Annotated in this window: 49 protein-coding genes, 1 tRNA gene and 5 pseudogenes (1 of these 55 running past the window's edge); 40 read left to right on the top strand and 15 right to left on the bottom strand. The window is 69.7% G+C overall.

Annotated elements, in window-relative coordinates:
• Both ACFV8T_RS09000 and ACFV8T_RS08995 read left to right on the top strand, forming a co-directional pair.
• On the top strand, positions 1 to 1,588 hold the 3' portion of the coding sequence (locus tag ACFV8T_RS09000; protein ID WP_385325905.1) for a (Fe-S)-binding protein. The gene continues 680 nt to the left of window position 1, outside the view; only the last 1,588 of its 2,268 coding nucleotides appear in the window; the start codon falls outside the window, past its left edge; the stop codon is at positions 1,586 to 1,588.
• 188 nt (positions 1,589 to 1,776) lie between these two features.
• Positions 1,777 to 2,739, top strand: a complete 963-nt coding sequence (locus ACFV8T_RS08995) for a Yip1 family protein (RefSeq protein WP_385325903.1) — start codon at positions 1,777 to 1,779, stop codon at positions 2,737 to 2,739.
• A 77-nt stretch (positions 2,740 to 2,816) separates the two neighbouring features.
• On the opposite strand, the gene ACFV8T_RS08990 is transcribed toward ACFV8T_RS08995, so the two are convergent.
• A complete protein-coding gene (locus ACFV8T_RS08990) occupies positions 2,817 to 3,317 on the bottom strand; it encodes a phosphoribosyltransferase (protein ID WP_385326243.1) in 501 nt (166 codons plus the stop codon).
• Positions 3,318 to 3,335: 18 nt separating this feature from the next.
• A complete protein-coding gene (dcd, locus tag ACFV8T_RS08985; RefSeq protein ID WP_072487843.1) occupies positions 3,336 to 3,911 on the bottom strand; it encodes a dCTP deaminase in 576 nt (191 codons plus the stop codon).
• A gap of 467 nt (positions 3,912 to 4,378) precedes the next feature.
• On the opposite strand from dcd, the gene ACFV8T_RS08980 reads away from it, so the two are divergent.
• Positions 4,379 to 4,449 (top strand) — tRNA-Gly (locus ACFV8T_RS08980).
• 255 nt (positions 4,450 to 4,704) lie between these two features.
• Here ACFV8T_RS08980 and ACFV8T_RS08975 read toward each other — a convergent pair.
• The 3 genes and pseudogenes from ACFV8T_RS08975 to ACFV8T_RS08965 all read right to left on the bottom strand — a co-directional run.
• A pseudogene (locus ACFV8T_RS08975) lies at positions 4,705 to 5,481 on the bottom strand (ABC transporter ATP-binding protein); the annotation flags it as partial.
• The gene (locus tag ACFV8T_RS08970) at positions 5,478 to 6,443 is read right to left on the bottom strand and encodes a FecCD family ABC transporter permease (protein ID WP_385326241.1); all 966 of its coding nucleotides are present in this window, start codon (positions 6,441 to 6,443) and stop codon (positions 5,478 to 5,480) included. The pseudogene ACFV8T_RS08975 and the gene ACFV8T_RS08970, both read right to left, overlap by 4 nt.
• 56 nt (positions 6,444 to 6,499) lie before the next feature.
• Positions 6,500 to 7,555, bottom strand: coding sequence for an ABC transporter substrate-binding protein (locus tag ACFV8T_RS08965; RefSeq protein ID WP_385325901.1), 1,056 nt, complete (start codon positions 7,553 to 7,555; stop codon positions 6,500 to 6,502).
• Between the two features lie 312 nt (positions 7,556 to 7,867).
• Here ACFV8T_RS08965 and ACFV8T_RS08960 point away from each other — a divergent pair, with 312 nt between their 5' ends.
• The 7 genes from ACFV8T_RS08960 to ACFV8T_RS08930 all read left to right on the top strand — a co-directional run bounded on the left by ACFV8T_RS08960 (position 7,868) and on the right by ACFV8T_RS08930 (position 13,894).
• On the top strand, positions 7,868 to 8,194 hold the full coding sequence (locus ACFV8T_RS08960; RefSeq protein ID WP_350979674.1) for a DUF5134 domain-containing protein: 327 nt from the start codon (positions 7,868 to 7,870) through the stop codon (positions 8,192 to 8,194).
• 244 nt (positions 8,195 to 8,438) lie between these two features.
• Positions 8,439 to 8,657 carry a hypothetical protein gene (locus ACFV8T_RS08955; RefSeq protein ID WP_350979673.1) on the top strand — a complete coding sequence of 73 codons (219 nt, stop codon included), beginning with the start codon at positions 8,439 to 8,441 and terminating at the stop codon, positions 8,655 to 8,657.
• Positions 8,657 to 10,936: a heavy metal translocating P-type ATPase gene (locus ACFV8T_RS08950; protein WP_385325899.1), complete on the top strand. Its 2,280-nt coding sequence runs from the start codon at positions 8,657 to 8,659 to the stop codon at positions 10,934 to 10,936. The genes ACFV8T_RS08955 and ACFV8T_RS08950 overlap by 1 nt, the downstream gene beginning before the upstream one ends.
• Positions 10,936 to 11,454, top strand: coding sequence for a copper chaperone PCu(A)C (locus ACFV8T_RS08945; RefSeq protein ID WP_385325897.1), 519 nt, complete (start codon positions 10,936 to 10,938; stop codon positions 11,452 to 11,454). Before ACFV8T_RS08950 ends, ACFV8T_RS08945 begins: the two co-directional genes overlap by 1 nt.
• A 136-nt stretch (positions 11,455 to 11,590) precedes the next feature.
• On the top strand, positions 11,591 to 12,421 hold the full coding sequence (locus ACFV8T_RS08940) for a hypothetical protein (RefSeq protein WP_385325896.1): 831 nt from the start codon (positions 11,591 to 11,593) through the stop codon (positions 12,419 to 12,421).
• Positions 12,422 to 12,670: 249 nt separating this feature from the next.
• Complete coding sequence (locus ACFV8T_RS08935; protein ID WP_385325894.1) at positions 12,671 to 13,300, top strand: sigma-70 family RNA polymerase sigma factor; 630 nt, start codon at positions 12,671 to 12,673, stop codon at positions 13,298 to 13,300.
• A 360-nt stretch (positions 13,301 to 13,660) separates the two neighbouring features.
• Positions 13,661 to 13,894 (top strand): hypothetical protein, encoded by a 234-nt coding sequence (locus ACFV8T_RS08930; protein ID WP_385325893.1) that lies wholly within the window; start codon positions 13,661 to 13,663, stop codon positions 13,892 to 13,894.
• 274 nt (positions 13,895 to 14,168) lie between these two features.
• Here ACFV8T_RS08930 and ACFV8T_RS08925 read toward each other — a convergent pair whose 3' ends face one another.
• Positions 14,169 to 14,675 carry a MarR family winged helix-turn-helix transcriptional regulator gene (locus ACFV8T_RS08925; protein ID WP_189276927.1) on the bottom strand — a complete coding sequence of 169 codons (507 nt, stop codon included), beginning with the start codon at positions 14,673 to 14,675 and terminating at the stop codon, positions 14,169 to 14,171.
• Between the two features lie 115 nt (positions 14,676 to 14,790).
• Here ACFV8T_RS08925 and ACFV8T_RS08920 point away from each other — a divergent pair, with 115 nt between their 5' ends.
• The 10 genes and pseudogenes from ACFV8T_RS08920 to ACFV8T_RS08875 all read left to right on the top strand — a co-directional run bounded on the left by ACFV8T_RS08920 (position 14,791) and on the right by ACFV8T_RS08875 (position 22,857).
• On the top strand, positions 14,791 to 15,384 hold the full coding sequence (locus ACFV8T_RS08920) for a malonic semialdehyde reductase (RefSeq protein ID WP_385325891.1): 594 nt from the start codon (positions 14,791 to 14,793) through the stop codon (positions 15,382 to 15,384).
• 135 nt (positions 15,385 to 15,519) lie between these two features.
• Complete coding sequence (locus tag ACFV8T_RS08915) at positions 15,520 to 16,761, top strand: MFS transporter (RefSeq protein WP_385325889.1); 1,242 nt, start codon at positions 15,520 to 15,522, stop codon at positions 16,759 to 16,761.
• Positions 16,762 to 16,859: 98 nt separating this feature from the next.
• On the top strand, positions 16,860 to 17,360 hold the full coding sequence (locus tag ACFV8T_RS08910) for a cupin domain-containing protein (RefSeq protein ID WP_385325888.1): 501 nt from the start codon (positions 16,860 to 16,862) through the stop codon (positions 17,358 to 17,360).
• A complete protein-coding gene (locus ACFV8T_RS08905; RefSeq protein ID WP_385325887.1) occupies positions 17,357 to 17,776 on the top strand; it encodes a VOC family protein in 420 nt (139 codons plus the stop codon). The genes ACFV8T_RS08910 and ACFV8T_RS08905 overlap by 4 nt, the downstream gene beginning before the upstream one ends.
• Before the next feature lie 243 nt (positions 17,777 to 18,019).
• Positions 18,020 to 18,690: pseudogene (locus tag ACFV8T_RS08900) on the top strand (transposase); the annotation flags it as partial.
• A gap of 52 nt (positions 18,691 to 18,742) precedes the next feature.
• Positions 18,743 to 18,991 carry a hypothetical protein gene (locus ACFV8T_RS08895; RefSeq protein ID WP_385326239.1) on the top strand — a complete coding sequence of 83 codons (249 nt, stop codon included), beginning with the start codon at positions 18,743 to 18,745 and terminating at the stop codon, positions 18,989 to 18,991.
• Complete coding sequence (locus ACFV8T_RS08890; RefSeq protein ID WP_385326238.1) at positions 18,988 to 19,389, top strand: PIN domain-containing protein; 402 nt, start codon at positions 18,988 to 18,990, stop codon at positions 19,387 to 19,389. The genes ACFV8T_RS08895 and ACFV8T_RS08890 overlap by 4 nt, the downstream gene beginning before the upstream one ends.
• A gap of 1,010 nt (positions 19,390 to 20,399) precedes the next feature.
• A complete protein-coding gene (locus ACFV8T_RS08885) occupies positions 20,400 to 20,945 on the top strand; it encodes a hypothetical protein (protein WP_385325885.1) in 546 nt (181 codons plus the stop codon).
• Positions 20,946 to 21,088: 143 nt separating this feature from the next.
• Positions 21,089 to 22,195 (top strand): sensor histidine kinase, encoded by a 1,107-nt coding sequence (locus ACFV8T_RS08880; RefSeq protein ID WP_385325883.1) that lies wholly within the window; start codon positions 21,089 to 21,091, stop codon positions 22,193 to 22,195.
• Positions 22,192 to 22,857 carry a response regulator gene (locus ACFV8T_RS08875; protein WP_384752549.1) on the top strand — a complete coding sequence of 222 codons (666 nt, stop codon included), beginning with the start codon at positions 22,192 to 22,194 and terminating at the stop codon, positions 22,855 to 22,857. The genes ACFV8T_RS08880 and ACFV8T_RS08875 overlap by 4 nt, the downstream gene beginning before the upstream one ends.
• Before the next feature lie 957 nt (positions 22,858 to 23,814).
• Here ACFV8T_RS08875 and ACFV8T_RS08870 read toward each other — a convergent pair.
• From ACFV8T_RS08870 to ACFV8T_RS08860, 3 genes are all read right to left on the bottom strand, one after another.
• The gene (locus ACFV8T_RS08870; RefSeq protein ID WP_385325881.1) at positions 23,815 to 24,594 is read right to left on the bottom strand and encodes a polysaccharide deacetylase family protein; all 780 of its coding nucleotides are present in this window, start codon (positions 24,592 to 24,594) and stop codon (positions 23,815 to 23,817) included.
• A gap of 312 nt (positions 24,595 to 24,906) precedes the next feature.
• Positions 24,907 to 25,506 (bottom strand): hypothetical protein, encoded by a 600-nt coding sequence (locus tag ACFV8T_RS08865; RefSeq protein WP_385325879.1) that lies wholly within the window; start codon positions 25,504 to 25,506, stop codon positions 24,907 to 24,909.
• A 242-nt stretch (positions 25,507 to 25,748) separates the two neighbouring features.
• Positions 25,749 to 26,030, bottom strand: coding sequence for a hypothetical protein (locus ACFV8T_RS08860; protein WP_385325878.1), 282 nt, complete (start codon positions 26,028 to 26,030; stop codon positions 25,749 to 25,751).
• A gap of 496 nt (positions 26,031 to 26,526) precedes the next feature.
• On the opposite strand from ACFV8T_RS08860, the gene ACFV8T_RS08855 reads away from it, so the two are divergent.
• From ACFV8T_RS08855 to ACFV8T_RS08835, 5 genes and pseudogenes are all read left to right on the top strand, one after another.
• Positions 26,527 to 27,273, top strand: coding sequence for a DUF1838 family protein (locus ACFV8T_RS08855; protein ID WP_385325876.1), 747 nt, complete (start codon positions 26,527 to 26,529; stop codon positions 27,271 to 27,273).
• Between the two features lie 123 nt (positions 27,274 to 27,396).
• A complete protein-coding gene (locus tag ACFV8T_RS08850) occupies positions 27,397 to 27,981 on the top strand; it encodes a TetR/AcrR family transcriptional regulator (protein ID WP_385325875.1) in 585 nt (194 codons plus the stop codon).
• Between the two features lie 186 nt (positions 27,982 to 28,167).
• Positions 28,168 to 28,281: pseudogene (locus ACFV8T_RS08845) on the top strand (hypothetical protein); the annotation flags it as partial.
• A gap of 40 nt (positions 28,282 to 28,321) precedes the next feature.
• Positions 28,322 to 28,792 (top strand): hypothetical protein, encoded by a 471-nt coding sequence (locus ACFV8T_RS08840; RefSeq protein ID WP_385326262.1) that lies wholly within the window; start codon positions 28,322 to 28,324, stop codon positions 28,790 to 28,792.
• Entirely contained in the window at positions 28,789 to 29,547 is a 759-nt protein-coding gene (locus ACFV8T_RS08835; protein WP_385325873.1) for an SDR family NAD(P)-dependent oxidoreductase, read from the top strand. The genes ACFV8T_RS08840 and ACFV8T_RS08835 overlap by 4 nt, the downstream gene beginning before the upstream one ends.
• 73 nt (positions 29,548 to 29,620) lie before the next feature.
• Here ACFV8T_RS08835 and ACFV8T_RS08830 read toward each other — a convergent pair whose 3' ends face one another.
• Positions 29,621 to 30,571: an alpha/beta fold hydrolase gene (locus tag ACFV8T_RS08830; protein WP_385325871.1), complete on the bottom strand. Its 951-nt coding sequence runs from the start codon at positions 30,569 to 30,571 to the stop codon at positions 29,621 to 29,623.
• A 152-nt stretch (positions 30,572 to 30,723) separates the two neighbouring features.
• Between ACFV8T_RS08830 and ACFV8T_RS08825 the strand changes: the two genes are divergently transcribed.
• Positions 30,724 to 31,347 (top strand): TetR/AcrR family transcriptional regulator, encoded by a 624-nt coding sequence (locus ACFV8T_RS08825; RefSeq protein WP_385325869.1) that lies wholly within the window; start codon positions 30,724 to 30,726, stop codon positions 31,345 to 31,347.
• Between the two features lie 242 nt (positions 31,348 to 31,589).
• Positions 31,590 to 32,717 carry a hypothetical protein gene (locus ACFV8T_RS08820; RefSeq protein ID WP_385325868.1) on the top strand — a complete coding sequence of 376 codons (1,128 nt, stop codon included), beginning with the start codon at positions 31,590 to 31,592 and terminating at the stop codon, positions 32,715 to 32,717.
• A gap of 41 nt (positions 32,718 to 32,758) precedes the next feature.
• Here ACFV8T_RS08820 and ACFV8T_RS08815 read toward each other — a convergent pair whose 3' ends face one another.
• Positions 32,759 to 33,715 carry an SMP-30/gluconolactonase/LRE family protein gene (locus ACFV8T_RS08815; RefSeq protein WP_385325867.1) on the bottom strand — a complete coding sequence of 319 codons (957 nt, stop codon included), beginning with the start codon at positions 33,713 to 33,715 and terminating at the stop codon, positions 32,759 to 32,761.
• A 100-nt stretch (positions 33,716 to 33,815) separates the two neighbouring features.
• Here ACFV8T_RS08815 and ACFV8T_RS08810 point away from each other — a divergent pair.
• Positions 33,816 to 34,241: pseudogene (locus ACFV8T_RS08810) on the top strand (Lrp/AsnC family transcriptional regulator); the annotation flags it as partial.
• A gap of 17 nt (positions 34,242 to 34,258) precedes the next feature.
• Here ACFV8T_RS08810 and ACFV8T_RS08805 read toward each other — a convergent pair.
• Positions 34,259 to 35,422 carry an MFS transporter gene (locus ACFV8T_RS08805; RefSeq protein WP_385325865.1) on the bottom strand — a complete coding sequence of 388 codons (1,164 nt, stop codon included), beginning with the start codon at positions 35,420 to 35,422 and terminating at the stop codon, positions 34,259 to 34,261.
• Between the two features lie 866 nt (positions 35,423 to 36,288).
• Between ACFV8T_RS08805 and ACFV8T_RS08800 the strand changes: the two genes are divergently transcribed.
• The 11 genes from ACFV8T_RS08800 to ACFV8T_RS08750 all read left to right on the top strand — a co-directional run bounded on the left by ACFV8T_RS08800 (position 36,289) and on the right by ACFV8T_RS08750 (position 51,739).
• A complete protein-coding gene (locus ACFV8T_RS08800) occupies positions 36,289 to 38,535 on the top strand; it encodes an AAA family ATPase (RefSeq protein ID WP_385325863.1) in 2,247 nt (748 codons plus the stop codon).
• Complete coding sequence (locus tag ACFV8T_RS08795; protein WP_385325861.1) at positions 38,532 to 39,818, top strand: McrC family protein; 1,287 nt, start codon at positions 38,532 to 38,534, stop codon at positions 39,816 to 39,818. Before ACFV8T_RS08800 ends, ACFV8T_RS08795 begins: the two co-directional genes overlap by 4 nt.
• A gap of 56 nt (positions 39,819 to 39,874) precedes the next feature.
• Positions 39,875 to 40,321 (top strand): CU044_2847 family protein, encoded by a 447-nt coding sequence (locus ACFV8T_RS08790; RefSeq protein ID WP_385325859.1) that lies wholly within the window; start codon positions 39,875 to 39,877, stop codon positions 40,319 to 40,321.
• A gap of 2 nt (positions 40,322 to 40,323) precedes the next feature.
• On the top strand, positions 40,324 to 45,162 hold the full coding sequence (locus tag ACFV8T_RS08785) for a trypsin-like peptidase domain-containing protein (RefSeq protein WP_385325857.1): 4,839 nt from the start codon (positions 40,324 to 40,326) through the stop codon (positions 45,160 to 45,162).
• 249 nt (positions 45,163 to 45,411) lie between these two features.
• A complete protein-coding gene (locus ACFV8T_RS08780; protein WP_385325855.1) occupies positions 45,412 to 46,641 on the top strand; it encodes an ATP-binding protein in 1,230 nt (409 codons plus the stop codon).
• Positions 46,638 to 47,042 carry a roadblock/LC7 domain-containing protein gene (locus ACFV8T_RS08775; protein ID WP_266417211.1) on the top strand — a complete coding sequence of 135 codons (405 nt, stop codon included), beginning with the start codon at positions 46,638 to 46,640 and terminating at the stop codon, positions 47,040 to 47,042. Before ACFV8T_RS08780 ends, ACFV8T_RS08775 begins: the two co-directional genes overlap by 4 nt.
• Entirely contained in the window at positions 47,039 to 47,413 is a 375-nt protein-coding gene (locus ACFV8T_RS08770; RefSeq protein WP_385325853.1) for a DUF742 domain-containing protein, read from the top strand. Before ACFV8T_RS08775 ends, ACFV8T_RS08770 begins: the two co-directional genes overlap by 4 nt.
• Positions 47,388 to 47,978, top strand: a complete 591-nt coding sequence (locus ACFV8T_RS08765; protein ID WP_093547819.1) for an ATP/GTP-binding protein — start codon at positions 47,388 to 47,390, stop codon at positions 47,976 to 47,978. Before ACFV8T_RS08770 ends, ACFV8T_RS08765 begins: the two co-directional genes overlap by 26 nt.
• A 115-nt stretch (positions 47,979 to 48,093) precedes the next feature.
• Complete coding sequence (locus tag ACFV8T_RS08760; protein WP_385325851.1) at positions 48,094 to 49,485, top strand: cytochrome P450; 1,392 nt, start codon at positions 48,094 to 48,096, stop codon at positions 49,483 to 49,485.
• A 347-nt stretch (positions 49,486 to 49,832) separates the two neighbouring features.
• Complete coding sequence (locus ACFV8T_RS08755) at positions 49,833 to 50,963, top strand: cytochrome P450 (protein WP_385325849.1); 1,131 nt, start codon at positions 49,833 to 49,835, stop codon at positions 50,961 to 50,963.
• Complete coding sequence (locus tag ACFV8T_RS08750) at positions 50,960 to 51,739, top strand: enoyl-CoA hydratase/isomerase family protein (RefSeq protein ID WP_385325840.1); 780 nt, start codon at positions 50,960 to 50,962, stop codon at positions 51,737 to 51,739. The genes ACFV8T_RS08755 and ACFV8T_RS08750 overlap by 4 nt, the downstream gene beginning before the upstream one ends.
• 206 nt (positions 51,740 to 51,945) lie before the next feature.
• Here ACFV8T_RS08750 and ACFV8T_RS08745 read toward each other — a convergent pair whose 3' ends face one another.
• The 3 genes from ACFV8T_RS08745 to ACFV8T_RS08735 form a co-directional block, all read right to left on the bottom strand.
• A complete protein-coding gene (locus ACFV8T_RS08745; RefSeq protein ID WP_385325838.1) occupies positions 51,946 to 52,395 on the bottom strand; it encodes a hypothetical protein in 450 nt (149 codons plus the stop codon).
• 247 nt (positions 52,396 to 52,642) lie between these two features.
• A complete protein-coding gene (locus tag ACFV8T_RS08740; RefSeq protein ID WP_385325836.1) occupies positions 52,643 to 53,677 on the bottom strand; it encodes a hypothetical protein in 1,035 nt (344 codons plus the stop codon).
• A 2,246-nt stretch (positions 53,678 to 55,923) separates the two neighbouring features.
• Positions 55,924 to 56,379, bottom strand: coding sequence for a hypothetical protein (locus ACFV8T_RS08735; RefSeq protein WP_385325835.1), 456 nt, complete (start codon positions 56,377 to 56,379; stop codon positions 55,924 to 55,926).
• 220 nt (positions 56,380 to 56,599) lie between these two features.
• Here ACFV8T_RS08735 and ACFV8T_RS08730 point away from each other — a divergent pair.
• Positions 56,600 to 56,902, top strand: a pseudogene (locus ACFV8T_RS08730) (RNA polymerase sigma factor); the annotation flags it as partial.
• Positions 56,903 to 56,971 lie beyond the last annotated feature (69 nt).

The raw sequence follows: 56,971 nt of genomic DNA, 5'->3' as shown, positions 1-56,971 counted from the left end.
GGTCGGTCTGAACACCAACATGGGCGTCGCCTGGCACCGCTTCCTGGCCTTCCCGAACATCTGGTTCAAGCGGAACGCCGACGGCGCCACCACGCTCGGCGAGCTCCAGCCGATGACCTCGGGCGGCAAGGAGATCGACTGGGAGGACCCGGCCGAGGACGCCGTCTTCGGCGTCAGCCAGGTCGAGCAGTTCTCGTGGAAGGGCCTGCTGGACTTCTCCACCTGCACCGAGTGCGGCCGCTGCCAGTCGCAGTGCCCCGCCTGGAACACCGGCAAGCCGCTCTCCCCCAAGCTCCTGATCATGTCCCTGCGCGACCACGCGCACGCCAAGGCCCCGTACCTGCTGGCCGGCGGCGGCAAGGACATGGAGGGCAATGAGAAGGCGACCGAGGAGCAGCTGAAGGACGCCCCGGCCGCGGCTCTCGCGGAGGCCGAGCGCCCGCTGATCGGCACGGTCGAGGAGAACGGCGTCATCGACCCGGACGTGCTGTGGTCGTGCACCACCTGCGGTGCGTGCGTGGAGCAGTGCCCGGTCGACATCGAGCACATCGACCACATCGTCGACATGCGCCGCTACCAGGTGATGATCGAGTCCGCGTTCCCGTCCGAGGCGGGCACGATGCTCAAGAACCTGGAGAAGAAGGGCAACCCCTGGGGCCTGGCGAAGAAGCAGCGCGTCGAGTGGACCAAGGAGGTCGACTTCGAGGTCCCGATCGTCGGCAAGGACGTCGAGGACCTGTCCGAGGTCGACTACCTGTACTGGGTCGGCTGCGCCGGCGCCCTGGAGGACCGGGCGAAGAAGACCACCAAGGCCTTCGCCGAACTCCTCCACATCGCGGGCGTCAAGTTCGCGATCATGGGCGGGGACGAGAAGTGCACGGGTGACTCGGCCCGCCGCCTGGGCAACGAGCCGCTGTTCCAGCAGCTCGGCCAGGAGAACGTGGCCATGCTGAACATGGCGTTCGGCGAGGACGACGAGGACGACTCGACGAAGAAGGCGAAGGCAGCGAAGAAGATCGTCGCGACCTGCCCGCACTGCTTCAACACCATCGCGAACGAGTACCCGCAGCTCGGCGGCGAGTACGAGGTCATCCACCACACCCAGCTGCTCCAGCACCTCATCGACGAGGGCAAGCTGATCCCGGTGACCCCGGTCGAGGGCCTGATCACGTACCACGACCCGTGCTATCTGGGCCGTCACAACAAGATCTACACCCCGCCGCGCGAGATCATCGCGAAGGTGCCGGGCCTGCGGAACGAGGAGATGCACCGCCACAAGGAGCGCGGCTTCTGCTGCGGCGCCGGTGGTGCCCGGATGTGGATGGAGGAGCGGATCGGCAAGCGCATCAACAACGAGCGCGTCGACGAAGCCCTCTCCCTCAACCCGGACATCGTCTCCACCGCCTGCCCGTTCTGCCTGGTCATGCTGACCGACTCGGTCAACGGCAAGAAGAACGACGGCAAGGCGAAGGAGTCGGTCCAGGTGGTCGACGTCTCGCAGCTGCTGCTGGACTCCGTGAAGACTCCTGCCGACCCGGCCGGTGAGGCGGAGTCGGCGGACGAGCCGGAGCCGGAGCCGGTGAAGTAATCCGTTCCGTCGCGCGACAGAAGCGGCCGGACCTGCCTCGGGGGCGGGACCGGCCGCTTCCGCTTTCCCGCGCCCCTGGGGCAGTCCCCCCGGGGTTCCCCTAGGGGATGTCACAGCTCGGCCGCAATGGCGGGCAGGTTCCCCAGGCCCTCTGACCGCACCGGCCCGGACCAGGTACGTTCGATGACGTGGCTGGATTCAGGATCGGACGCGGCCGGGACAACCGCACCCCGCAGCAAGCGCAACAGCAACCGCGGCAGCAGCCGTACGGCACACAGGCACCACCGCCGTACGGCCAGCAGCCCTGGCCGCAGGCAGGAGGCAACGCGGCCCCGCCCCCGTACAACAACGGCGGCTACGGCAACGGCGGCAATGGCGGCTACGGCAACAACGGCAACGGCTACAACGGCGGTGGCCAGGGCGGTGGCCAGGGCGAACCGGAGTACTTCGGCGACCCGTACAACCAGCCCCAGCACCCCCACGGTTCCCCTCAGCAGGGCGACCCGTACGCCAACTCCCCCGGCCACACCCAGGCGTTCAGTATCGGCGAGGACCCGTACGGCCCCGGCGACACCTACCGCGCCGGCCAGGCCCCCGCCCAGCCCTCGGGCCCCCGACTGCGGTGGAAGGAACTGCTCACCGGCATCGTGCTCCGCCCGGGACCGACGTTCTGGCAGATGCGCGACTACCCCGTCTGGGGTCCGGCGCTCATCGTCACGTTCCTGTACGGCCTGCTCGCGCTCTTCGGCTTCGACCAGGCCCGGGACGACGCGATCCACGCCACGATCTCGACAGCGGTGCCCTACGTCGTCATCACGGGCATCGGTTTCGTCATCGGCGGCCTGGTCCTGGGCGCGGTCACGCACACGCTCGCCCGCCAGCTGGGCGGCGACGGCGCGTGGCAGCCGACGGTGGGCCTGTCCATGCTGATCATGTCGATCACGGACGCGCCCCGCCTGATATTCGCGCTCTTCCTCGGCGGCGAGAACTCCCTGGTCCAGATTCTCGGCTGGGTCACCTGGCTGGCCTCGGCCGCGCTCTTCACATCGATGGTGAGCAAATCGCACGACCTGCCGTGGCCGAAGGCACTGGGCGCGTCCGCGATCCAGCTGATCGCACTGCTGTCGATCATCAAGCTGGGCACCATCTGACGCCCACCGGCCCGCCCGCCCAAGGACACCGAAAACCCCCGGCACACACAAGGTGCCGGGGGTTCGTCACATCCTGCTCAGGCGTCCAGAACCTGCCCGCTGCGCCGCACGACGGGCTTGTCCACGCTCCACGGGAAGTTGATCCAGCGGTCGGTCTTCTTCCACACGTATTCGCACTTCACGAGCGAATGCGACTTCTCGTAGATGACCGCGCTGCGCACCTCGGCGACATGATCGATACAGAAATCACGCACCAGCTTCAGCGTCTTCCCGGTATCGGCGACGTCGTCGGCGATCAGGACCTTCTTGTCCGAGAAGTCGATGGCGTTCGGAACGGGCGCCAGCATGACCGGCATTTCCAGGGTGGTGCCCACCCCGGTATAGAACTCCACGTTCACCAGGTGAATGTTCTTGCAGTCAAGTGCGTAGGCGAGCCCGCCGGCCACGAACACCCCGCCGCGAGCGATGCTGAGCACGACGTCGGGCTCGAACCCGTCGTCCGCCACGGTCTGCGCCAGCTCACGCACGGCACGGCCGAACCCCTCGTACGTCAGGTTCTCCCGCACGTCACTACTCACATCACCGCTCATGGGACATCACACCTGGGTCCGATGGAAATTCATGAACGAACGCGACGCGGTCGGCCCGCGCTGGCCCTGATACCGCGACCCGTACCGCTCGGAGCCGTACGGGAACTCCGAGGGCGAACTCAGCCGGAACATGCACAGCTGCCCGATCTTCATCCCCGGCCACAGCTTTATCGGCAGCGTCGCGAGATTCGACAGCTCCAGCGTCACGTGCCCGGAGAAACCGGGGTCGATGAACCCGGCGGTCGAATGCGTCACAAGCCCGAGCCGCCCCAGCGAACTCTTGCCCTCCAGCCGCGACGCAAGATCGTCGGGCAGCGAGATGACCTCGTACGTCGAAGCGAGTACGAACTCACCGGGGTGCAGGATGAACGCCTCGTCCCCGTCCGGCTCGACCATGCGAGTCAGATCGGCCTGCTCGACGGCCGGATCAATATGTGGATAGCGGTGGTTCTCGAACACCCGGAAGTAGCGGTCGAGCCGCACATCGATGCTCGAGGGCTGCACCATCGACGCGTCGAACGGATCAATGCGTACACGTCCGGCGTCGATCTCGGCCCGGATGTCCTTATCTGAGAGAAGCACGCCCCGAGGATACGCAGAACGCGCGGGACCACCCCAATCCGGGACCACCCGCGCGCCTGCCACCGCCGCTTACCGCCGCTCGAACACCACGGGCACGGCATGCCGCAACCGCGCGCAACGCGGACAGCGAATGAGCCGCCCGGGACCGATCCGCCCGGCCCCGAGATGCTGCATCGGGAACGAAGCGGTAGCGAAAACGTGCCCTTCGGCACAGCGGACGACGGTGCGCTCCATGGAGTCCATCAAGTCCCTTCCCCAACAAGCCTTGGACGAGAAAGCCACATTAGGGGATGAACAGGACGCCACTCCAGACGGCACTCCGACCACCCACGCTACGCCCCCAACTCCCGCCCACGACAACCGCATCCACTCTCCACCCATAGCAAAAAGGCCCCACGGCTCAAACGCCGGGGACCTGCGATGGGGTACAGTATGGGACGGTAGGCGCCGCTCAAGCGGCACGCTTCGCGGGTGTAGTTTAATGGTAGAACATGAGCTTCCCAAGCTCAGAGCGCGAGTTCGATTCTCGTCACCCGCTCTTGCAAGAGAGCCCAGGTCAGCGACCTGGGCTCTCTTGGTTGTCTGGACGTTCCTAGGTGTCACGCACCACCTCTGCGCCACCTGCCCCCTTCTCCTGCCGCGCGTGTTCACTTTCTCGGGCGGCCTGCACCATCCGGTCCAGCCCGCCGGCGACCTCCCTCTGCCGCTCGTGGTCGGAGTGCGGGTAGATGAGCGCGGCCTTCTCGGGCGACGGCCCGGCGCGCACCATCGTGTCCTTGGGCGTCGCCCCGGATCGAGTCGCCGCGAGCGGGTCCGCCTCGTACGTGACCCGGATGACACCGTCCGGGTGTCGTTCGGCGCGGGCGCGGACCCCGAAGACCTCGAGAAAGAGGTCCGGAGTGAGGACGTCGAGGACCGGGCCCGCGGCGATGACACAGCCGTGGTGGAGGACGACGAGGCCGTCGCAGAGCCGGGCGGCCAGGTCGAGGTCGTGCAGCACGGCGAGAGTCGTGATGCCGGTGTTCCGGATCAGGCCGAGGAGTTCGAACCGGGCCCGGATGTCGAGGTGGTTGGTCAGTTCGTCCAGGACGAGGAGCTCCGGGGCCTGGGCGAGGGCTCGGGCGAGCAGGACGCGCTGGCGCTCGCCGCCGGAGAGGGCAGAGAAGTCCCGGTCGGCGAGCGATGCGATGCCGCAGCTCTCCATCGCCCCGGCGACGACGCGCCGGTCGCTCTCGCCGTCGCGTCCCAGCACCCCGTGGTGCGGGGTGCGGCCGAGCGCCACCGTCTCGGCGACGGTGAGGCCGCCCGCGCCCGCACCGTCCTGGAGGACGGCGGCGGTGTGCCGGGCTGCGGCCCGCGAGGAGAGCCGCCACACATCCCGCCCGCCCACCTCGACGACCCCCGCTACGGGCCGCAGCGAACGGTAGACGGCACGCAGCAGGGTGGACTTGCCGCTCCCGTTGGGGCCGACGAGGCCCACGATCTGGCCTGGCAACACGTCAAGTCCGACGTCGTGCAGGACCGGGGTGTCGTCGAGGGTGACGTGGAGGCCGTCCACGGTGAGTCTCATGCGGCGTCGAGCCCCTTGTTGCGGCGCAGCAGCCAGAGGAAGAACGGTGCGCCGAGCAGTGCGGTGAGGATGCCCAACGGCAGCTCGTTGGGCCGGTTGACGGTACGGGAGAGCAGGTCGACCAGTACGAGGTAGACGGCCCCGAGGAGTGCGCTCAGCGGGATCAACCTGCGGTGGTCGGCGCCGAGGGCGAGCCGTACCAGGTGCGGGATCATCAGGCCGACGAAGCCGATTCCGCCCGCGACGGCGATGACGGTCCCGGTCAGGAGTGCGCTCACCACGAGCAGCACCGCGCGGGTGCGGTGCACGTCCACGCCGAGCGATGTCGCAGACTCGTCCCCGGCGAGCAGTGCGTTCAAGCGCCGCCCGAAGAGGGCGAGCAGCGTCGCCCCGAGCGCCACCACGGCGGTGACGGTGGGCAGTTGACTCCAGCGGGCGCCGGAGACGCTGCCCAGCATCCAGAACATGACGCCGCGCAGCTCGTTCGGTGTGGCCCGCAGTTGCACGAAGCTCGTCGCCGACAGCAGCACGTAGCCGACCGCGACCCCGGCGAGCACGAGCCGCGTGGGCGCGAGCCGTCCCCTGCGTTGTCCGAGCGCGAAGACCAGCATCCCTGCCAGGAGTGCCCCCACGAACGCCGCTCCGGAGACGCCGAGTCCGCCGAGCCCCGCCCCGCCGAGCGTCATCACGAGGACCGCGCCCAGCGAAGCTCCGTGCGAGAAACCGAGGACCGTGGGATCGGCGAGCGGGTTGGAGACAAGGGTCTGGAGGACGGCGCCGGAGACGGCGAGTCCCGCCCCCACGACCGCCGCGAGGACGACACGCGGGGTGCGGAACTGCCAGACGATCTGGTCGAGGGCGACGTCGTCCACGGGCCCCCGGCCGGTGACGTGGTGGACGAGGACCGTCCACACGTCACCGACCGGCACGTTGACCGTGCCGATACCGACGGCGAGGACCATCGAGACCAGCAGCGCGACGGTGAGCACGAGGACGCAGGCCCACAACGGGAAACGGCTCAGAAGACTTCGGGGTGCAGCATCCTGGCGATCTTCTCGACCGCCATGTCGTTGCTGGGGCCGAGGTACATCGAGTCGGACAACACCACGAACTTGTTCTTCTTGGCTGCGGGCCACTGGGGGAACTCCTTGAGCAGCTTCTTCGCGTATGCCGTCGGATCCGAGTCGTTGTAGCTGACGACCACGAGGGCATCCACGTCGGTGGCGGCGACCTTCTCCTTGCTGAGGTCGGCGAAGGAGGTCTTCGACGCGCCAGCGAAGGCGTTGCTGCCGCCGGCCTTGGCGAGGATGTCGTTGTAGATGCCGTGGGCGGCGACGGAACTGAAGTCGTTGCCGCCCATGGTCATGTTGGAGAAGACGACCATGACCTTCGGCTTCTTCGCGTCGCCGACCCTCTCCGCCACGTCGGCGATGTTCTGCCGTTCGGTGGCGACGAGCTTCTCGGCCCTGTCCTCGACGCCGAAGGCCTTGCCCATGTCCCGCAGCAGTGTGTAGCTGTCGTCGATCGTCATGTTCAGGTTGTCCTGGCCGCAGCCCTCGGGCGAGACGTAGGTGCGCGCCCCGATTTCCTTGAGCTGCTCGCGGGTGGCGAATCCGTTCTTGGCATCGAAACCGTAGGACATGGTGGAGAGCACGAAGTCGGGACGCAGACCGATCATGGCCTCGCGCGGGATGTCGAAGGCGTCGTTCGGCTTCACCCCGCCCGTGGGCAGCTTCTTTATCTCCTCGGCGCGCCCGGGGACTTCGGACATGCCGTAGGACTGCTGGTTGGAGACGATCCGGTCCCCCTGGCCGAGGGCGAGCAGCGTGGACACCTCGGCGACCGAGGCCCCGTTCATCACGACGACCCGGCTGGGGGCCCTGTCGAACTTCTGGTTCAGCCCGCAGTTCTTGAGCGTGACGGGGTACTCGCCCCGCGCGGCGGGGGACGCCTTCTGGGCGGCGCCCGTCTTCTTGCCGTCCGCGCCGGAGCCGGAATCCGATTCGGAACAGCCGGCCGCGGCGAGACACAGGAGGGTGGCGAGGGCGATGGCTGCCGGCCTGGGTGTCGGCATGGGGTTCTCCTCGGTGATCAAGTGGGCGCGTCAAGGCGCTGTTGCAGGAGTCGGGGGCAGGGGCGGGGAAGTTCCCGGCGGTCGGGGGTGTGATGTACGCGGCGTAGGCGTTTGCCCGGCGCGGTGGGCGCGGGGAAGGCCGTACGCACGGAGCGACCGGACCGGGGACGGCGCCCGGCCCGGCGGGCCACCGGTCCGTACCGGGGGCGGGCATGGCGACAACCCGCGACCGCCGGGCGAGGGACCGGACCACGCTCGGGAAGGCACGCCCTCGCTCTGCCGAGCAGAACCGAACCGCGGGCGCGCACCCTCGTGAACGCACTGCCGCACGCCGCGATGACCGGAGCGATGGCGTGGATGGTCGCCGCGATGTCCTCGGCCATGTCCATGGGCGCGACAGGCGGGGGCCACGCGCACGACATGCCCGGGATGGACATCTCGGCCCCGGGCGCGACCGCGACGATGACGCTCAGCGACACCGGCGACCGCTGGAACGCGGGACTGCTCGCCCTCGTCCTGCTGGCGCTCGCACCGTGGTGGCTCGCAAGGGGCTTCGACACGGGCCGCCTCGCGCCCCGCACGGCGAGCGGCGCGGCCTCGGGCGGCGCGGTGCACGCAGCGTGGGCTGTCACGGGCTGATGGCGCTGGGCATGGCGGTGATGTTCGTCGTGATGGTGTGATCCGCGGGAATCGACGCCGGCTGAACGGGCCTCGGCTCGTGCGGCCCCTGACGCCGGGCGCGCGTCCCGGACCGTGATGCTCCTGGGACACGCGTGACAGGTGTCCGCTATGTGATGCAGGCCACTCGACCGCGGTGGAACTCGCGGCCCGGTCCGGCCGACCTCTGGACCGTACGACCCGCACTCTCGCCGGAGCCTCCCTCATGGACCACTCGGTGACGCCTTCCGCCGGACGGCGTTCCACCCCCGTGCCGTACGCGCCGCTCGGGGGTTTCCTGCTTCTGCTCGTCGCGCTCTTCGCCGTCTCGTACGGGGTGGGGCACCTCGCCGGGCCGGTCGCCCCCGACATGCGCGGGGTCTCGCACCAGGATGACGCCCCGGGCCCGCACGACATGGGCGGCATGGGCGGGACGGGCCACTGATGGGCCGGGAGACCGCTCCGCGCACCCTCGCCACGACCGATCTGGTCGTCGGCGGCATGACGTGCGCGGCCTGCGTGCGCAGGGTCGAGAAGAAGCTCGGCGCCCTGGAGGGCGTGCGCGCCACCGTCAATCTCGCGACCGGTACGGCCCGCGTCGAGCACCCGGCGGATCTCGGTACGGACGCGCTCGTCGCCGCCGTCGAGAAGGGCGGGTACACCGCCCGTCTCCCCGAGCCGCCCGCGTCCGGGGAGGATCGGGATGACGAGGCGACTGGCCCCGGTGTCCCGCAGCGGCTGCTGGTGACCGCGCTGCTCGCCGTCCCCGTCCTCGTCCTGTCGATGGTGCCCTCGCTCCAGTTCCGCAACTGGCAGTGGCTGTGCTTCGTGCTCGCCGCGCCCATCGCCTTCTGGAGCGCGTGGCCCTTCCACGAGCGGGCCTGGCGCGGGCTGCGGCACGCCGCGGCGACGATGGACACGCTCGTCTCGCTCGGCATCCTCGCCTCCTTCGGCTGGTCCTCGTACACGCTCTTCCTCGGCGGCGCCGGCGCCCCCGGCATGCGGATGCCCTTCACGCTGCTGCCCACCGCCTCGGACGGGATGGCGCACGTCTATCTCGAAGCGGTGGTCGGCGTCCCGCTCTTCGTCCTCCTCGGCCGCCACCTGGAGGCCCGCGCCCGGCGCGGCACCTCGGCCGCCCTGCGCGCGCTCACCAAGCTCGGCGTGAAGGAGGTGACGGTACGGGACGGGGCCGTGGAGCGCACCATCCCGGCCGCGCGCCTCGCGGTGGGCCAGGTCTTCCTCGTACGACCCGGGGAGCGTGTTGCGACGGACGGTGAGGTCGTGGAGGGCACGTCCGCCGTGGATCTGTCCCTCGTGACCGGCGAGACGCAGCCCGTGGAGGTCGCGGCCGGCTCCGCCGTCACGGGCGGCTCGGTCAACGCGGGCGGGCTCCTGCTCGTACACGCCACGGCCGTCGGCGCCGACACCCAACTCTCCCGCATCACGGCCCTCGTCACCGAGGCCCAGGCCGGGAAAGCCCGCGCCCAGCGGCTCGCCGACACTGTGGCCGGGGTCTTCGTACCGGTCGTCCTCACCCTCGCCGTCACCGTGCTCGGCTTCTGGCTCGGCGCGGGCGCGGACCCGCAGCCCGCCTTCACGGCATGCGTCGCCGTCCTCGTCGTCGCCTGCCCCTGCGCACTCGGGCTCGCGACCCCCACCGCCCTCATGGCGGCCACTGGCCGAGGCGCCCAGCTCGGCGTCCTCGTCAAGGGACCGCAAGCCCTCGAAGCCCTCCGGCAGATCGACACCGTCGTCCTCGACAAGACCGGCACCCTCACCTCCGGCCACCTCACCGTCACCGCCCTCACCGCGCGCGCGGAAGGCCCCGGCGCGCAGGAGGTGCTGCGGCTCGCGGCGACCGTCGAGACCGGCTCCGAGCACCCGCTCGGCCGAGCCCTCGTCCTCCACGCCGAGCACTCCCTCGCCGAGGGCGCAGTCCGGCCCGACGCGCTCAGCGGTTTCACCGCGATGCCCGGCAACGGCGTGCGCGGACACGTGGAAGGACAGCTCGTCGAAGTCGGCGCCCCCGGGGGCGAGCTGCCCGAGGAGCTGGGCGCGGCCCTCGCCACCGCCCTGGAAGCCGCCCACACCCCCGTCCTGGTACGTGTCGACGGGCGGCCCGAGGCCGTCCTCGCGCTCGGCGACGTCCTACGCCCCGGCAGCTACCACGCCGTGGACCGGCTCCGCCGCCTCGGCGTGCACCCCGTCCTCGCCACCGGGGACCAGGAGGAGCCCGCGCGGGCCGTCGCCGCCGCGCTCGGCATCGACGAGACGTACTCCCGCTGCACCCCCGAGCGCAAAGCGGAACTCGTCCGCGCGCTGCGCGCGGAGGGGAAGCGGGTCGCGGTCGTCGGGGACGGCGTCAACGACGCGGCGGCACTCGCCGGGGCCGACCTCGGCATCGCAATGGGCACCGGCACCGATGTCGCCATCGGCGCCGCCGACGTCACCCTCGTCCGCGACGACATCGAAGCCCTCGCCGACGCCGTGCGCCTCGCCCGCCGCACCCTCGCCACCATCCGCGGCAACCTGCTGTGGGCCTTCGGCTACAACGTCGTCACCATCCCGCTCGCCATGGTGGGCCTGCTCAACCCGATGCTCGCCGCCGCCGCGATGTCCCTCAGCTCGGTCCTCGTCGTCCTCGGCAGCCTCCGCCTGCGCCGCTGGCAGCCCGCCGCCGTCGCGGGGCGCCGGCGCCCCTCCCCGAGGGCGGCCTTCTGATGCCCGTTCCCTCCGCGCGCCTGCGCGCCCCGCTCGCCGCCGTCGGCGTTCCCGTCCTCGCCTGCGCCCTCGCCCTCTCCGGTCTCGGCGCCTGGACGGCGGGCGGACGTGCCGGGAGCCCGCCACACGTGGCCGTCACGAAGGCGTACGTCTACCAGCCGCTCGGCTCGACGCCCGAGACCGCCGCCTTCTTCACCCTCACCAACGACGGCGGCTCCGCCGACCGGCTCGTGAAGGTCACCTCGCCCGACACGGCCGCGCCTCCCGCGCTGAGCGAACACCGCATGACGTCCTCCCGCGCCGCCTACCGGAAGCCGGTGGACTTTGCCACCGTCCCGGCCGAGGACGGGCTCACGATGACCCCGCGCGGGATCGACGTGACCGTACGGCCGAAGGGGACGTGGCGGCCCGGCGAAGAGGTCTCCTTCACGCTGCGCTTCGCGCACGGGAAGCCGTTGAAGGTCCGGGCGGTGGTGGTCCGGCCGGGTACGGAGACGGACCGCCCTCTTCGCCCGTAGCGCCATGCCCCGCACCGCCGCCTGTTCCCGCCGCATATGCCGGAACTCCGCTCCAGCAGGCGCGTTTCCGGCATTGACGGCAAGCCGGACGCCCTGCCATGTCGTCCGGCCCCTCGCGATGGGAGGATGAGGCGCCATGGAAGCGGGACCGGTCGGACGCGCGGTGAGGGCGGCGATGTTCGCCGCCGTCTCCGTCACGCTCGCCGCGACCGGGCACGTCCTCATGTCCGAGGCCCCGATTCCCTTCTGGGTGCTCGCCACCGGCTTCCTTGCGCTCGCGGTTCCCGGCTGGTGGTTCGCCGCCCGCGAACGCGGCCCCTGGCTTGTCACGGGCCTCGCCGTCGCGACCCAGGGCGTGCTGCACAACGCCTTCGCCGCCGCGCAGTCCGCCCTCGGAACCATCAGGGGTACGGTCACGCGGACCGCCACCACGACATCGCCCGCGCGCTTCCTGTACGACAACCTGTCCTCAACGGACGGCGACAGCACGGAGTGCGGCGGTACGGGCTCGTACGAGGCCGGAGCGGGCGCGGCGCCGACGGACGCCATGGCGGGCATGCACCACATGGCAGGCATGGACCACTCGGCCGCGAGCGGCGCGACGACCGGCATGGAACACATGGCCGGCATGGATCAGGCCACCGCCATGGACCACATGGGCTCGATGGTCCACATGGGCCACGACATGGCCGGGATGTCCTCGACGGGGATGCTCGCCGCGCACGTCCTTGCCGCCCTCGTCTGCGGCGTGTGGCTGGCCCGCGGCGAACGCGCCGCCTTCCAGGTCCTGCGCGCGGTCGCGGGCCGGCTGCTCACTCCCCTTCACCCCCTTCCCACAGCGCCATTGCCGGCCCCGCGCCGCCGCCTGCGCCCCCACCGGGGCCTGAGCGACCGGCTGCCGCTGGGCCTGCGGTGCGCTCGCGCGCGGGACCGGCGCGGGCCGCCCGGGGTGCTCGCCGCGTTCTGAGGACGCGGCAGGCATTCCGGAGGACGTACACCCCCTGGCACGCGACCGGTCGCCGACCGGTCCGCCGCCGCGCCCGCACGCAGCGGGAGTCCTCCGGCACACCCGGCCCCGAAGGGCCCGGGTGCCCCATTCACCGGAGACCCGGACCCGTCCCCCGCGCCGCCCCGCGCGCCGTAGCCGCGTCGCGCGACCCCGCGCCGTGACCGGACGCCCGGGTGCCGGACCGATCCGTGAAGGACACACCTGGCGATGAACACAACACTGCCCGCCCCGCGCGGGTCACAGTGCGCCTCCGTCCCGCGCGACAGGACGGCGGAGGACACCGTCTCGACCGGCTGGGCGCTCGCCGCCCGCGCCGGGGACCGCGAGGCTGCCGACGCCTTCGTACGGGCCCTGCACCGCGACGTCGTGCGGTACGTGGCCTACCTGTCCGCCGACTCGCAGGCCGCCGAGGACCTCGCGCAGGACACGTTCCTGCGCGCGCTGCGCACTCTGCACCGCTTCGAGGGCCGCTCCTCGGCCCGTACCTGGCTCCTCACCATCGCGCGCCGCACCGTCGTCGACGACTTCCGCAGGACCGCCGCGCGGCCCCTGCTCGCCGACACCGACGACTGGCGCGCGACCGTCGAGCGCGCCCAGCCGACAGGGCTGCCCGGCTTCGAGGAAGGGGTGGCGCTCCAGGAACTCCTGGCCGCGCTCCCGTACGACCGTCGGCAGGCGTTCGTCCTCACCCAGTTGCTCGGGCTCTCCTACGCGGAGGCCGCCCGCGCGGCGGGCTGCCCGGTCGGCACGGTCCGCTCCCGGGTGGCCCGCGCGCGTACCGCCCTGACCGCACAGCTGGAGCGCGGCGAGGCGGAGGCCCTGGCGCCGGTCGCCTAGCTGGGGCCTGTCCGGCGGATCAGGGTCGGGCAGGGCGCGGCGTCTGGTGCGGTGCATCGCAAGGCGCCGGAGCGTCCTGATAGCGGAGCTGTCCGGGCGTTTCGGCAACGCCGCGAGGTGCCGTGCCAGACGCCGCGCCCCCGGCCATGATCCGCCGGACAGGCCCCAGCGCACACCACCGGGGCGGGCGCGCGACGCGGGCGCGCACCCCCTCGGCAGTCGGCCCCGCAACGTGCACGGTTCCCCGGTCACGTGGAGAGATGACACACCCGCCGCGCCGGTCTGGCGGCGCGTGGGCACGGGTATATCCGCTCCGTTCAAGGCCGCGTCGAGAGGGCGGCCCCGGCGGAAGGTGCCCCGATGACCCACGACTCCAGCGCCCTCGACCTCACGTCCTTCGAACCCGTCGCCACGTTCTGCGGAAACTGCGACTGCGGCTGCCCCCAGCTCTTCGTGGACCCCGTCGCGAGCGAGGACCGCCGCATCGTCCTCACCGACGACTTCGGCCAGCGCGTCCGGATGAGCGCCACCCAGTTCGCCGACCTCGTCACCGAGGCGGAGGCCGGCCGCCTGGACACAGTGGCGACGGCCTGAAAGCCGACGCCCAAACCGGCCGCGTGAAGCGACGAACGGTGCGGGGAGAGGCGGGACGCACCACACCCCGAGGGGCCCGCGCTTCGGCACCACCCTCAACGCATGGGAGCCCTGCCGGGAAGACCACCGACAAACACTGCGCGGTGACTTGGGTCACTCCACCTATGCGCTCCCTCGACCGAAGGCGGGCTAGGGCGGGGTCGTCGTCGGCATGGGTCATGCGCCTGAGGGTGCGACGGCCCGTCACCTCCGGCTCACGACTGTCGGATGGCCCTCACTTGACGGTGGTGTCCCCCAGGGTCTCCAGCACCTGCCGGAGGCCCTCGGCGGTCTTCTCGACCAGGTCGCGGTCCACATCGGCGAGCAGCCGTGCGTAGTTCGCCAGATGGTCGGCGAAGGCGGCCCGGGTGACCTCGTGTCCGTGTTCGGTGAGGCGGATCTTGATGGTGCGCCGGTCGTCGCCTTCGCGCACCCGCTCGACCAGGCCCTTGGCCTCCATCTTGTCGATGCGGTTGGTGATCGCGCCGGAGGTCACCATGGACGCCTTGAGGAAGGATCCGGCGGTGAGGGCGTAGGGCGGCCCTGAGCGCTGCAGTGTGGTGAGTACGTCGAACTCGCCGTGCTCCACTCCGTGCGCGGCGGCCGTGGCCTTGGCGGACTTGTCGACCACCCGGGCCAGCCGCTGGATCCGCCCGAAGAGCTCCACTGGCCAGAGATCCTCCACCACGTCGGGGCGCTCCTTGGCCCACTGACCGATGATCGCGTCCACGGCATCGCTCATCGCCACATTCCTCTCAATGGACACCTTCTCAACGTTAAGAGACTTGACGTTGAAGGAGTCGAGCTGCTTTTATCTCAACGTTGAGATTATCAAGGCTGAACGACAGGAGCACTCGATGTCCTCGCTCACCCTCCATCCCGCCGCCCAGGACCTCCTCTTCCGTGAGGCCCGTACCGCCCACACCTTCACCAGCGAGCCGGTGACCGAGGAGCAGGTCCAGGCGATCTACAACCTGGTGAAGTACGCCCCCACCGCCTACAACCAGTCGCCGCTACGGATCGCCCTGGTCCGCTCGGCCGAGGCCCGCGAGCGGCTCGCGCAGCACATGGACGAGGGCAATCGGCCGAAGATCTCGGCCGCGCCGCTGGTCGCGATCCTCGCCGCCGACAACGAGTTCCACGAGGAACTCCCCGCGCTGCTCCCGCACTTTCCGCAGGCCAAGGACGTCGTCTTCGGCGACCGCCCGGTCCGCGAGGAGTCCGCCCTGCTCAACGCGACGCTCCAGGCGGCGTACTTCATCCTCGGCGTGCGCGCGGCGGGGCTGGCCGCGGGGCCGATGACCGGGTTCGACTTCCCGGGTGTCCAGAAGGAGTTCCTGGACGACGACCACACGCCGCTGATGGTCGTGAACATCGGCCGCCCCGGCGCGGACGCCTGGCACGCACGCTCACCGCGGCTCGCCTACGACGAGGTCGTCACCACGGTCTGAGCGACCTGCTCCACCGAGCCTCCCTGGCTGCTCGGACCACCGGAGCTTCAGACCGTCGGAGCCTCGGACTGTCGCGACCGCCTCGGCGCATTCGCGAACCGTCCGCGCCACCCGCCTCACCTTCCGGAGCCCGCCATGCCGCTGCTCGACCGAACCCACCCCCGCCCCACCGCGCAGACACCGGCCCCCGCTGCCGCGCGGGAATCGCGCCATGTCCCCACCGCATGGCTGGCGTTGCTGGCCACGCCGCTCGCCGCGAGCGCCAACAGCCCGGTCCTGATCCTCCCCGACATGGCCGACTCGCTCGGCATCCGTACAGCCACGGCGACCTGGCTCGTCACGGCGTTCGCCTGGGCCATCGCCGTCGGCACTCCGCTGATGGCGGGCCTGCAGCGTCGCCGCGGGCTGGGCAGCACGCTCCGGCTGAGCACGGCCCTGATCGTGGCCGGCACCGCGGTCGTCGCCGTGGCGCCTTGGCTGCCGCTGGCCATGACGGGCCGGGCAGCCCAGGCGATGGGCGGCGCGGGCCTGGTCACAGCGGCGATGAGCCTGGCGGGCTCGGTCCGCAGGATGGGCGTGATCACAGCAGGCTTCGGGACGCTGGGCGCGGTCGGGCCGCTGCTCGGCTCGGCGATCGCGAGCACGGCCTCCTGGCGAGCGTCCCTCGCCGTCGGGGCGGTCGCACTCCTCGCCCTGCCGGCCGTCATGCGCCACGCCGACCTGTCCGCACCGCAGCAGAGCTCCCCCTTCGACGGCCGGGGCGCCGCCCTGCTGGCCCTGATGGCGACAGCCCTGGTACTCATCCCGCGCTACCCGCTCCCAGCTGTGACCGCCTCGCTGGTGATGGCCGCGCTGCTGGCCCTGCACATCCGGTCCAACCCCACAGGCTTCGTCCCGGCATCGCTGCTGCGCACCAGGGCGTTCGTTCTCTCCGCCGCGCTCGCCTGCACCTTCGCGACCTCGTACTTCACGCTGCTCTTCACCGTCCCGCAGCTGCTGCGGGACCGTACCGGCTGGTCGACCTCCACGATCGGCACCGGCCAGTTGGTCGCCCTCCTCGCAGGGTCGGTGCTCTCCATGGTGCTGGCCGCCGCCTCGGCCCGGATGAGCCGCCCGCGGGTCCTGACGATCCTGCTCACGGCCGGAGCCCTGGCTCCGCTCACCGCAGTACTGACCCCCTGGGCGCCACTGCTCCTACTGGTCGCGACGCTGGCCGTCTTCACGACGAGTGCGGGCCAGGCGACTCTCGCGGTGTTCGCCACCCAGGCCGCGCCGACCGCCCAACGCCCCACGGCGATCGGCCTGTTCAACCTCTGCTACCAGCTCGGCGGCGCCTTCGGCCCAGCGATCGCGGCCCTGATCACCATGGGCGACTGAATCACCCTGCCCCGGTCTCCAGCGCGACGCCGGAGACGACCTGTACGACGGCCATTCACCATCCGAGGATCATGATCATGAACAAGGAGACACCCACCATGTCTACGTCCAAGACTCCGCCGGCGGCGCTACTGACCCGCCACGCAGATGCCGAGACCTGTGCCGACCCGAGCAGTGTGATGACTCTTCTGGCCGACTCGGACGGCACGGCAGGCGGCATCACGAGTTACCGATCCACCTTCGCCGAGGGCGCCACAGGGGCGCCGGCCCACTTCCACACCAGGGCAACGGAACTGTTCTTCGTGATCAGCGGAGCTCTGCAGGTTCTGGTGGGCGAGGAAGTCACCGTCCTCGAGGAAGGCGACTTCCTCGCGGTGCCTCCCCACACCCCGCACGCCTTCGCGGCTGCCCCGGGCTGTGAAGCGGATGTCCTCTTCGTCTTCACCCCCGGCGTGGGCAGGTTCGACTACCTGCGCCTGCTCGGCCGGGTGATGCGTGGCGAAGCGGACCCGAAGGAGATCGCCGAGTCCTCGGAGCGTTTCGACAACCACTACGTCGACAGCGCTGTCTGGCGCGCGGCGCTGGAGCGTTCCGCGTGATCGACTCCACGACCCCGATCCGGGTGGCCCGGCCCTCGCGGGACCTCGCCGCCGCAGAACGCTTCTACAGGGACGGCCTGGGTCTGACCGTCCTGTGGCAGACGACCGAGCGTGTGCCGGGCGAGCACGACCTGCTGATGCTCGGCCCTACCGGCGGCACCTGGCATTTCGAGCTCACGCATGACCCGGACCACCCGCTGGAGCCGACCCCAACGGTGGACGACCTGTTCGTGGTCTACCTCGGCAAGCCGGTGGACGAAGCCCTGATCGACCGCCTCGCGGCGGCCGGCGGTACCCGGGTCCCGGCACACAACCCGTACTGGGACGAGCATGGAGTGACGATCGCCGACCCGGACGGCTACCGCCTCGTACTGTGCTCACGCACCTGGGCACAACAAGCGTCCGACATCTCATGAGCGGAGCCACAGCGAGGCCAGAGGGAACCGGGCGCGATGCCGCCGGTCCTTGACGCTATGGAGCACTCTCATCGATCGAATCAAGTCGAAGGAGCGAGGAGCCATGGAAATGGGTGGTGCCTGATCCGTGAGGCACACAGGCACCTGGCGCCAGGGTTTCCTCGCTTCTGAGCGCGAGTTCGATTCTCGTCACCCGCTCCATGCGAAAGCCCCAGGCAAGGTGCTTGCAGCTCAGGGGATGCGGTGGACTTCGAGATCCGGGGGAACTGGAAGCCGGGCGGAGGAAGGCTGGTGCGGGAACGCGCCGCATACTTCGAGCTCATGGAGCAGGGCTACAGCACGAGGGATGCGGCGCGAATCGTCGGGATCAACCTGCGCACCGGCAAGCGGGGCGTAACGGCTGGCACTCACCGCCGCACGGCCAGAAGCCGGTCCCGCCCATCCATGGGACGGGGCCGGCTTCCGCGTCACCTGAGACCGCCGACAGCCCTGGAACCTCTCGGTTCCTGACCGAGACCGAGCGGATTCACATCGCCGACCGGCTGCGGGAGAAGGCGACGATCCGGCGCATCGCGTGCGAGCTGGGACGCAGTCCTTCCACCATCAGCCGGGAGGTCCGGCGCAATCGACGGCCCATGCCCAATGGCGGCTTCGCCTACCAGCCGTTCCATGCCCACCGCCGGGCCGAACGGCGACGCGTCCGGCCCAAGACCGGGAAGACCGGCCAGAACCCCGAGCTGCGGGACTCCATACAGGACCACCTGACCCTGCGGTGGAGCCCGGAACAGATCTGCCGGGTCCTGCGCGCCCGCTTCCCCGACCGGCCGGAGATGCACGTGACCCACGAGACGATCTACCAGGCCCTCTACGTCCAGGGCCGCGGGGAACTGCGCCGGGAGCTGGCCCATGCCCTCCCCAAGGCAGCAATCACGAGACCCTTCGCGCATACTCCAGTATGCTTGCCACATGTCCTCAACGACCCGCATCACCGTCACCCTGCCCAGCGACCAGGTGGCGGAGCTTCGCAAGCTCACGGACAACGTCTCCGGCTACGTGGCGGAAGCAGTGGCCCGCCAGATCCGGCACCAGCTGCTGGGCGACGATCTGCGACGCCACGTAGAAGAGCACGGGCAATTCAGCGACGAGGAGCTCGCCGAGGCCCGCTCGAAGATCTTCGGTGCTGCCAGCTCCTCCAAGAACGCGGACGCCGCGTGAGCGAGCGCATCGAGACCGTTGTCCTGGACTCGGAAGGGCTCTCCGCCTGGATCGCGCAGGACCGCAAGTTCCTCGCGATGTTGCAGGTGTTTCACGAAATGGGGGCAGACCTCGTAATCGCAGCGAACACCATCGTGGAAGTCAGCCACTCCCGTACCAACATCCCACGCCTGAACTGGACCCTGTCCCGCATCAAGGTGGAGCCGGTCACCGAACAAGCGGCCAAAGCAGCAGCGGAGCTCCTCAAAGGCGCCGGGCTGCACGGTCACAAGTACGCCATCGACGCAACGGTCGCCGAGGTAGCGCTCCGCCAGCCGAAACCCGTCGCCCTGCTGACGTCCGACAGCGACGACATGGCCAAGCTCTGCGGCAGCCAGGTCCGCATCATCCCTCTCTGACCCTCCAGCCCACCCGGAGCATGCACCTCCGCAGGTTCTGTTGCACTGCCGGGCCGTGCCCCATCCGTGCCCAGCGGAGCGGACAACAGCGGTCATGTACGGCGCCCGGAGACCACTCCAACCTCGCACGTCTCGACCAAACATGCAGGTCAGAGCCAATACGGCCGTTCAAGAACCGGTGATTCCCAAGCTCAGAGCGCGAGTTCGATTCTCGTCACCCGCTCCGCATGAGAGCCCCAGGTCAAAAAAACTGGGGTTCTTCTTTGCTGTCCAGTGTGCTGAGCAGTCCCGCCTCCGCTGCGTGCCCCGCAGGCGAGGCCGCCGCCACCTCGGCCCGAGTACTCCGGCTTCTCCACCTGAGCGTGCTCGGCTGCTTCTTCGCGCTGCTGCCGGACTTCGGTTTGATGCTCTTCACGAGCTTGAGCTGGTGCTTCTTCGTGGCGTGCTGGTAGATCAGCTGTGCCTTCGGACCGGACTGGTGCGCTCGGACCATGAGGTCCGTATCGGCGTGCCGGTCATCCGGCGCTTCAACCCCCTCCGACCTCACTCTGGTGCGCTTGCGCCTACAAGTTCGGCGCGGCTCAGGTCCGGTTGGCGGTGCCGGGGCGGGCGAGGGAGGAGCCATGGCGAGCTCCGCTTCGCTACAGGTGGCAATCCGTGCGTGGGCGAGTCCAGACGAGGAAGCCAAGGTACGGGAGTCTGCAGTCCGGGCAACAGCGGGCCGGTGGACGCTGTGGGAGTACTTCCCTACGGCGCCGGAGCCGCCTCTGCCACCGCCCCGCCTCAGGGCGCATGTCGTACCGACCCATGTCACCCCTGCCGACCCCGAGCGCGCGGCCGCCGTGATGGACCTGTGCACCTGCCTCTCCGAGCTCGCCTCGGACCTCGCCAAGCGGTACGGCGCAGAGGCGCGGGCAGGTGGGGTGGACGAGTGCGGGACGACGATCTCCACCTGTCGTTCCACCCATGGGTCCAGGTGCGCGAGGCCCTACGCCAGCACTCTTGAGGGCATGACAACGACCGAGTGGATCACCGACATCGCCCTCGTCCTGATCGTCTTCCGGCAACTGCGGGAAGGCCGTCTCGACCTCAAGACCTTCCTGATCCCGCTGGGGATCGTGGCCTTCGTGGCCCACACGTACCTCGGCAGCGTGCCCACCGCGGGCAACGACCTGATGCTGATCGGCGCGCTCATGGCCGTCGGCGCGGCGCTCGGCATCGCGGGCGGCGTCTACACCCGCATCCGGGTTGCGGGCGAGCACCTGCTGATCAAGGCCGGCGCGGTCTCCGCGATCCTTTGGGTGCTCGGCATGGGCGCCCGCATGGGCTTCCAGTTCTGGGTCTCGCACGGCGGCGCCGACAACGTCGCGCGGTTCAGCATCGCCCACCACATCACCACCGACCAGGCCTGGGTCGCGGCCTTCGTCCTGATGGCACTCACCGAGGTCGTCACGCGACTCGCGACGATCTTTGTCCGGAGCCGGATGGTGAACGGCAGGCAGGCGCAGACGACCGCAGCGACGCACCCGGCGCCCTCTCTCGACCGCACGGCCTGACCGTGGACTATGGTCACGCCGTGCCCGAAGCACAGAGCATCCCAGAAAAGCAGAGCACCCCTGCGGAGCAGAGCGCGCCCGATACGGGCTCGGCCCCGTACCGGGCGTCCGGCCCCCTGGCCTTCACAGGTCACGATCCTCGCGTGGGCTGGGTCCTGACCCTCTGCGTCATCGGCTCCGCGTTCATCACGGTGCGGCCGATCGGTCTCAGCGGCCGGGGCCTCGTGGTCGCCGCGCTCATCGTCGTCAACTCCCTCGCCCTCCTCGCCCGGCACCTGCCCGAGCACAGGGTCCCGCCCCGCGTCGCCCTGGTCTGGCTGACCCTCGGCATCGTCGCCGCGGCCGCCCTGATCGCCGTCAGCCGCAGCGGATCGAGCTACCTCTTCGCGTTCTTCATCGTCGGCCACGCCGGATACCGGCTGGAGCCCAGGCCGGCCCTGGCCCTCGCGGCGTTCTGCAGCCTGCTGTGCGGCGGAGTCCTGTACTTCCGCATCGGCCCCGGCCACCACCTGCTGCCCTGGGCGGTCGGTCTGGCCACCGGCACCCCGGTCGTCGTCGGCATCATCAACCGCAGCCGCCGGCGCGCCGTCCAGGCGGTGATCGAGGCCGCGGAGTCCGCCGAGCGGGCTGCCCGCGCCGAGGCCCAGGCCGCCGTCCTCACCGAGCGGGGACGGATCGCCCGCGACGTGCACGATGTCCTGGCCCACTCCCTCGCGGGCATCAACATGCAGCTGGAACTGGCGGACGCCCTGATCGAAACCGGTGACCTGGAGAAAGTCCGCGTGGCGAACCAGAAGGCGCACAGCATGGTCAAGGAGAGCCTGAAGCAGGCCCAGTGGACCGTGCACGCGCTCCGTGAGGACTCCCTGCCGCTGGTGGGCAGCCTGACCGCGATGCTCGACTCGTCCGGCCACCGCGACGCCCTCACCCTCACCGGCACCGCGCGCGACGTACCGTCCCAGGTCACGCAGAACCTGCTGCGGATCGCGCAGGAGTCGCTGACCAACGCCGTCCGGCACGCGCCCGGCGGCGAGGTCCACGTGGAGCTGACGTTCGATGCCGCATCGACGACACTGAGGATCCGTAACAGCGCGGCGACCCGTGCGGTGCGCGCGGGCGTCGGCAGCGGAATGGGGCTGATCGGCATGCGGGAACGGGTCGCCCTGCTGGGTGGCACGATCACTGCGGGCCCGGTCACCGAAGGACCGGACGAAGGCGGCTGGCAAGTGGAGGCAGTGATTCCGGGATGAGTGAACCGACGCAGAATCCCCAGCGGCTGCGTGTGATCGTCGCCGACGACCAGGCTGCCGTACGGGAGCCGCTGGCCGCGGTCCTCGATCTGGCCGAGGACATCGACGTCGTCGCCTCGGCCGCCGACGGCACCGAAGTACTCGCCGCAGTCGCCGCAGGCCCGGTCGACGTGGTTCTGATGGACCTGCGGATGCCGGTGATGGACGGCACCGAGGCGACCCGGCGGCTCACCGAGGAGCACCCCGAGGTCGCCGTGGTCATCCTGACCACGTTCGCCGACGACGACTCCATCCTGGCCGCGCTGAGCGCCGGCGCCAGCGGCTACCTCACCAAGAACGCGGGGCGCCAGGACATCACCCGCGCCATCCGCGCCGCCGCCGCGGGGCAGTCCGTCCTCGACCGCGAAGTCCAGAACCGCCTCCTGGAGACGGTCCGCACCAAGCCCCCGGCCCCCGGACAGCCGCTGCCCGGCGACATCACCCCGCGCGAGCGCGAGGTCCTCACCCTGATCGGCCAGGGCCTGCCGAACCGTGCCATCGCCGAGAAGCTCTTCATCAGCGAGGCCACGGTGAAGACGCACATCAACAACCTCTTCGCCAAGGCGGACATCAAGGACCGCGCCGACGCCGTGCGCCGCGCCCTCGGGGCAGGCCTGGCCTGAGTCGTCGAGACTCCGCGGTCTCCACCTCGCGCGGCGATACTCTCTGCGTATCTCAGCAGGTCAGGAGGGGCGTCGTGCTGGTTGGGGCTGTGGACTTCTGCCCAAATCATCCGGTGCTCCTCATCGGATCACCGATCCTCCGGAGCTGGACTGGGACAGCGCGCCAGCTTGTAGCGACGGCAAACACATCGTCGTCCGGACTCGCGGGCAGACCGCGCTCACTCGGGTATCGATCCGGAACCGCGCTATGCCTGTCATGGGAGACGACGTCTTCGACGGGGTGCTGAACGTAGAGGGGTCGCGGGTATGCGTGGCCGACGCGGAGAACCTCACCCGGTGGGTCACGGGCTCGGTGTCGTCAGGCTCGCAACGTGTCGTCATGTGCGTTGACGATCCCGGCCGTGCTTCGCGCGTACATGTTGGCTTCGACACTCGGATCCGGGAAGCATCAGCCTGTTCCCGCAGGTCAGGTCGCACATTGACGCCCGAGCACCGGGTGATTCCCAAGCTCGGAGCGCGAGTTCGATTCTTGTCACCCGCTCCATGAAGACCCAGGCCAGCGGCCGTGGCTTTCTTGTTGTCCGGACCGCTCTGAGCGTCGCGCACGGGATCCGCACCAGAAGCATCCTCCCGGCCCTTCTCGGCGTACCAGTCGAGATGCCGCCGCGGACCGGTCCGGAGGAAGCCCGGCAACACGACGAGACGCTTACCCCACCTCCGACTCGGTGTCGCCCGGTGCGCGCCTTCCCATGGCCAGCTCGGCGTCCCGGGCCTCCAAGGCGTCGGCGGAGAGCCGGGGTGGTCCGTCTCCTGCAGCTGCCTGTTGGGGCGGCGGCTCGATCGGCGACCGGAACGAGGATCGGACGCGGTCAAGAGGATCGGACACAGTCAATCGGAGCTCGCTGATGCCGATGCCGGGGAGGGCAACGTCTTGATGTCAGTACGGGCGAGCCTCACTCATCGCACGGGGAAGCCGAAGGAGTAGCCCTGCTGCTTCAGCCAGGGCAGGATCTCGCGCAGCGCGGCCAAGGTCTGGGAGCGATCCCCGCCCGCGTCGTGGAAGAGGACGGTCGGCCCGTTGGAGATCTCCCTCTTGACGGTGGCGACCATGGTCTCCACACCGGGGCGCTCGAAGTCCTTGGAGTCGACGTTCCAGCCCAACGGCCGCATCCCACGGGACGCGGCAAGGTGCCGGCTGTACGGGGTGAAAGCGCCGCCCGGGGCCCGGTAGTACTGCGGCCGGACGCCTCCGGACGCCTTGGTGATCATGCGTTCGGCATCCAGGATCTGCTGGGACTGGTATGCCTCGGACTTGGTGTCCATGGCGGTGTCGTGGGAGATCGTGTGGTCGCACAGCCGGTGCCCGGCCGCCACGACCTGCTTGACCAGGTCCGGGTGTGCCTGGGCCTGCGTGCCCACCATGCAGAACGTGGCCTTCACACCGTTGTCCTTCAGCAGTTGCAGCACCTGCGGCGTCCAGACCGGGTCCGGTCCGTCGTCGATGGTGATGTTGACGCCCCGGGCGCCGCGGTCCGAGGCGTGCACGATGTCCGCCGCGACCTTGGCGGTCGGGTCCTGGGGCCGGGCGTCCGGCGATGAGACACGCGCTTGCGGCTGCCGCCCTCCGGCGGTGTCGGCCTGCGCGGTCCACACCGAGGTGGCAGCGGCCACCGCTGTCACTCCGAGCGCCGCCGCGAGAAGCCGGCTGTGCCATCCCCTTCCCTTGTGCTTCGCCATGTCCGCCCGCCCCTTTGTTGTCTCCGCCGATGCCCTGCCCTCATCAAGACATACGAAGGCTCGTGCAGGCTCCCCCTGTTACCGATCGCGGACGAATCCGCAGGGGACCGGCGACAAACGCGGGAGCCCTGCGACAGATGAGGGGGCGCGGCGGCCTCCGGGGGATGCCGGCGAGGGCGGTGGACGCTGATCCGCTCGGCGCCCGCCCGAAGCCCGGTCGACCAACAGATCCACACGTCCCGACAAACGAGGAGGAGCCCGTCAGCAAGCTGACGGGCTCCCGCGAAAGACCGAGGCTAACCTGCCATCAGGTCAGATCGTCGGTGTGTCATCGACGATCTCCTTGTGCGGTTCGACAATGAACTTCCAGCCATCGCTGGGCTCCAGGAACCGCACTCGGGTCGGGTAGATGTCCAGGGCACGGCGGTCGCGGTTCTGGTTGTTCGTGTTCTTCCGCCCCCGGGCCGGCTCCTCGTACAGGTCGACCTTGACGTCCGGCACCGCGACGGTTTCCTCGCTCCAGCGCTGAACGATCCCCGCGCCGAACGCGTCCCGTGCGGCGGAGTAGAGCGCCTCCAGGGATTCCTTCTTCCCGTCAGGCACGAAGAGGGCGAGGTTCAGGAGGACGCCGGCACTCTGGAGAACCTCGATTTCTTCCCCTGCCTTGTCGGCAATCCAGATCCCGCGCTCTTCGGCATTGTCCGGGAGGACATGAATTTCCTCACCGAAGATCGTCCTCGCAGTGAAGGACCCTCCCTCGAAATTCTTACCCGGCCCCGTAAGGAAGGCCGGAGCGTAGCAGTCGAGAGGAAGGCCATTCATCTCTGCCGAGACGAAGATGTCGTCCTGGAGGCCCAATTCGGAAACCTCTCCGGCCGTAAGACGTCGAGCCGTAACCTTCTCGGTATTCACGCCATTCCCCTTTTTTCGCGGCGTCCTGTAAATCCATTAGGACTATACCACGAAAACGAACGACCAATCCCTTTACGCAGGCCTCCACCCTCACGATAGTGCAGTCAAACCCTCCGAGTATTTTCTTCCGACCGAACGGCAGACAAATCATCTCGTATCGCCGGGCGGAACACGGCCCCGCAGAGAAATACGGCGAGGCCCAAGAGGTGACTCACCGCTTCGGCGGGGTTTTCGGAACCAAGTCAGCCGCCAAGTGAAATGCGGGCGGCCTTGGTCGAATGGCAACCCAGCGGCCCAATCGGGCGAACCACACCGGTCACCTCCCCGATCACCAAATCGATCACCAAATCGATCACCGACGCGATCGGCGGCCGGGCCGCTGGACCTGCGCCAATGACCCCGAGATCGACCTCGTCGAAGCCGACCGTTCCCCCATCACCAAGAAAGCCTCCCTTACCGGCCCGGTCAATCAGCTGGAGAACAAACCCTTCGACAACCGCGACCTCGCCCGCCTCCTTACTCACCGCTCGCAACCGCCAGGTGCACACGACGCAATATCCTCCGTCCTCATACCCCGTCCGCGCCCTGCGGAGCGATAAACAGCGGTCCGTCAGGGCGCCGAAGCCGAATCACCCCACCGACCGCAGCCCTGATGCCGAACAGGGGAAGGTCAAAACGCGCATGAACGCCACAAGCGCCGGTGGTCCCCGACCTCAGAGCGCGGAATCGATTCTCGTCACCCGCTCCATTCCGAAGGTCCTGGTAAGAGATCAGGGCCTTGTTTTATTGCCCAGACCACTTTTACGCTGCACCGGGACCAGGGATCCCACTCCATCACCCTGCCATCACCCTGCCATCACGCAATCGAATTCAGGCGGTCTGCGTCACGCGTGCGATTCGGCCATCTCTTTCTAGATCCTGCCGGGCCCGTCGACCGGGGAGCGGCTTTTTCCGGCCCCTTCCGCCCAGGCCCTGATGTTTTCTGCCCGGCCGGGGCGGCGGTCGCGCAGAGTGGTCCGTATGACGACACCCGCAGCGCTGCTCCGCTCCTTCGCCCGCACCCGCGCCTCGCTCGACGGCGAAGAGGTCACGTACTGGTGGTCCGGAGACGTGTACTCCTGGGCCCCGGACGAGCCCTACCAGCGCGTCTTCGGCTTCGAAGGGCTCAACGTCGCCCGCCTGGTCCAGGACGCCGAAGCCGGCCCGGACGCCTACCAACTGCTCACCCGCGAGGCCGCCTTCTACTTGGACCCCGTCACCCGCGAGATCCTGGAGACCTGGCAGGACCTGCCGGTGGTGCACGTCTGGAACGACCCGGCGAACCAGAAGTGGCGCCCCTTCCCGATCCCGACGACCGAGCTCGGCGGACAGGTCTGCTTCAGCCTGGAGATCCCGCTGGCCTACCCCTCGCCGCTGCCGGTGGCCCAGTACCCCGTCCACTCGGCCGGCGACACGTACAAGGCTCTGGAGCTCTTCCAGTTCTTCGCCGACCGCGCCGACCTGGCCGGCCCGGCGCCCAGCGTCCCGGCCACCATGTCGTGGACCCGGATGTCCCCGTGGCTCCCCTGGATGGCCCGCGGTCAGCGGCCCGGCGGCCTCACCTTCCACTGCCGGGGCCGCAAGCTCGGCTCGTACGCCGAGGTCCCCGAGCGCACCCGCGCCTACATCGCCGACCACCACCCGGAGTTCGCACAGGCCCCGGAGGAGTGGAGCGAGCCGAACGAGACCAGCTGGACGTACTTCCGCAAGCTCAACCCACCGAAGTAGCCGTCGGCACCAGCGCCTGTTGCTGCTGATCAACGACCTGTTCATGGCCGGGGTGTTCTGTTGGGTCCGTTTGCGGTGGGCTTTTATTGACCGATCGTTCTACATGGATCTAAGGTCTCCTGTGTGGCCAGGACCAAGGAATTCGATCCGGACGCCGCACTGCAGTCGGCCCTTGAGCTGTTCTGGCGGCGCGGCTACGAAGCTACGTCGATGACCGACCTCGTCGAGCACCTCGGCATCGGTCGCGCCAGCATCTACGCCACCTTCGGCAACAAGCACGAGCTGTACCTGAAGGCCATGGACCGGTACGCGGAGGGGCGCGACCCCCTTCTCCTCGCCGAGTTGTCCCAGCCGGGGCCCGCCCTGCCCGCGGTGCGGGCGGTGGTACGGCGCTTCGCCGCGGAGGCCGTCTCCCCCGAGGGCCGGCTGAATGGCTGCCTCATCACCAACACCGCGGCCGAGCTGGCCCCGCACGACCCCGCGGCGGCCCGTCGGGTCGAGATCAGCTGGGAGCACGTCGAAACCCCGCTGCACTCCGCGCTCGTACGGGCCCAGGCCCAGGGCGAGTTGCCCGAGGACCGCGATCCGCGCGCGCTCGCCCGCATGCTGCTCGTCCTGCTGCAGGGCGTACGGATCGTCGGCAAGGCGTCCAGCGACCCCGCCCGGGTGCGGGATGCGGCCGAGCAGGCGCTGACCCTGCTGGACTGAACCGACTTCACCGGAGCCACCGGGCTCCCTGCCGCACGCCCGAATAATGGACCGATCGATCAAATATGGGGAGGGGTATGAACGCCGGGGAAGAACACCCGCCTCGTTCACGTGCGGTATCCGTACGCCTTCGCCCTTCTCGGCGGCATCCAGACCACGCCGATCTTGACGCTCGCCGCAATCGCCGTGCCGCTGCCCCGCATCGGGCGGAAGTTCGGCTTGCATCGGCCCGACCTGCTGCTGCTCAGTGCCGCATACGGGCTGACCTTCGCCGGGCTGCTGCTCCTCGGCGGCCGCCTCGCCGACCGCTACGGCGGACGGCGCACCCTCGCCGCGGGCCTTGCCCTCTTCGCCGCCGCCTCCGGCCGCCACCCCGCTCGCTCCCGCCTTCGGGACGCTGCCCGCGGCCCGCTTCGCGCAGGGCGCCGGCGCGGCCCGAGCCGTCACGACCGCCGGGCTCGGCACCGGCGCCGCCGGGCTCGCCTTCCTCGCCGCCACCGGGCTCGATGCGCGCACCCCGTACGCGTACGGACTGCTGCCGGGTCTCGTGCTGTTGCCGGTCGGTGCCGCGGCCTCCTTCGGGGGAGCTGCCGTGCTCGCCACCGAAGGCGTACCGCAGCAGCAGACCGGGCTCGCGGGCGGTGTGCTGAACAGTGCGATGGGACTCGGCCCCACCGTCCTGTTCGCCGTCCTGCTACGCGCTCGGCAGCGACTCCTGGTCCCTGGCCGGGACCGGGGCAGTCCTGGCCGTTGTCGCCTTCCTGAACCACCGCACCGAGTAATCCATCGCTCAAAGGAGTTGCCGAAATGAATCGCTTTCCCGGCACGACCGCGCTCGTCACGGGTGCAGGCTCCGGTCTCGGCCGCGCGATTGCGCTCGCCTTCGCCGCCGAGGGCGCATCCGTGGTCGCCGCGGGGCGCACCGCGGCCTCCCTGGAAGAGACGGTCGGCCTCATCGAGGCGGCCGGCGGCACGGCCGCCGCAGTCACCGCCGATGTCACCGACTCCGACCAGCTCCGGAACCTCGTGCGCGAGAGCGTCAACCGCTTCGGCGGGCTCCACATCGCGGTCAACAACGCCGGGATTCTCCGCGGCACCGTACCTGCCGGAGAGGTGAGCGAGGAGGACTGGGACGCGGTGCTGCGGACCAATGTCACCGGCGTCTGGCTGGCCATGAAGCACGAGATCGCGCACATGAAGGAGAACGGGGGCGGGGTCATCGTCAATATCTCCTCCAACCTGGGCGCACACCTGCGGATCCCGAACGCCGCGGCGTACATCACCTCGAAGGCAGCGGTCTCCGCGCTGACCCGCGCCGCCGCACTCGACCACATCGGCCAGGGCATTCGCATCAACGCGGTCAGTCCGGGCGCCTCCGCCGCGCCCATGTCGCTGCGGCCCGGCGAGACCGAGGCCGACCGTGCGGAGCGGGTGAAGTCGGAGAACCCGCTCGGCCGGGTCGCGGAGGCCGAAGAGGTGGCGGCCGCGGTGCTCTACCTCGCTTCTCCGGCGGCCGGTGCGGTGGTCGGCACCGACCTGGTCATCGACAGCGGATCATCCGCCTGATGGCGCGTGGGCGGGGGCGGCTGGGCCATCGTCGTTCGCCCTCGGCGCAGAGCCCTGGGGGCGGACAGCGGTGTCACGCGTCGGCGGTGCCGCGGTCCGTGGCCGGGTCGAGGGTGTCGGTGTCCGCCATGAATGTCAGCATCCGGGCGTTGACCAGGTCGGGGTAGTCGATCTGCGGTCCGTGGCCGGTCTCGGCGATGATCTCGGCTCGGGCTCCGGGGATCAGGCGCGGCACCCGTTCCAGTTGCCGCTGCGGGTGCACCAGCAGGCTGCGCCTTCCCATGATCAGGTGGAACGGCGTCCGGATGGAGCCCAGTTGCTCGTCGGACAGCGGCAGGGGCGCGGGCCGGCGGACACGAAAGGCCCGTACGCCCGTCCGGACCATCGCGCGCAGCTCCGGCACGACGAGGACCGGCTGCTCCAGCCAGGCCGCCAGGCGCGGGCGCAGCGCCTTGGGCGCGAAGGTGGCGAAGAGGCTGGCGAAGACCCAGGCGAAGAAGCGCAGGCCCACCTTCTCCAGGCCGCCCGGATCGAGGGCGGTGACCGAGGCGAGCCTGCCGGGCCGCAGGTGCGCCTGGTTGATGACGAGCCAGCCCCCGTAGGAGGAACCGACGAGGTGGACCCGGTCCAGGCCGAGCGCGTCGAGGGTCTCGTCCATCCACTGGGCGGCGCGCTCGGGCTGCCACATGGGCTCCCGGTGCACGCTGCGGCCGGGGTCGCCAGGGGTGTCGAGGGCGTAGACGGGGCGCTCGGCGCCGAGCGCCCGGGTGTTGGGGTACCACTGCGCGGAGCATCCGCCCGCTCCGTGGATGAGGACGACCGGGGTGCGGTCCTCGGCGGCCGGGTCGGTGGGTCCGTACCGGTAGACGTGCGTGGTGCCGAAGCGGGTCTCGACGTCCGTCTCGGAACGGGCCGGCGCGCCCAGCGCGTAGACGGCCTCGCAGGCGGCGAAGTGCCGGTCGCGCAGGACGTCGTTGACGTAGCGGCCGACATCGCGGCGGACGCGGGTTGTGTTCTCGGGCACGGCGGCACCTCCGGTGAGGACTCGTCCTTCGTGATACGACCGTATCATATTGCTGATACGGCGGTACCATGAAGAAGTCCGGGCGCCGGACCGCGCGGCAGGTCCGGGAGCCGGACCGCGCAGGCAGGACCGACGGGTGGAGACACGAGAGCATGCCGAAACGCGTGGACCACGAGGAACGGCGCGGCCAGATCGCCGAGGCACTCGTCCGGGTCGCCGGACGGCGTGGGCTGCACGCGGTCGGCATGCGGGACGTGGCGGCCGAGGCCGGCGTTTCGCTGCGGCTCGTGCAGTACTACTTCGGGACCAAGGAGAAGCTGCTGCTCTACGGGCTCCAGCATCTGACCGACCGCTTCACCGCACGCGTGGGCGCCCGCCTGCGGTCGCGCGCGGCCCCGGGCCCGCGCGCGACCGCCGAGGCACTGCTCCTGACCTCCCTCCCGACCGACGAGGAGAGCCGGACGTTCCACCTCCTCTACACCTCGTACGCGATCCTGTCCGTGACCGACGAGGCGCTGGCCGCCCAGCCCTTCATCGACAACCCCGACGCCGCCGAGGACGCCCTGACCGGTCTGGTGCGGCAGGCCCAGGAGTCCGGTCTGGCCGATCCCGGCGTGGACGCGCGCACGGAGGCCATCGGGCTGCTCGCCATGGCGGCGGCCATGGGCACCAGCATCCTGGTGGGCCAGCGGCAGCCGGAGTCGGCCGCCGGGGTGCTGCGCCACCACCTGGACCGCATCTTCACGTCCTCGGGTGACCGCCCTCCGTCGACATGACCGCGTGAGCGCCGAGGCCCCGCCCGGCGGGCTTCCGCGAAGTGCGTGAGGCCGGCATCGGCTCAGGGCCCGAGTTGTCACAAGTCACGGCACAGGCGCGCAATGGGTGGCCGCGGGGGACTCGGCCGACTCCCGCCGGGCGGCTCCGACCCGGGCGGCTCCGACCCGGGCGGTGGGCTGTCGCCGGGCCCGCTCACACTGGTGTGGGAATGACGTGCAAGTGAGCCGAGGGGGAGCAACGGGTGGAGAGCTGGGCGCGGCGGCATCGCGGGTGGGTCTGGGGTTCGGTGTGCGGGCTGGTCGTACTGGTGGTCGTCGGGTTCTCGGTGCGGGTGCCGGTGAAGGAGTGGTGGCTGGCGCGGGAGGCGTGCGGGGGCGAGCTGCCGGCGGGGGATCTGAAGACGGTACGGACGGATGTGCCGCTCGGGTCGGAGAAGGAATCCTTCGACGAGGAACTCGGCGAGTACCACTGCGTACTGACGAGCGACCAGGACAAGGTCGTGGTCGCCGTGGACGCCTCTCTGGGTGGGGCGGACCGGGAGAAGCAGATGTCGTTCATCGGCAATTCCTACCCGCCGCACGCCGTGCTGCCGGGCGGGCTGCCCGGCTTCGAGACCGAGTACAGCCTCGTCTATCTGATGCCCGAGTGCCCGCGCGGCGGCAAGGAAACCTCCGGGGAGCCCCGCAGGCTGCTGGTGGGGACCTGGGCCTACTTCGCCGAGAGCCGCAAGGAGAAGGCCGCCCTGCTGCGGCTGGCGGTGCGGATGACGAACGTGGTGACCGAGAAGCTCGGTTGTGGTGGCGAGCCGTTGGCTGCGCCGAAGGACGGGGCGGTGCCGGACACGGGCAGGTACGTGCCCCGCGCGGAAGCGAAGGGCACCGCCTGCGGCGCGCTGGCCACCACCCGCGTACCGGCGGAGGGGCGCGACGGGGTGGTACGCATCGCCATGGCCGACGGCGGGGTCGTCGGGCGTTGCACCCTGCGCGCGCCGGGGGAGAACGGCGACAGCACGAAGCCGGGAAAGCCGCTTGTCGAGCTGACCAGTTGGCGGGGGGACTGGGGCACGGGCCTGCGTGAGATGGGCTCGGGGCCCGACCCGCTGCCGATGGGTGGCGGCAACGCCTGGAAGCCCGCGCTGACCGAGAACAGGGCGTGGGCCGTCGCCCGGTGCGGCGGCGAGAACGTCGGTTTCGCCGCGCACTGGGGCGACGGCTACCCCTACCGGGAAGCGGGCGAGGCGCCCGGTCCCCCGACGGCAAGCGAGCGCAGTGAGCGACGGGCGCTGTTGCGTGAATACGTGGCCGCCTTCGCGAAGGACCAGGTCCGGCACGGGAGTTGTACGGGGTTGCGGCTGCCGGCGAACCCGTAGGAGCGCGCCGGCCGCGAGCGGGGCCGCGGAGTGGGGCCGCTCTACCGAGTGGGGCTCGGCCAGGGCCTGTGGCCCGGTCCCGTCGGATGCGTACCCGTGACGCCCGTGACCACCGAATAGAGACTGGTCTCGGCGGCGATGAAGAGGCGGTTGCGCTTGGCGCCGCCCCAGGAGATGTTGGCCACCACCTCGGGGACGTCGAGCCGCCCGATCAGGGTGCCGTCCGGGTCGTAGCAGTGCACACCGTCGCCCATCGCGGCGGCCCACAGCCGGCCGCCGTCGTCGAAGCGGAGGTTGTCGAAGCGGGCCGCCGGGCGGGCCCCGGCCTCCGCGAAGATCTCGCCGTCCGAGAGGGTGCCGTCCTCCCGTACGTCGAAGGCGCGGATGAAACCTGCCCGGGTGTCGGAGACGAACAGCCGCCGCTCGTCGGCAGAGAAGACCAGGCCGTTCGGTGCGCCGAAGCAGTCGGCGACCAGGCGCACTTCACCGGTCGAAGGGTCGATGCGGTAGACGTTGTCGGAGCCGATCTCGCTCTCGGCGCGATAGCCCTCGTAGTCGCTGGTGATGCCGAAGTCCGGGTCGGAGAACCAGATCGAGCCGTCGGACTTCACCGCCGCGTCGTTCGGGCTGTTCAGGCGCTTGCCCCGCCAATGGGTGGCCAGCACCGTGACCGTGCCGTCGTGTTCGGTACGGGTCACCCGGCGATTGCCCTGCTCGCAGGTGACGAGCCGGCCCTCGCGGTCGAGGGTGTTGCCGTTCGTGTGCCCCGCCGAGCGACGGAAGACGCCGACGGCGCCGGTCTCCTCGTCCCAGCGCAGCATCCGGTCATTGGGGATGTCGCTCCAGATCACCTGTCGCCAGGCGGGCACGTAGATCGGGCCCTCGGCCCAGCGGCAGCCGGTGTACAGGACCTCAAGGGCCGCATCGCCGTACATGCATCGCCCGGTACGGAACCGGTCGTCCAGGGCCTCGTACAGCTGGGGGCTTTCTTCGGTCATGGTGTCCGTCCCTCCCGGCAGGCACCGAATCATCTCCGGCATCGGGCGCAGATTTCAAGATGTCGTATGGTCAGATCAAGAATCTTCCGAACGGAGAGTCGTGGATCACATCGACCGCGTCCTGCTGGCGCAGCTCCAGCAGGACGCCACCCAGTCCTACGCCGCACTGAGCAGAACCGTCGGGCTCTCGGCCGGCGCCACTCACGAGCGCGTCCGGAAGCTGCGGGAGCGGGGTGTGATCCGGCGTACCGCGGTCGAGGTCGATCCGGTGGCGGTGGGATACGGGGTACTGGCCTACGTGACGGTCGACTCCACGTCCTGGATGGGTGATTCGGCGGAGCACTTCGCCGCGCTCCCCGAGATTCTGGAGGCGCATGTCATTGCCGGCAGCGCCTCGGTGCTGGTGAAGGTCAGGACCGCGACCACCGAGCAGTTGCAGGACGTGCTGCGCCGGATCCACGCGATCGACGGAGTCAACGGGACCCGGGCCACGGTGGTCCTGGAGACCCTCTTCGAGCGGCCGGTCTCCCCGCGCGTCGCTGATCAGGAACGAGCCTTCGGGCCCCCGCGCACGGGGATCACGAAGCACGCCGCGGCGGCCAGCACTCCGGCCAGCAGGAAGCCCCGCGCGTAACCGGCCGAGGCGATGAGCCCGCCGAGTAGCGGCGGCGTCAGTGAGGCGGCAAGGTTCTGGCCGGTGTTCTGCACGCCCATGGCCCGCCCCGACCAGGAGCTCCCGGCGAGCTCGGCGGTGGCGGTGAAGGCCAGGCCGTTGGTGCTCGCGGTGATCCCGCAGGCCACGACCATGGCGAGGTCCGTCAGCGGCGAGGGCCAGAGGGCGCCCAGCGCGGTCGCGCCCATGACGACGGCGATGCACACGGACAGCTGCCGCATCGGCCGCATCCGGCTGCCGACCCGGTCGGACCAACGGCCCGCCACGACCCGCGAGGCGGCCCCCAACACCTGGGACAGCACCAGGAGTTGCCCCGCGTGCACGGCACTCCAGCCCCGGACGTCGATCAGGAACACCATCGCGAAGGCGTTCGTCGCGAACTGCGGAACGCACAGCAGCGCGCTGGAGGCATGGACGCGCCACAAGCCGGAGTGACGGTAGGGGTTGGGAGCCAGCTCCTGCCCCACGGACCGCGCGGTACGGGGCGGATCCGAGGTCAACGAGCCGACGACCACGGCGACGACACCGCAGAGCACCGCGCAGAACAGGACGGTCCCTGACACGCCGCCGCGCGCGGCGAGCGTGGGGACCACCAGAGCGGCGATGCCCATGCCCAGCGGGGTCGACGTCTGCCGGATTCCCATGGCGAGTCCGCGCTCCCGGGCGGAGAACCATCCGACGACGAGCCGACCACTGGCCGCGGAGACCGAAGCACTCGCCGCTCCGGCCAGCGCCAGGAGCACACCCAGGGGAACCAGGCCATTCACCGTGGCCCCCAGGGAGAGGAGTGCGGCCGTCATGGCCAGACCGGAGGTGATGACGACCCGCTCGCCAAAGCGGTCGGCCAGGGCGCCCCAGGCTATGAGCGTCAGCATGAGCCCGACGGTGGGGCAGGCGATCAGCAGTCCGACTTGGCTGAGCGTCAGCCCGTTGTCCCGCCTGAGCGTCTCCGAGGTGTACGGAAGCCCGTAGAGAAAGGTGCAGGCGACCGTCTGCGCCGCGGTCCCGAGAGCCAGCATCATCCAACGGCGCACGGCAGTCCTCCTCGCCCCTCGTCCTCCCTGGTGCGTGCAGGATGAAACTATGACACCGCATCCACTATTCAAGACAGCTTGTCTCGTATAATGGACGACCCCCAAAGCCGTGCACGGACTGGTCGTCGGCGAACAATCTTCGCGAGAGCAACAAACAGACCGCACACAACCTCTCGCAGGCGCCGTTACGTTGTTGCCCGCTCGATCGTGAGTGCGAACTTGAACAAGTCGCCGGAGATCCTGGTGGCGCAGTCAGCACAGAGAGATCGCGGATGGACTACAGCTCCTCGTGCCGTCGGACGCTCAACGGCGCCCCGGTGCGCCCCGGGTGCGGTGCGTACGCGCCGGACATCGCCCCTCCTGGCCATCACCACAACGGCGCGGCACCGACGACGACCGTAGCTGCGGTGATGTCGGCGGAGGCGTGGCCGGCAGGGGAGTTTCCCGACTCCGTGGGCTATTTCGACGACCCTCACATCGACGCCGAGCCTGCCGTACCCGCGACTCAGGGCCACGCCGCCCGGCGCCGCCAACTGGAGCGTTGGAAGAAGCACCGCCGCCGGGCCGTGCTCGCGTCGACCGTCGCGCTCGTCGGGGGCGGCCTGCCCCCTCGCCGTGCTGCCGTCCCGGCCGTCCGCCGGACCGGATCTGCGTGCTCGTCCTCTGCCTCGGCTGATCGTCGCCGGGACTTGCGGGCTCGTGGCGGGAGCGTGCAGTGGCACCACCCGTCTGCTCCCGTCGCTGCACGATTCGGCCCGGCGTGTGCGCACCTCGCCGGCCATGTATCGGGCCCCTGATCGGCAGCGGCGGTGGCCGGACGGGAGCATGGCGCCGGGGGCCCGTCACCCGTACGGCAGAATGCGCGAATGGCTGACAGTGAGGACTTCCGGAACGGGCTCGCGGAGCGCATAGCGAGGTTCGATCGAGAGGCGGCTCGGGCGAACGCAGCCAGGGCGGAGGAGGAACGGCAGCGGGTGCTCCACGAGTTCCCGCTCGACTCCTGGCCGAAGCTCGAGCTGAAACGCTACGCGCTGGGTCCGTCGTCCATCGCGTACCCGGGGTACTCGTTCTGCCGGCTCATGGAGTACGGCACGAACTCATTCGGCAGCATTCGCGGCGGCAGCGCGGCCAAGCACATCATCTTCCAGCACCGTTCCGGTGAGTGGCGGGTCATTCCCGCGTTCCTGCGCCGTCTCGGCACGGACGAAGCGTGGGGCCGCGTCCGGAGCGACTTCGAGCGCGCCTTCACTGCCGCGGAGGCCAGGCAGTACGACGTCATCGACGAGCTGGAGACCCTCTCGTACGGGCAGGCCCTGACCACCAAAGCACTGGCCGTCTACTTCCCCGACGCATTCCTACCGATCTTCTCCGCATCGCACGTCCGCTCCTTCACGGAGCTGCTGGGCGGCAAACCGCACCAGAACTCCTCAGGCATCCGGACCTGGCGGGCCAATCGGGAGCTCCTGTCCCTCGTCCGCCGCACACCGGAGTTCGACGGCTGGCAGTCGCACGAAGTGATGGAGTTCCTCTACTGGTTCCACGACCCGAGGCCGCGGAACCGGGTCGTCTGGAAGATCGCCCCCGGGCAGCGGGGCCACCTCTGGGACGAGTGCCGCGAGCAGCACAACATCCGGATCGCCTGGGACGAGGTCGGCAGTCTCGACCAGTACGAGAGCGACCAGGAGCTCAAGCAGGCGCTGGACCAGGAATGGCCTGCCACCACCGGGGGACATCTGCGCCTCGCGCGCCAATTGCTCGCCTACCGCGACCTGGAGCCCGGCGATCTGATCGTTGCCAACCGGGGCAAGTCCGAAGTGCTGGCACTGGGCACCGTCGCCGAGGGCTACACCTACGAACCCGGGCTCCCCGAGTACCGGCACCAGGTCGGGGTGGACTGGGACACGTCGTACGCCCAGACCTTCGACACCCCGCACCACGCCTGGCAGCCCGCCCTCGCCAAGGTTCCCGAGTCCCTGCTCCGGCGCATCCGGCAGGGGCGCGGGACCTCTGCCGCGGCGGTCGCGCCGCCCGTGGCCGGCATCGGCACCCCCGGCCACGTGCAGCAGGCGCCGGACCTGCTGAGCCACAAGGAACAGCCTGTCGTGCCCGGGACGGTGCAGCAGGTGCTGGACCTCCTCGACCGCAAGGGGCAGGTCATCCTGCAGGGGCCGCCCGGCACCGGCAAGACGCGGCTCGCGCTCAGCGTGGCCCTGGCCCTTGCGGGACGGCACGACCTGATCGAGGACGCCACGCCGGAGGAGCGCGCAGAGGCCCTCGCCGCGCTCTTCTCGGTTCCGGACTCACCCAAGACCGAAACCGCACCCAAGGCCGACGCCCCCGGGACCGACACCACGGCAGCGGTGGGCCGGCTCACGATGGTCACCTTCCATCCGTCCTACGGGTACGAGGACTTCGTGGAGGGGTTCAAGCCGAATCCGGCAGCCGACGGGGCGGGACTCAATCTTCAGCGCAAGGACGGGTTGTTCCTCCGCGTCTGCGCCGCCGCCGAGAAGGCGCCGGACGACATCTTCCTGATCATCATCGACGAGATCAACCGCGGTGACCTGCCCCGGATCCTGGGCGAGCTGATCACCGTGCTGGAACTCGACAAACGAGGATCCGTCCACGTCACCCTGCCCACCAGTGGTGGCCGGCGGAGCGTGCCGTCAAACGTCCGGATCATCGGCACCATGAACACGGCCGACCGCAGCGTGGGGCACATCGACGCCGCGATCCGGCGCCGGTTCGCCTTCATCGACGTACCGACGGACCTGGACGCCCTGGACGGTGAGATCGAGGGCCTCGGCCTCGCCGCCTTCCTGGAGGGCCTCAACACCAGGCTGGATCGTTCCTTCGGCCCGGACCAGCTGCTCGGCCAGGCGTATCTGCTCGAAGCGGACCGTCCGCTGGCGACAGTCGAGCAGCTGTACGACGCCTTCCACCACGACGTCGTCCCGCTCGTCTCGGACTACTGCCTGGGGCAGCCGGAGCTGCTGAAGGAAGTACTGGGCCAGCTGGTGGACCAGCGGACGGGCCGGATCGTGCAGACCAGCCCGCAGGACCTGCCCGGGATGCTGGCCGCCGAGTTCGTGGACGCCCAGGACGACGAGTGACGACCGGCAGAGGGACGGGGCACGGCTCCCGGCAGGACGTCGTCGTCGAGGAACACGCGGCAGTCACCGTTCCGTACGATCTGCTGTCCGCAGCGGACCTCGACCGGCTGCGTGCGTTCAAGGGGGTCACCCTCACGGAGAGCCGCACGGGCGCCGTCCTCAAGGCCAGATCGCTCACAGGGGTACTGGTCCTCGACCGGATTCGCCTGATCCTGCGACCCAAGTTCCCCATCCACGGGGATCAGTTGATCAACTGGCTGTGCTACGCGAACGCCCAGCCGAAGCCGCGCGAGGACATCCGCAAGTGGCTGACCGGCAGTCAGGGGTACGCGGGAGTGGTGTCGGCTGCCTTGCTGCACGAGTGCCGGCTGCTGGTGCGGCATGGTCTGCGCCGGGACTACGTACGACGGCAGCGGACCTCCCCGGTGCTCCGGGGGCGGCTGGACATCCGCACGCAGACGACCCGCCGCTTCGGCGCCGTGGACCGTTTCCACCTCCAGACCTTCGAGCGCGAAGCCGGAGGCTGGGAGAACCTGGTGTGCGGCGCAGCACTGACCGCAGCCGCGCAACGCTCGACCGAACCGGCCCTGACCCACGAACTCCTGGAGATCGCCGCGCACTTCCCGAGCCCCCGACTGCCGTACACCGCGCTGCGGCTGCTCACATCCGCCCGCTACACCCGGCTGAACACGCACTACCGCCCCGCACATACCTGGGCCCGGCTCGTCCTCGGCGGCGGCGGGGTGACCAACCTGCTGGTTCCGCGGGGCACGGGGGCGCAGAACGTCCTCCTGGATCTCGATGTCCTGTGGGAGATGGTCGTCCGGCAGATGGCCCGCGACGCCGCCGCCGAGCTGGGTGGCCGGGAGGCCCTGGCCTCGGAGGGAGAGATCCTCACGTACGGCGGCCTCGGAAGCCGGACTCCAGCGTTCCGGCCCGATGTCCTGCTGGCCTTCCCCACTCCGGACGACGCGAGGAGGACGAGATTCCTGGCGGTGGACGCCAAGTACAAGTCGTACGCAGAGAACAACGTCTCGGCCTCCGACCGCCATCAACTCCTCACCTACATCACCGGATACACCACCCCCGACTCCCCGCTCGCACTGGTGGTGCACCCGTCTTCGGAGGAACCCACCGAGCGCGTGCTCCGCGTCGACGGACCGCGGGGGCACCTGGGCACCATCGTGGTATTGGGGCTGCACACCGGCATCACGCCCCGGGCAGCCGCGGAGCCGCTGCGCAAGGCCATCGAGGCCCATGCCGGCGCGAACGGCCCCCCGTAGCCCCGCCCCGTCCCGGCACTACGATTGACCCTCAACCGACGGGGAAGGGCTGAACGATGAACGATGACGCGGGCGTTGAGGAATCGGGGGGCGTCACCGTCCCGGTCGACGTGGACGGCCAGACCGTGCATTTCTCGATCGCCCCCGGCGGACGGCAGACGCAGCCCGAGCTCGGCGAGGAGCAGGAGATCAGCTGGCGCCGCCCGACTCTCGCGCCGGTGCTGGACGGACTCACCAACGTGGCCAGGGCCATGGGTACGCGTCTCCAGCAGACCGGGGCGTCGAAGGCGACGGTCGAGTTCGGGTGCGATGTCTCCCTCGACACCGGCCAGTTGCTCGCCGTCTTCGGCAAGGCCACGTCCAAGTCGGCGTGGAAGGTGACGCTCGAATGGACGGCGCCCGGGACTCCGCCGGGCACGCCCGCGCCCGGCATCACCGGCACTTCCGGCACCCCCGCTCCGGGGACGCCGCCCGCTCCCGCTCCGGGGACCACCGGAGCGTAGGCGTGGACGGCTGGAGGAAACTGCTGGAGGCGGCCACCGTCGCCGTGGATCTCCCGGACGACCGCGGTTGCGGGACCGGGTTCGTTCTTGCTCCGGGCACTGTGGTCACCTGCGCCCACGTGGTGTCGGAGGCGACGCGGGTACGGGGACGGGTCGTCGCCACCGGACACGAGCTGGTCCTGACCGTCTCAGCCGATGACTGCTACCGCGCCGCGAACGGCCTCGATCTCGCCTTTCTCCACTACGAGTCGGACGAGACGACCTCCTCCGCCCCTGCCCCCGCCCACGTACTGGCCTCGCCCCACACCGCGTTGGGCGATCACATGTCGGTCTACGGTCATCCGCGCGGGGACTTCCGGGCCGGGCAGTGGGCCGCCCTGGAATACCTGGGCGATTCGCGGCTCTCCTTCGACGACCCCATGGCGATGCCTCGCGGGTACGGGACACCGGTGGGCGAGGGCTTCAGCGGCAGCCCGGTGGTCAATCGGCGTACCGGCGCGGTGTGCGGAATGCTCGTACGGTCCAACAAGGCCGGCAGCGCCCACATGATCCCGCTCTCCGAGATCCTGGCCCGCCATCCGCTCCCCGAAGCGCCCGTGGCCTGGCTGAACACGCTCACCGACGAGCAGCTGCGGGCCGGGGAGTTCCGCCACCCCGGCCCCCAGCTGCGGGACTACCTGGCAGCGGCGCGGGACGCCGCGGACGAGCACCCCTATGCGGCGCTGCTGACCGATGTGCGGGACATCCCGCTCTCCTCGGTGTACGTACGGCAGGACGCCTCTCACACCGGCGGCGACGCCGACGAGGACCGCGACCGCCAGCCGCACGTGAAGCGCCCGAAGGCCGAGAGCGTGCTCGACTCCGACCGCCACGTGCTGTTCACCGGCGGTGCGGGGTCGGGAAAGTCGAGCCTGCTGCGCCGTCTGACGTTCACCGCCGCATCCGACTGGCTCACGGACACGGCGCAGGCTCCCCGGTACATGCCGGTGCGGATCACCGCCGAACAGCTGCTGAAGCTCCCCTTCCCGGAGGCACTGGCCACCGCGGTCGGCCGGGACCTGCCCGGTCTGCGGCGTTCGCCACCTCCCGAGTTCTTCGAGGCGGCGCCCATGCCGTCCGTGGACTGGCTGGTCTGCGTGGACGGTCTCGACGAGGTGCTCGATCCGGAAGGCCGCGCCAAGGTCATCCGGATGATCCAGCGCTGGTCCCAGGAGCCCCATCTGCGGTTCGTGGTGGCCACCCGGTCGCTGGTCACCACCGACATGGACCGGCTGCGGGTGCTGAAGCGGTACTCGCTCCTCAGCCTCGGCGACCGGCAGATCGCGGAGGTGGCCCAGGCCTGGTTCGAGGCGCTGAAGGTCCCGGACCCCGGGCGGCAGGCCCGGGAGCTGACGGCCGGGCTCCGGCACGGGCGGCTCGGCGAGGTGGCCCGCATTCCGCTCTACATCACCATGATCTGCGTGGTCGCTGCTCTCACGGAGCTGCCCCGCAACCCCGCGGAGCTGTACACGCGGTTCGTCCGGATTCTGCGGGAAAAGGGCTCGCAACGGCTCGCCCGCACCGAGGCGGGCGTCCACGGCATCACCGAGGACCTGCTGAACAGCGTGCACGACGTACTGCGCCCGGTGGCCGAACTGCGACAGGGCGGGGATACGCGTCCGCTGCTCGACCTGGCCGTCGAACTGCTCGGCGGGCACGCGCCCGATGCCGCTCCCCCGAAGGAGCTGGTCTCCCGTGCGCTCATGTTCACCGGCCTGGTCACACAGATCGGCGGAGACCTCAAGTTCCCGCACCAGACCATCCAGGAGTACCTCGCCGGATGCGCAATCGCCGACCGGCTGACCCCGAAGGACCCGGAGGCGCTCAGGACCGTACGCCAGTCGATCGCCGCCGAGCAGCCCAACATCGTGCTGTTCATCTCCGCGCGCTGGCACGAACGGGGCATGCCTCTCGAAAAGTTCCTGCGCACGGTCGTGGACGGGGGCGGCTGGCGGGACCTGCTCCTGTGCGCCACGGTCCTGAGCGATGGGCTGGTGATCAACGAGGACATGGCGAGGCAGTTCACCCGAGCGGTGCTCAAATTGCACGGCCGCTCCCTCTCCGTCGGTGATCTCGAACCGACAGAGGTACTGGCCCGGCTGTACGCGGTGCTCGACCCGGCGGGCGTGGCAGCCGTGGTCCGTAACCCGGCCGCTCCCCATCGGGCACGCGTCGATGCGCTGTGGCACTGTGCGCGGCGCGACAGCGAGCTGGCGGCGCCCCTCGCGGCCGAGCTCGCTGACGAGCCGGACCTCCCCGTCGGCCTGCGCGTATCGGCGGCCAAGCTGCTCGCCGAAGCGGGTGACTCCACGGCAGCCGTCCTGCACCTCACCGAACTGGCCCGCGACCCCGGCCATCTGCCCGAGGCCAGGTTCAGGGCAGCAGTCGCACTCCTGACCGTGGACCGCGCCGCCGGCACGACGGTCCTCAGCGAGCTCTTCGCGACCAGCGACTTCCCCAAGCAGCACGTCGAATTGGCAGCGCTGGGGATTCATGCCGCATCGGACCCCGCCACACGTGCCGTGCTGGCGGATGCGCTGGCCACCAACCCGGCCCTGGACAAGGGCGATCCGTACATTCTCCGTTACCTCGAATGCCGCCTGTTGTCCCCCGACCGGCCGGAGCTCGCGAGGAACCTGCGCATGGACCTCGCAGCCCCCGTGCACCTGCGGTACATGGCGACATGGGACCTGTCGGACGACGAGGAACACCTGGCCGGTTCCGAGGACGACATCTTCTTCTCCGGCATCCTCCGTGACCCGGAGTCCTCCAGCGACGCCGTCCGTGCAGCCGTCTCCGGCTCCCTCAGCCAGGAACTGGTCGAGCATGCCGCATGGAACACGCAGCTGGACCGGTACACCCGCCTCGAAGCGGCCACGAGACTCGTTCAGCTCGGCAAGCACACCGTCGCGGCGCAGTGCACGGAGGAAGTCCTCTCCGGCTGCTCGGACTTCTGGATCGTCCCCCGCGGGGCCGAGATTCTGCGCGAACTCGGACAGCAGGACCGGAGCCGAGAAATCCTTGTCGGCGCCCTGGACAACGGCGAACTGTCCACCGGTGCTCGCATCCGTTGCGCTCCGGCACTGGTCAACATGGGGGCGCAGGACATGGTCGTCGGCGTTCTGAACCGTCTGGCAGAGGATCCTGACACAGCGGCCCACGAACGGTTGGAGGCGACCGCGCAACTCCACGCCATGGTTCCAGCAGCGCCGAACACCTCGTTCACCGCCGTCGCGGCCGATGCCACGCTCCCCGGCGGCGTTCGCCACAGCGCAGCGGAAGAGCTCCTGAACAGCGGGGAACGGGACACAGCCTCGGGGCTGCTGCGCCTCTTGGCCGAGGATCGGCTCGTCGGTACGGGCGACCGGATCGACGCACTCACCACATTGGCCGAGATCGACCTCCGTGCGGCTTCGGACACGCTGCACCGGATGCTCGACGAGTCCGGGCTGCTGGACGAGCACCTGTGCCGGCTTCTCGACCTCGCCGACGCCCTCACTCCCGACGCGACGCTCCAGGAACGTCTGCACCTCCTGCTGGAGGACCCGGGCGTTCCCGCCGCATCCCTGCTGGAGATCGAAAGCGACTGCGAGCAGTACCGGACGGACATCGTTCCCTTGCTCCGGAAGGGCATCCTTCGGACGGTGGACGGTCCCTCCGTCGAGCCGCAGATCCGGGCGCGGGCCGTGGCCCGTTCCTTCGGGTGGGTCCCCTACCCGAAGTGGAAGGCCCTCGTTGCCGAACTGAGCACCGATCCGATGGTCGCCCTCAGCCTGTACACCGCCCATGCGGGCATGTCCTCGCAAGGAATACACGGTGGGGTCTGGGAGGACCAGTCCCACTACCGGGACCCCGAAAGCATTTCGACCCCGACGGGAGCCCTCCAGGGACTGGATCCCCACACGGCCCTCGCGCGCTGGCTCCGCCTTCTGGAGCAGCGCCGGCCAGAGGCCGTCACCAGCATGCGCAACCTCGGCCGACTGGCCAGGGAAGATCACGACAAGAAGCGGGCGAACGACCTGCTCCACTCATGGGCCGCCGACCCCGAAGCCCCGTTGACGGAGAGGATCTCAGCGGCCGAGACCAGCCTCTGGCCGTTCAGGGGCCCCTGGCACACCCTCGCCCGCAACCCGGAAACACCCCCCGAGCTCCGCGTCGCCATCTGCAAGTTCCTCGCCACGAGCGGCGCGCACAACCGCATCCCGATCACCCGCGCCCTCGTCGCGGACCCTGCCGCCCCCGTGACCGCGCGGGCGAAGGCCGCCGCCCTCCTCGCCGAGGATCTGGGTGAGGAAGGCCGTGGCGCCCTGCGGGAGCTGTCCGGGGCGCACACCACCGATCCCGAGGCGCATCTCGCCGCGGCGGCGGCCTGGGAGGAGCTGGATGTCGGGCGGGAGGCGGTGGCCGCCTGCCTCCGGGTGCTCGACGACGAGCCGTCCGGCGAGCGGTCCCACGCGCGGCACCGCGTCGCCGCGGCGGCGAAGCTCACGCGGTGGCGGTCGTCGCGCGGGCGTGCCGTACGGGTGCTGAAGGGCGTCCTGGGGGACAGCGCAGTGCCCGTCGCCGTACGCATCGACGCGGGCCTGCAGCTGATCGCCGTATCGGAGGTGGCCGAGGCACACCTGGGGCTGCTGCGGCTGGCCGCAAGTCCGGAACCGGACGTCGGGGAGCGGGGCCGCATCGTGGATCTGCTGCCCGCGGACCTGCGCGGGTACGTCGGGGCGGCCACGGAGTGCGGGGCCGGCCGCCCCGTCCCCTTAGCGCTTTGTCACGGACCGTTGCCCTACCGTCCCCGGTTGTGAACATTCGGCGTCAAGAGTGCAACTGGCGTGTCGGTCTTGACAATTGCCTGCCTGACCGATGTTAAGATCATCTTACTTCCAGTGGGCTGATGGCATATGGGGGCATTCCGGGAGGGATGAATTCCTCGGCCCCACACCCGGAGGGGCCCTCCCTGAGTGGCGCGAGCCATGGCCCGACCAGCCAGGCACTCGCGGCACATGAGGGAGCGTCAAGCCGTATCCATAGCCATGGCACTTGAAGTGAGTCTCATGACATTTGCACAGGGCCCTCTTCTGTGGGCACTGGTTGTCGTTGCGCTGGTCGCTGTGGGTGCCGTTCTGCGGGCTCGCAAGACCAATATCGGACTGCGCAGACAGAATGCCGAACTCCACCAGCAGCGGGATGTGCTGCAGAGACAGCGTGACGAACTACACGTCGCCTACGCCGGCCTGACGCATCAGCACTCCGCGGAGCTGGCCGAGGTCCGCAAGGACGCCGAGGAGGAGACCAAGGCGGTCCTCAAAGCCGCCGTGCGCACCCTCCAGGGGCTCGCGGACGAGCAGCAGGTGGTCATCGAGAACGCGCAGCAGAAGTACGGCGACGACCCCGGCATGCTCGCCGACCTGATGGCCATCGACCACGCCAACAGCCAGTTCGGGCGCCGGGCGCAGGGCATCGCGGTGCTGTGCGGCGGCTGGCTCGGGCGCCGGGAGACCGTCGCCTCGGTCTTCGACGTGGCCCGCAGCGCCCAGGGCCGTATCCGGCAGTTCGACCGGGTGCGGGTCAACGGACAGGTGAACTTCTCGGTCGTCAGCAAGGCCGTGGAACCCGTGGCGGTCGTCCTCGCCGAGCTGCTGGCCAACGCCACCAACTACTCCGCCCCCGGCGCCCCGGTGGAGATCAACATCCAGGCCGTTCCGACGGGCGTCTGCCTCATCGTCGACGACGCCGGTCTCGGCATGGGCCAGGAGGAGAAGGACCGCGCGGCGGCCCTCCTCGCGCCGCAGGCCGCGATCAGCGTCTCCAGCCTGGGCATTCCCCCGCAGTTCGGGTTCGCCGTCTCCGGGATGCTGGCCGCCCGCTACGGGTTCAGGGTCTCGGTGGACTCCGTATCCCCCTATGGAGGCGTACGCGCGGTGGTTCTCCTGCCCGACGAGTTGCTGACCGGCGATGTGCCCGCGCCGCCGCCCCCGGTCGCCGCCGAGCGCCACGACGCCGACATCGCGGCGCTCCCCCGGCGTCAGGCGCCCGCGCCGTCTCCGACCCCTCTGTTCCCTCCGGCCGCGCACCCGGCCGCCGCCCCGCAGCCCACCGGGCCCGCCACCACCGCCGGTGGCCTGCCCAAGCGTCGTCGCAAGAGCCCGGTGTCGGTGGTGCCGTCGGCCGAGCCCGGTCCGGTGCGCAGCAACGAGGAGACCGCTTCCCGCCTGGGCGCGTTCCAGCGCGGAACGCGGTCCGGGCGTGACATGACGACGATGGAAGGACCCGAGTTCCAGTGAACCCCGATCTGTCCTGGGTACTCAACGATGTGCTTCAGGTACCCGGAGCACGGCACGCGATCCTGGTCTCCGCCGACGGCCTGTTGCTGGCCAACTCCAGTGAGATCGGCCGGGACGACGCGGAGACCGTGGCCGCCGCGATGAGTTCCATGCAGTCGCTGAGCCGGGCCGTCGCGCCCTTCATCGGGGCCCAGGCCCCGGGCCGCTGGCGTCAGACGCTGCTGGAGTACGACCACGGCTGGATCTTCCTGATCGCGGCGGGCACCGGCGCCTATCTGGCGGCGGCCGCCGCGGCCGATGTGGACATGGAGGCCATGTCCTTCCGCATGCAGCAGCAGGTCACCGCGCTGGGGAAGGCGATGACGACACCTCCCCGCCAGGACGCGGGAATCGACGTATGACGACGCCGGGCGAGGAGCAGGCGGTCAGCAGCGGGTTCGTCCGGTCCTACGTCATCACCGGCGGGCGCGGCCTGCCCGATGCGGAGGGCCTCTCCCTCGTCACCCTGGTCACCATCGCACCCGACCGGCAGCCGCCCCCGAACCCGAGCCCCGAGGTCCGGGCCATCTGGGAGCTGTGCTCCGGCGGCTATCTGTCGGTGGCCGAGGTGGCGGGCCACCTCGGCCAGCCGGTCGGTGTGGCGCGACTGCTGCTGAACGACTTAGCGGAACAAGGCCACCTGATGCGCCGCAAGGCGCCACCGCCGGCTCAGCTCGTTGACAGGAAGATCCTCGAAGAGGTGTTGCATGGACTCCACGTCCGGTTCGGCTGACAGCATCTATGTGCCGGACGCGGTGCGGCGTGCGGCGAAGATTCTCGTCGTCGGGCACTTCGCCGTGGGCAAGACGACGCTCATCGGCACCCTCTCCGAGATCACTCCGCTGCGCACCGAGGAGCGGATGACCCAGGCCGGGGCGCACATCGACGATCTGCGGGGCGCACCCGACAAGGTGACCACGACGGTCGCGCTGGACTTCGGCCGTCTGACCCTCAGCGACGAGCTGGTGCTGTACCTGTTCGGTACGCCGGGCCAGCAGCGCTTCGTCGAGCTGTGGGAGGACATGGCGCGCGGCTCGCTCGGCGCGCTGCTCCTCGTCGACCCGGCCCGCCTCGCCGACACCTTCCCGGTGATCGACCTGGTCGAGACGTACGGGCTGGAGTACGCGGTCGCGGTCAACAGCTTCGATCCGTACTCCCGGCATGCCGAGGAGGAGTTGCGCGAGGCTCTCGATCTGCTGCCGGACACCCCGGTCGTGTACTGCGACGCCCGGGACGAGAAGTCGTCCGCGCGGGCCCTGATCACTCTGGTCCAGCACCTTCTGGCACACGTGGCCTGAGAGGCTGTCGCCCGACCGCCGTTCGCACGGCCCTGGTCGGGCCATGGCCTCCGGGCCCGTCTTCCGTCCACCGTCCGGGCCCTTCGGGGCCCGCGATCACATCGAGGAATCACACATGGACTCGTCGCCGGGATCCACCCCGTACAGCGCCCCCACCGGGTGTCCGATGCGCGGTGAGCGACAGACGTCGCTCTACGGGCCGGAGTTCGCGTCCGATCCGCACCGCGTGTACGACGCGTTCCGGGCGCACGGACTCGCCGCTCCGATCGAGCTGGCCCCCGGCGTGGAGGCCACCTTGGTCGTGCAGCACGAGGCTGCGCTCCGGGTGCTGCAGAATCCATCCTTCTTCGCCCGGGACGCGAGGCGCTGGGGCGCGTTGCGGGAGGGCCGCGTACCGCTGGACAGCCCGGTGCTGCCCATGATGGCGTACCGGCCCAACTGCCTGTTCACGGACGGCACCGAGCATCTGCGGCTGCGCAAGGCGGTCACCGAGAGCCTCGGCCGGCTCAACACCACCCGGCTCAGCCGGGACGTGGAGCGGATCGCCGACTACCTCATCGACCAGTTCATCGAACGCGGCAGCGCGGACCTGCTCGGCGACTACGCCAAGCTGCTGCCGCTCCTGCTGTTCAACCAGCTCTTCGGCTGCCCCGGCGACATCGGCGACCGGCTGACCCGCAGCATGTCCGCGATCTTCGACGGCGAGGACGTGCTCCGCGCCAACACCGATCTGACCGAGTGCCTGATGGAGCTCGTCGCGATCAAGCGGCGGCAGCCCGGCGAGGACATCACCTCCTGGCTCATCCAGCACCCGGCGGGGCTGCGGGACGAGGAGCTCAAGGACCAGCTCGTCATGCTGATGGGCGCGGGCGTCGAGCCGGAGCGCAATCTGATCGCCAACGCGCTGCTGCTCATGCTCTCCAGCGACACCGGGGTCGCGCAGCGGCGGGGTACCGGGATGCTGGTCGAGGACGCCCTCGACGACGTGCTGTGGAACAACCCGCCGATCGCCAACTACGCGACGCACTACCCGGTCCAGGACATCGACCTGGGCGGTGTGACGCTGAAGGCGGACACCCCGGTACTGATCAGTTTCGCCGCCGCGAACAGCGACCCCGCGCTCACCGACGCCCGCCAGACCCTGAGCAAGGGCGCCCATCTGGCCTGGGGCGCGGGCCCGCACGTCTGCCCGGCGAAGTCTCCCGCGCAGCTCATCGCCCTCACCGCGATCGAGAAGATCCTCAACACGGTGCCCGACCTCACCCTCGCGGTGCACCCCTCCGCGGTCGAGTGGCGGCCGGGCCCCTTCCACCGGGCCCTGGTGTCACTGCCCGTGATCTTCAGCGCCGCCCCGGCGCGGCGGACCACGGCGTCGGCGGCGCAGTCGCCCGTTCCGTCCCGGAATGCCGCCCCGAACGAGACGTCGGCCGCGCACTACGACCACGCGGAGCCGCAGAAGAAGACGAAGGGCTGGTGGAGTTCCTTCCTGGACGTGTTCCGGGTGTGAGGAACGTCTACCTGGACGTGGCGTACGGCTTGTACGCATAAGACGGGCTTTCTTACGCGTAACAGCTGTGACTGGAGAGGAAGTTGAGGCGCGAGCGGCAAACGACAAGGGGCTGAAGCAGGGTTTCTCTGTGATACGGGCAACAACAATCCACGCATGGCTGGCATATGCGGAGGGGTAGGTTCTGCCGGTAACCATGAGCCCAGGTCAAGGAACTCTGCGTGAGCGCAATATGTGGCACAGACAGGCCCCCCGTCGACCGCCGTGCCCTCATCTCCCTCCTGAGACGTCTCAAATCGCCCGAGGGGCAGGCTGATCCCTACCCCTTGCTGGCTGATCTGAGATCCATGGGCGATGTCGTACGCGCTCCCTGGGACGCGTACTTCGTCACGGGCTTCGACGCGTGCAGCGAGGTGCTGCGCGGCCGCAACTGGCTGGCGCCCGACTTCGCCTGGCAGGAACGCCAGGCGGACACCGAGCGCTGGGAGGCCGTCGCCACGCAGGAGATGACCAAGACCCTCTCCCGTCTCAACGCGCCCGAGCACACCTGTCAGCGCCGCAGCCTCGGCAACCTCTTCGACCGGTCGACCATCACGCGGCTGACCCCGCTCGTCGAGGAGCACGTCACCCGGCTCCTCGACGAGCTGTCCGACAAACTGCGCTGGGGCGAGGCCGACTTCGTCAGCACGGTCAGCGAGCAGCTCCCGATCAGCACCATCGGATCCTGGCTGGGGATACCGCCCGAGGACTACGCCCACATCCTGGAGATCACCCACAACCAGGTGCACGCCCAGGAGCTGCTGCCCACCAAGAGCCAGCTCGCCGTGTCCGCCGAGGCGACCGTCCAGCTGCGCGCCTACTTCACCGACCTGGTGGAACAGCGCCGGGCCAACCCCGGCAACGATGTCCTGACCGGCTGGATCCACACCTGGGACGCCCAGGAACCCGACCGCGAGGCGGCGGACGAGATCCTCTACCGGCTCACCATGTTCGTCACCATCGCCTCGCTGGAGACCACCGCCACGCTGCTGTCGGCCATGGTGGAGCTGCTCCTGAAGGAACCCGGCAGGTGGGCGTGGCTCGGGGAGAACCCCGGATACATCGACGCCGCCGTCGACGAGGTCCTGCGGTACGACCCGCCGATCCACATCAACACCCGGATCGCGGCGGACGACACCGTGCTGGCGGGCGTCCCGATCGCCAAGGACAGCATGGTCCACGTCATGTACGGAGCCGCCAATCACGACCCCCGGCGCAACGAGGACCCGGACGCCTTCGACGTCCGGCGCTCCGGAACGCATCTGACCTTCGGGGGCGGGGTGCACTACTGCCTGGGCGCGGCCCTCGCACGCCTGGAGGCACGCACGCTCCTGACGCAGCTGCTGAAACGCTTCCCCACCCTGCGCGCCGTCGCGCCGGCCGACTACGCGTCCCGGCTGGTCTTCAGGCGGGTCACCTCGCTGAGCGTGGCGATATGAAGCTCTCGCTCTCCCAGTATCTGACCCCGAACCGGCGGCTGGGCACGGTGCGCACCGAACGCGAGGGCGCCGTCCTCCGCGTGGAGCTGGACTCCCCCGCCACCGGCAACGCGGTCACCGAGGCGATGCTGGACGATCTGCTGATGGTCCTGGCCGTACCGGACCCCGACGTCCGGGTGCTGGTGCTCAGCGGGGCCGGCGACGACTTCTGCCTGGGCGGCGACCGGAACGAGTTCGCCGGCTGGCTCGACGAGGACCCCACCGGGCGGGGCATCCGGATCGCCGGTGACAAGGCCCGCCGGGTCTGCGAGGCGATCTCCACCAGTCATGCCGTCACCATCGCCCGGATCCAGGGCAAGGCGATCGGCGCGGGCCTCGCGCTGGCCCTCGCCTGCGATCTGCGTGTGGGCGCCGACACCGCCGGCTTCCGGCTGCCGGAGCTGGCGCTCGGGCTGCCCACCGCCTGGGGTGGCGTACTGCCCCGGCTCATCCACGAGGTCGGCGCCGCCCGCGCCCGCGAACTCATCCTCACCGGACGCGCCTTCGACGCCGCCGAGGCGCACGAGCTGTCGATCCTCCAGCGCATCGTGCCCGAGAACGACCTGGACGCGGCCGTCACCGCCTGGACCAAGCCCATCGTGCGCCGCCCCGAGGCCGCCCTGCGCGTCACGAAGGCGCTGCTCAACTCGTACGCCGCCCCCACCCGGCTGGCCGACCCGTCGGTACTGGACGCGGAACTCATGGCCACCGTCGCGGCGGCGACCCGGCGACGGTAGGGGCTGCGGTGCTCATCGGCCTGCCGGCCGGTGCCGGGGCGGGGCGGGGCGGAGTAGTACTCCCCCTGTTGTCCCGTCCCGGAGCCGTTCCGACAATGACGCCCGCAAGGCGCCTTCGCAGCCGGGCGCGGGAGCCATGCGGAACCGGCCTGTCCTTTCCAGGTTGAGTCTGCGAATTCCTTAGGCGCTGGGGTCCGTGTCCGTGATCAGTCGAACCAGACCACGAGTCGCACGTGCTCTGGTCCGTGCAACTCGGCCAGCGTCCGCATCACGTCCCAGACCGGCGCCCAATGGGTCCCTGCCCCGGCGACGGTACGTCGGCTGAGCGTGCCGGACCGATCGGTCTCGCCCCAGTCGGCGGCTGCCAGTTCGGCCCAGCTGATCCAAGTCGTTCCGTGCGCGTCCTGTGCGCCCCACGTGTTGAACGCGTCCCGCAGTCCGTCAGAGGCGTCCACCGGCAAACCGCGGCCTTCGGCCAGCGGCCGGAACCCGAAGGAGTTGCGGACGCCGAAGAGGCAGGCGAAGGCGTCATAGGCGTTCCCGGTGTTGAGGAGGAAGAGGTCAATGGCGGGGTGCCATACCGCGTCCTCGTCGTCCTCTCCCCAGATCCGGGCCAAGGGCCTGCACTCGATCATTCCGCTCGCGTCGGTGGACATGTCTGCAGTCTGCCGAGGGCGGACACGGCTCGTCGCCTCAATTTCGTAACACCCATGAGAGGGATGCCCTGCCACCCCGCCGGCGGCACCAGTCTCGCAAGGTCACCTCGGGCCTCGCGAGATCCCTCGCAAGGTTGGTCTGGAACTCGCAAGGTTCACCGCTACAGGACACCGGCCGCACAGGGCCCGATGGGCAAGCCGTCGAGCACAACCCACCGTGAAGAACCCGTTGTGAACAGCAGCCCGCTCAGTCGCAGCCGAGAGCGGTGCGCGCGGCCTCGGGGAAGCGGTCCAGGACCGAGGACTTACGGAAGAAGTCCATGGCCGCTTCGTCCACCGGGCCCTCCGTGTTCTCTTCCGTGAAGAGATTGTCCATGGCGAAATAGGTCTCCTTGCCCCCGCAGACGACCCGTTCGAAGCCATGCTTCTCGGCGCCGCTGAACAGTTCCGGGTTCCGGATGATCGCGAGGCGGGCGAAGGGGCCGTGTTCGTCGTCCCTCGGCAGGCCGGTGACGGGATGCTCCAGGGACAGGTCGCAGAACCAGGCGTCGCCAAAGGAACCCGAGGTCTGTTCCTGTACGGGGGTGCCCGCCGGGGCCGTGGCGGCGAGGGCGAAGCCGGGCAGACCACACACCTTGGCCGGGTCGGACCTGCTCACCCGGGAGGCGGAGAGGTAGCGGAAGCCGCCCGTTCCCGACCTCGTGGAGTCCGACTGCGAGCTGGCCGACAGGCACTGGTGGGACGTAGCGATGGCACGGGCCGCGCGCTCCGCCGTCCGGGACAGCTTGGCCGGGTCCACGTCGCCCTGTTCCACTCCCACCCGCAGGACGGTGCGATCACCCTTGACCGCCCCTTCGCCCACCATGGCGCACGGGGCGGGGAGAGAGACCCAGCCGGTGCCGTGCGCGTCGAAGGCACCGGGGAAGAGGCCCGTCACGATGTTCTGCTCGCCCGAGATGGTCCACAGGGAATCGACGAAGGGATGGCCGGCTTCGACCGCGGTGGCCCGGAGCCGGACTCTTACGTCCTTCCCGCCAGGAAGCCAGCTGGTCCGTTCCAGCACGCAAGCGTTCGTCGAGTCGAAGCGGCTGGTCACCCGGCCGCTGCCACCGAGACCTTCCTGTGCGTCCTCGCTGCTCAGCCAGCCGCCACACAGTTCCCGGGGTCCGAACACGTTCGTGTTGGCCGCGACCGTCACTCCCGCCACCACGAGCAGGGCACAACAGGCCAGGACAAGGCCCCGCCGCCACCGACGCCGCGTACGGGGTGTTTCCGTGGTCACGTCCGTTCATTCCCATCCGAGATAGGTCGCCGCATCGCTGCGGGCGCTGGCGTACGACTGCTTGGCCCTGGTGCGCATGTCCCTCCACGCATCCCAGTCAGGGTCGTGCTTCGCGTTCTCGTGGTCCTCGATGTCCACGCCCCGGTCCTTGGCCCAGGCGTCAATGAGCTCGTACGTACCGTTGATCCCGGAGCTGTAGTGACCGGAGTTCTTCTCCACGGCTGCCGCTTCGGCTGCCTCACTGACATCCTTCGTCCACTCGTACCCGGCCGCGTCCACCAGACGCTGTGCGGTGTCGCCCAGGACCGGAAGACCGGTGATCGGGGCACCGATCAGGTGGTAGCCGTACCGAGTGTCGTCGTTGACCTGGGCAATCTTGCCGTCACGCTCGTCGAGGATCACATCGGAGCCGATGGAGTTCATGGCCCCCATGACCTGGCCGAGGTCGTTGGCCGGGTTGGTCCAGCGCACATGGCCCTCACCTCCCTGTGCCGGAGCCTCGACCAGCCGCTCCATCGCGTAGTCCCTCTGCGTGGCGTAGAGCAAGTTGGCCGTGTCGGCCTCCTCGGTGACGCCGCGCATGACCCGCATGAGCGAGTCCTTGCCCACGGTGATCCCAGCCTTGGCGTCGTGCCCCGAGCCGTCCTGCCAGATGCCGTCTCGCCCCGCCGGACTTCCGTAGCGAGGACCGTCGGTCTCCGCGAGGATGTTGTGGTTGTCAGCCGCGTAGTCCGCCATCGCGTTGGCCAGGTTCTGGTGCATGTTCTTGGGCACGCTGTCACCGGCCGCGCCGCTGTCGAGGTACTCGATGGTGCCCTGCATGACCCGGGCCTGGGCGGGGGTGTGGGGGCCGGGGCGGCCGTTGGACTCGCCCTCGGCCAGCGGCGGATGCCCGGTGGATGCGGCTTCCAGCGCGGCGCCGAGGCCGGTGTGGCTGTAGGGGTCGTCGACCACCACCCTGGGATAGTCGGTGAGCAGAATCTTCGGCCAGTCACGGGACTTGTCGCCGGTGCCGGTCAGATACTCCAGCCGGTGGTTGCCCTTCTCCGGGTCCTGTCCGGGGTCGAGGAAGGTAGTGGCTGTGTCGGGATCACGACTCATCACACCGAGCAGGGTGTCGATGGCGTCGGCACGAATGCCACTGTGACCGGCACCCCTCTGCACGAAGAACTCGTGGTCATTCTTCTCCGCGGCAATGAGATCGTCGCCCAGTCCGTACAGGAAATCCTCATTGAACTTGTCATCGGCCGTGTTCATCATGCTGACGAACGTGGAGTAGCCAGTGACCGGATTGGATGCCGAGCCAAAGTTCTTGGTGCCGTTCTGCTTGAGGTCCCTGGTGAATTCCTCGTAGAACGCGCGGTCCTGATCGTTCCTCGGCTTATGCGTCGCACTGGCCACGGTGTTACCCAACTCGCGCTGTGCTTGCAGGAGTTGGATCCGGCTACTCTTGTCGTCGTATGCCATCTCGAACAGCTTGTTGCTGAGCCTGATGGAACCGTCCGCGCCCAGCACCTTCAGGAAGGGCTGGCTGAATTCCTTGTTGCCACTGTTGTCGCGCAACGCGCGTTCAAGACCGGCGAGTTCCTTGTCGGACACCTTTTCGCCCGAGTTCAGCTTCATCGCGGTGTCTGCGGCGGCGTCGGCCTCGTACTTCTCGATGTCGCCAGTCGCCCTGGAGTTGAAGCCTCCCATGGTGCCGTCAAACGGGTCGCTGTCCTGCATCGCGGCCTTCAGGGCCAGTGCGAATCCGTCGTCGGCGTCTCCGACTGCGCGGACAGCGGCGGCTATGTGATCGGTCCAGGACTGCTCTGTGTCGCGCAACCCCGGGTCATGATGGGCGGCGAAACGTTCTTGCTCGGTGGCCTTGCTGTAGTCGAAGCGGGCTTGGCCCTGGTCGGAAACAGCCATTCCGACCTTGACGGCCTCCGCAACGGCAGCCTTCACCTTGGCCCGCAGATCGACGAACTGGGTGTGCGCGTCCCGGATCAGCGAGGCGACCGCCCTCGCCTCGGTCTGCGCGGACCCGTATTCCTTGAGGGTTGCGGTGAAGCGCTTGTTGGCCGCGTCAGCACTCAGACCGGACCAGGACTGCCCCAGGCTGATGCCATGAACATCCTTTTTGTAAGCGCCCTCGACCTTCTCGAACTCGGCGGCCATCGCGTCCCACTTCTCGGCCGCCGCAGTCAGTGCGGACAGGTCAGTGGTCATGACTTCGTGGTAGCTCGGCACTTCTGGCCCCCGGATCAGTTGATGTCGTTGAGCTTCGACACGCCCTTGAGCCGGTTGCCGATGCCGATGTCGTGACTCTGGAACCGGATGCCGGTGTCGCGCAGCAGCGCGCTCTCCGAGGCCAGCCGCTTGCACAGCATTTCGACCTGCTCACCCCAGTCCTTGTCGGCCTTCTTCAGCGCACTCGATGTGGCCCACCCATCCCCGTCCTTGGCTCCGAACGCCTTGGCTGCCGCGCTGTTGGACTCGTCCGCCCAGTTACCGGCTTTACGGGTGTCATCGAGGATGGGCCCGTCGATGGCGTCGGCAGCAGCCTTCTTCGCGGCCGGAGTCGACGCGAAGTCGGGCGTGGCGACGGACGGGGACGGGGACGACCCACCGGTGCCGTTGGGAATTTGGTTGAGACGCATCGATATCGAGCCGTTGTCGCGGGACTCCGACTTCAACTGTTCCCACTCGCCCCAGGCCATCGATGTCGCCCCTCCCCGTGCGCACTTGCGTGCAGAGATCCGAATTTCTGCACAAGTATGGTGCATCGAGTGCCCACCACTGGCGACTCAACTGCTCAGCGAATCAGCCCACACCTCCTTCATGTTCGGTACGAGCGCGGCTGCGCACCGGGGGGCCCGTGATGCGGGTCACAGGAACTCCGGGCAGGGTGCCGGACAGACGGTAGGGGTGAGCACACATCTGCGTACCCGGGTACGGGCCGGGGAATCGAGCGCGTTCGCGGAGCTGTACGACAGCTGCGCCCGCACGGTTTACAACCACGCGTTCCGGCTGACCGCCGACTGGGCGACGGCGGAGGACGTGATGGCCGCGACCTTCATGGAGGCCTGGCGGCTGCGGGACAGGATCGATCCCGAGGGCGGCTCACTGCGTCCCTGGCTGCTGGGCATCGCCACCAACACCGCGCGCAACCAGACCCGCGGCAACCGGCGTTACCGTGGGGGGGGGGGGGGGGGCGTACCGAGGGAGGGGGAGCCGCACATCCACCACCAAGAGTGCGAGGGAGGGGGCGCGGAGCACCCGCCCCCCCCCCCCCCCCCCACCCAATCCTCG

The sequence above is a fragment of the Streptomyces sp. NPDC059832 genome (genome assembly GCF_042731715.1).
Classification (GTDB): domain Bacteria; phylum Actinomycetota; class Actinomycetes; order Streptomycetales; family Streptomycetaceae; genus Streptomyces.
The sequence above is the reverse complement of the archived record's forward strand: the minus strand, read 5'-3'. Positions and strand labels throughout refer to the sequence as shown.

What these genes read in the sequence shown, in the direction of transcription:
- ACFV8T_RS08970 (WP_385326241.1), bottom strand. Translation starts at nt 6,443, where the DNA reads ATGGTCCTCGCCGTCGGTATCGGCACGGTCAACGTGCCGGTCGGTGAC.
- ACFV8T_RS08965 (WP_385325901.1), bottom strand. Translation starts at nt 7,555, where the DNA reads ATGCCGACACCCAGGCCGGCAGCCATCGCCCTCGCCACCCTCCTGTGT.
- ACFV8T_RS08955 (WP_350979673.1), top strand. Translation starts at nt 8,439, where the DNA reads ATGGACCACTCGGTGACGCCTTCCGCCGGACGGCGTTCCACCCCCGTG.
- ACFV8T_RS08950 (WP_385325899.1), top strand. Translation starts at nt 8,657, where the DNA reads ATGGGCCGGGAGACCGCTCCGCGCACCCTCGCCACGACCGATCTGGTC.
- ACFV8T_RS08945 (WP_385325897.1), top strand. Translation starts at nt 10,936, where the DNA reads ATGCCCGTTCCCTCCGCGCGCCTGCGCGCCCCGCTCGCCGCCGTCGGC.
- ACFV8T_RS08940 (WP_385325896.1), top strand. Translation starts at nt 11,591, where the DNA reads ATGGAAGCGGGACCGGTCGGACGCGCGGTGAGGGCGGCGATGTTCGCC.
- ACFV8T_RS08935 (WP_385325894.1), top strand. Translation starts at nt 12,671, where the DNA reads ATGAACACAACACTGCCCGCCCCGCGCGGGTCACAGTGCGCCTCCGTC.
- ACFV8T_RS08930 (WP_385325893.1), top strand. Translation starts at nt 13,661, where the DNA reads ATGACCCACGACTCCAGCGCCCTCGACCTCACGTCCTTCGAACCCGTC.
- ACFV8T_RS08925 (WP_189276927.1), bottom strand. Translation starts at nt 14,675, where the DNA reads ATGAGCGATGCCGTGGACGCGATCATCGGTCAGTGGGCCAAGGAGCGC.
- ACFV8T_RS08920 (WP_385325891.1), top strand. Translation starts at nt 14,791, where the DNA reads ATGTCCTCGCTCACCCTCCATCCCGCCGCCCAGGACCTCCTCTTCCGT.
- ACFV8T_RS08915 (WP_385325889.1), top strand. Translation starts at nt 15,520, where the DNA reads ATGCCGCTGCTCGACCGAACCCACCCCCGCCCCACCGCGCAGACACCG.
- ACFV8T_RS08910 (WP_385325888.1), top strand. Translation starts at nt 16,860, where the DNA reads ATGTCTACGTCCAAGACTCCGCCGGCGGCGCTACTGACCCGCCACGCA.
- ACFV8T_RS08895 (WP_385326239.1), top strand. Translation starts at nt 18,743, where the DNA reads ATGTCCTCAACGACCCGCATCACCGTCACCCTGCCCAGCGACCAGGTG.
- ACFV8T_RS08885 (WP_385325885.1), top strand. Translation starts at nt 20,400, where the DNA reads ATGACAACGACCGAGTGGATCACCGACATCGCCCTCGTCCTGATCGTC.
- ACFV8T_RS08875 (WP_384752549.1), top strand. Translation starts at nt 22,192, where the DNA reads ATGAGTGAACCGACGCAGAATCCCCAGCGGCTGCGTGTGATCGTCGCC.
- ACFV8T_RS08870 (WP_385325881.1), bottom strand. Translation starts at nt 24,594, where the DNA reads ATGGCGAAGCACAAGGGAAGGGGATGGCACAGCCGGCTTCTCGCGGCG.
- ACFV8T_RS08855 (WP_385325876.1), top strand. Translation starts at nt 26,527, where the DNA reads ATGACGACACCCGCAGCGCTGCTCCGCTCCTTCGCCCGCACCCGCGCC.
- ACFV8T_RS08835 (WP_385325873.1), top strand. Translation starts at nt 28,789, where the DNA reads ATGAATCGCTTTCCCGGCACGACCGCGCTCGTCACGGGTGCAGGCTCC.
- ACFV8T_RS08825 (WP_385325869.1), top strand. Translation starts at nt 30,724, where the DNA reads ATGCCGAAACGCGTGGACCACGAGGAACGGCGCGGCCAGATCGCCGAG.
- ACFV8T_RS08815 (WP_385325867.1), bottom strand. Translation starts at nt 33,715, where the DNA reads ATGACCGAAGAAAGCCCCCAGCTGTACGAGGCCCTGGACGACCGGTTC.
- ACFV8T_RS08800 (WP_385325863.1), top strand. Translation starts at nt 36,289, where the DNA reads ATGGCTGACAGTGAGGACTTCCGGAACGGGCTCGCGGAGCGCATAGCG.
- ACFV8T_RS08790 (WP_385325859.1), top strand. Translation starts at nt 39,875, where the DNA reads ATGAACGATGACGCGGGCGTTGAGGAATCGGGGGGCGTCACCGTCCCG.
- ACFV8T_RS08780 (WP_385325855.1), top strand. Translation starts at nt 45,412, where the DNA reads ATGACATTTGCACAGGGCCCTCTTCTGTGGGCACTGGTTGTCGTTGCG.
- ACFV8T_RS08770 (WP_385325853.1), top strand. Translation starts at nt 47,039, where the DNA reads ATGACGACGCCGGGCGAGGAGCAGGCGGTCAGCAGCGGGTTCGTCCGG.
- ACFV8T_RS08765 (WP_093547819.1), top strand. Translation starts at nt 47,388, where the DNA reads ATGGACTCCACGTCCGGTTCGGCTGACAGCATCTATGTGCCGGACGCG.
- ACFV8T_RS08760 (WP_385325851.1), top strand. Translation starts at nt 48,094, where the DNA reads ATGGACTCGTCGCCGGGATCCACCCCGTACAGCGCCCCCACCGGGTGT.
- ACFV8T_RS08755 (WP_385325849.1), top strand. Translation starts at nt 49,833, where the DNA reads ATGGGCGATGTCGTACGCGCTCCCTGGGACGCGTACTTCGTCACGGGC.
- ACFV8T_RS08750 (WP_385325840.1), top strand. Translation starts at nt 50,960, where the DNA reads ATGAAGCTCTCGCTCTCCCAGTATCTGACCCCGAACCGGCGGCTGGGC.
- ACFV8T_RS08745 (WP_385325838.1), bottom strand. Translation starts at nt 52,395, where the DNA reads ATGTCCACCGACGCGAGCGGAATGATCGAGTGCAGGCCCTTGGCCCGG.
- ACFV8T_RS08735 (WP_385325835.1), bottom strand. Translation starts at nt 56,379, where the DNA reads ATGGCCTGGGGCGAGTGGGAACAGTTGAAGTCGGAGTCCCGCGACAAC.